Here is a 57,671-nt window from a genome sequence, read left to right as displayed (position 1 = left end):
GCGCACCGCCCGGATCACGACGCCGATCCTGATCCTCTCGGGTTTCGACGACCCCGAGAACAAGCTGAAGGGGTTCGGCTTCGGCGCCGATGATTACCTGACCAAGCCGTTCCATCGCGAAGAACTGGTCGCGCGAATCCACGCCATCATCCGCCGCAGCCAGGGGCACGCCCAATCGGTGATCCATACCGGGCAGATTTCGGTCAACCTCGATGCCAAGACGGTCGATGTGGGCGGCGCGCCGGTGCACCTGACCGGCAAGGAATACCAGATGCTGGAACTGCTGAGCCTGCGCAAGGGCACCACCCTGACGAAGGAGATGTTCCTCAACCACCTTTATGGCGGCATGGACGAGCCCGAACTCAAAATTATCGACGTCTTCATCTGCAAGCTGCGCAAGAAACTGTCCGAGGCCACGGGCGGCGACAACTATATCGAAACGGTCTGGGGGCGTGGCTACGTCCTGCGCGATCCGGCGGCGCAGACCGGGGCCGACATGGCCGCGACGGCCTGACTGCGCATCTTGGCACATCCGCAAGGGGGCTTGATCGGATGTGCCATGTGCATTTGGCCGGGCGTCCGGCTGAGCGTGACGCCTTTCGCGTCGCACCGGCTGCGGAAACGCTGCCGATCTGCGGGCGCATAACGGCCTGATCCCCCTGATCCGGCTGGACCCGACCGTGAACGAGACCTATCACCAATGCAGGACGAGCAGCCGCGCGAGGGTGACATGGCCGAGGAGATACGGGACGCCGAAAAGGCAGCCGCGACCCTGACCGAGGAGGAGGCGCGCGCCCGGCTTGCAGAGCTGGCCGAGGCCCTGCAATCGGCCAATACCGCCTATTATGCCGAGGATGCGCCGACCCTGTCCGATGCGCAATTCGACGCGCTGAAACGCGAAAACGCCGCGATCGAAGCGCGCTTTCCGCATCTGAAGCGGGCCGACAGCCCCACGGAACAGGTTGGCGCCGCCCCGTCCGAAGGCTTTGCCAAGGTCACCCATTCCGAACGCATGCTCTCGCTGGCCAATGCGTTTGACGATGCGGATGTTGTGGATTTCGTGGCCGGCATCCGCCGCTATCTCGGTCTTGCGGAGGACGCGCCCCTGTCCTTCACGGCAGAGCCAAAGATCGACGGTCTTTCCCTGTCGCTGCGCTATGAAAAGGGCGCGCTGGTGACGGCGGCCACGCGGGGCGATGGATCGGTGGGCGAGAATGTCACCGCCAACGCCCGGACCATCGCCGATATCCCCGAGCATCTCGACGGCGCGCCCGACGTGCTGGAGGTGCGCGGCGAGGTCTATATGAGCCACGCCGATTTCGAGGCGCTGAACCAGCGGCAGGAGGCGGCGGGCGGAAAGACCTTCGCCAACCCGCGCAACGCCGCGGCGGGATCGCTGAGGCAACTCGATGCCGGGATCACGCGCGCACGGCCCTTGCGCTTTTTCGCCTATTCCTGGGGCGAGCTGTCCGAGCCGCTGGCTGAAACGCAGATCGAGGCGCTCGCGCGGCTTCGGGCGCTCGGCTTCACCATCAATGACCGCACGCGGGCCTGTGAAACCGTGGACGAGATGCTGGCGCATTACCGCGCTATCGAACAGGACCGCGCGACGCTCGGCTATGATATCGACGGGGTCGTCTACAAACTGAACGACCTGTCCCTGCAACGCCGCCTGGGCATGCGCTCGACCACGCCGCGCTGGGCGATCGCGCATAAGTTCCCCGCCGAACTGGCCTGGACACGGCTGGAGGCCATCGACATCCAGGTCGGGCGCACCGGCGCCCTGTCCCCGGTGGCGCGGCTGACGCCGGTGACGGTGGGCGGCGTCGTGGTGTCCAACGCGACGCTCCATAACGAGGATTACATTGCCGGCCGGGACAATCGCGGCCAGCCGATCCGCGACGGCAAGGACATTCGCGTCGGCGATTGGGTTCAGGTCTATCGCGCGGGCGACGTGATTCCGAAAGTGGCGGACGTGGACTTGTCGAAACGGCCCGGGGAGGCGGTTCCCTTTGCCTTCCCGACTGTCTGCCCCGAATGCGGCTCGGACGCCGTCCGAGAGGAGGGCGACAGCGTGCGCCGCTGCACGGGCGGCTTGATCTGCCCCGCGCAGGCCGTTGAAAAGCTGAAACATTTCGTCAGCCGGGCGGCGTTCGACATCGAGGGGTTGGGGGCCAAGCAGGTCGAGGCCTTCTACGGTGACGAATGGATGAAAGAGCCCGTGGATATCTTTAAACTGAAAGACAATTACGGCTCTGGCCTGCAGCAGTTGAAGAACCGGGAGGGCTGGGGCGAAAAAAGCGCGAAGAACCTCTTCGATGCAATTGAAGAAAAAAGAAAAATCCCGCTCAAGCGCGTTATTTTCGCGCTTGGTGTCCGCCATGTCGGCGAAGTGGCCGCCGACGATTTGGCGCGCCATTTCGGTCGGTGGGACGCGTTTGAGACAGCGGTGGTGCAGGCGATCCCTGCCGCTGCGGCCCATCGCGCGGGTGAAGAGGCCGTCGCCGCCGAACAGGCCGCCGCCAAGGCCGAAGGCCGCCGCGCGCAGATCAGCGATGCGCGTCGCAAGGCGTGGGAAGGGGCCGAGGTCCCGCCCGAGGCAAAAGCCGCCTGGGATGACCTTGTGGGCATCGACGGGATCGGCGCGACCGTTGCCCTGTCCCTGACCGACACCTTCGCGCAGGAGGCCGAACGCGCCTCGATCGACCGGCTGGTCGCCCATCTCGACATCCAGCCGCCCGAAGCCCGCGCGACCGAGGGCAGCCCCGTGGCGGGCAAGACCGTGGTGTTCACCGGCAGCCTTGAGAAGATGACGCGCGCCGAGGCCAAGGCGCGCGCGGAATCGCTGGGGGCCAAGGTGTCGGGCAGCGTCTCGGCCAAGACCGATCTCGTGGTGGCCGGCCCCGGGGCGGGCTCCAAGGCCAAGAAGGCCGAGGACTTGGGCATCGAGATGATCGACGAAGACGGCTGGCTGGCCCTGATCGGCGATGGCTGACGCACCGGCAAAGCCCCGGGGACGCCCCGAGATCCTGTTCCCGCTTTTCGCGGGACTGGAAACGCTGGACGGGATCGGCCCGAAAACGGCGAAGAATTTCAAGGGGCTGGCGGTTGAGACGCCGAAGGACCTGATCCTGACGCTGCCCGTGGGCGGCGTGGACCGGGCGCGGCGGGCCTCGATCCGCGAGGTGGCGCTGCCGGGGGCCGCGACGGTCGAGGTCACGGTCGGCCGCCACCGCCCGCCCGCCGGACGCGGGCCGTACCGGGTCGAGGTCGAGGATGCGGAAACCTCGTTCCAGCTGGTCTTTTTCCACGCCAAGGGCGACTACCTGCAGCGCATCCTGCCGAGCGGCCAGCGCCGCGTCGTCTCGGGCAAGCTGGAGCTGTTCGACGGGGTGGCGCAGATGGCGCATCCCGACCACATCCTGCCGGTCGAGGAGGCGGGCGAGATCCCCCCGTTCGAGCCTGTCTACCCGCTGACAGCCGGGGTGACGCAGAAGGGCATGCAGAAGGCCGTGGCCTCGGCGCTCAAGCGCGTGCCGGACCTGCCCGAATGGTGCGATTCCGAGTTGAAGCGGCAGAAGGGCTGGCCCGGCTGGCACGACGCGGTATTGGAGGCGCACAACCCCGAGGGCCCCGAGGATCTGAGCCGCTCGGCCAAGGCGCGGGAGCGCTTGGCCTTCGACGAGTTGTTCGCCCACCAGATGACGCTGGCGCTGGCCCGCCAGACGCGGCGCAAGAAAAAGGGCTTCGTCACGCAAGGCGACGGGCGGTTGCGGGCAAAGGTTTTGGAGGCGCTGCCTTTTTCGCCGACCGGCGCGCAGTTGCGGGCGATCTCCGAGATCGAGGCCGACATGGGCGCGCCGACCCGGATGAGCCGGCTTTTGCAGGGCGACGTGGGGGCCGGCAAGACGCTGGTCGCGCTGATGGCGCTGCTGATCGCGGTCGAATCCGGCGGGCAGGGCGTGATGATGGCGCCGACCTCGATCCTTGCGGGGCAGCACTTCGCGAACCTCAAGCCGCTTGCCGAAGAGGCGGGCGTCGTGATCGAGATGCTGACGGGCAATGACAAGGGGGCCGAGCGCAAGGCCAAGCTGGCGGCGCTGGTGTGCGGCGACATCCAGGTGCTGGTGGGCACGCATGCGGTGTTCCAGGACGACGTGGAATTCCGCGACCTGCGCCTTGCCATCGTGGACGAGCAGCATCGGTTCGGCGTGACGCAGCGGATCCGGCTCAGCCGCAAGGGGCAGGCGGCGGACATGCTGGTGATGACGGCAACGCCGATCCCCCGCACGCTCAGTCTTGCGCAATATGGCGACATGGATGTCAGCGTGCTGGACGAGAAACCGCCCGGGCGCACGCCGGTCAAGACCGCGCTGATCTCGACCGCGCGGATGGAAGAGGTGGTGCAGCACCTGCGCGAGGCCATCGCCGAGGGGCGGCAGGCCTATTGGGTCTGCCCGCTGGTCGAGGAATCCGAGGTCTATGACGCGGTGGCGGCCGAAGAGCGGTTCAAGCACCTGCGCGCATCCCTGGGCGAGGGGGCGGTCGGGCTGGTGCATGGCCGGATGCCGGTGGCCGAGAAGGACGCAGCGATGGCCGCTTTCAAATCGGGGCGAACGCGGGTGCTGGTGGCGACCACGGTGATCGAGGTCGGGGTCGATGTGCCCAATGCCTCGATCATGGTGATCGAGCAGGCCGACATGTTCGGTCTGGCCCAGTTGCACCAGTTGCGGGGCCGCGTGGGGCGGGGCGCGGCGGAGTCGACCTGCCTGCTGATGTATCGCTCGCCCCTGGGCGAAACGGCGAAGCGGCGGCTGATGGTCCTGCGCGAAACCGAAGACGGGTTCCGCATCGCCGAGGAAGATCTCGCGATTCGCGGTGCGGGCGATCTGATCGGCACGGCGCAGTCCGGTGTTCCCCGGTTCCGCATCGCGGACCTGGAGAGCCAGACCGCGCTGATGGCCTTGGCGCAATCCGGGGCACGGGCCCTGCTGGCCCGCGATCCGGGGCTGGAGAGCCCACAGGGGCAGGCCGCACGCACCCTTCTGTGGTTGATGGAACAGGACAAGGCGGTTGCCTTGATCGGGGCCGGCTGAGCGGTGAAATGCCGCTTTGTTCTCAAATGTTCTTAAAAAGTTCTCGACAAATGGGAACGGATATGAGAACAAATCATCAACACCCGAGAACGGAGGACGCCAAAATGACCCGCATCGCCACCATCCTGCGCCAATCGCGCGAGACGCTTCTGGCCGATACTGCCGGTGTCTTGGCGCTTGCCGTTTTCATGATGGGCCTGCTGCATCTGCCCGGCCTGATCTGAGGAGATCCTGTTTCTGCCTGCGGTCCGGGCAGGGCCACCGGCGCATCGCCTGTCCCCTTGATGCGCCCATGACCTGCCTCGTCACTGGTTTCCGTGCTCCGGAACCGACGCCTTGCCCGATGGATACGCATCCTTCCGCCGCCATCCCAACGGATGCGCGGCGGTTTTTTTGTCAGGTGGTCAGGAGGTCAGGCGCAGGCGGCGCGCTCGGCCTCGGCCATAGCCTCGGCGGTGGCCTCGAGCGCCAGCATGATCGAGGCATGCCGGTTTTTGTAGTCGCGCGCGGGCGCCAGAACCTCGTAGCCGTCGAACGGGGTGCCGGGCGGGTCGCCCCCCTCTTTCAGCATCGCGCGGAGGGCATCGCGTGCGGCCTCGACCTCGGGCCGTGTCCGTCCAATCGCATTGCGCCCAAAAAGCGCCGCCGAGGCCTGGCCAAGCGCGCAGGCCTTCACGTCCTGGCCGAACCGCGCAATGCGGCCATCCGCGTCGAGATCGAGGTCCACCGTCACGGTCGACCCGCAGAGCGGGGCCCGTTTCTTGACCGTGGCCTGCGCCCCCTCCAGCCGCCCGCGATGGGGGATATCCGCGGCAAGGCCGAGGATCTTCTGCGAGTAGAGGTCGATCAGGTCGCTGTTCGCGGACATGGGCGCTTTGCCTTTCGCTGCCTTTCCCAATAGGTAGCGGCCAAGCCGCCTTTTGCAAAGAGTCCTGCCATGACCGAGACCCGTTTCGACCCATCAACCCTGCGTTACGACGCCAATGGCCTGATCCCCTGCATCGCGCAGGAAGAGCGCACGGGCGAGGTCTTGATGATGGCCTGGATGAATGCCGAGGCCGTCGCGAAAACGCTGGAAACAGGCCGTGTGACCTATTGGAGTCGCTCGCGACAGGCCTTTTGGATCAAGGGCGAAACCAGCGGGCACGTGCAGGAGCTGGTCGATCTGCGCATCGATTGCGACCGCGACTGCCTTCTGGCCGTGGTGCGGCAAGAGGGGCCGGCCTGTCACACCAACCGGCGGGTGTGTTTCTATACCGCCGTGCGCGACGGGGTCGAAGTGGAGCTGATGGAGCCGTTGGCGGACTAGGGGGCTCTGCCCCCGTCGCCTGCGGCGACTCCCCTGGAGGTTTTTTAGCCAAGATGAAGGGGCAGGTCGGTGCGCTAGAGGCCGACCATGCGCCGGATGTCGTCCGGGCTGGCGCCGTCCTCGCGATAGTGTCGGATCGCACGTGCATCGTCGCGCTTGGCCAGCCGTTTGCCGGCCTCGTCCCGGATCAGCCGGTGGTGGTGGTAGGTCGGCGTGGGCAGGCCGAGCAGGGCCTGAAGCGCGCGTTGCAATTGCGTTGCGTCGAACAGGTCTTCGCCGCGAATGACATGAGAGATGGCCTGCGCCGCATCGTCGAGCACGACAGACAGGTGGTAGCTCGCCGCCATGTGGGGCCGGGCCAGGACCGGGTCGCCGACCTGCGCGAGCAGCGTGTCGAGGGTGACGCGGTGGGCGCCGGGATGGGCCGGGCCGGTTTCGGTGAAGGTCACGTCGAGATCAGGCAGCGCCTTGGCCAGATCGAGGCGGATGGCCATCCCCTCGGTCCAGTCCGACATGGGCCGCCCGCGACAGGTGCCGGGATAGATGCGCCCGTCGGGGCCGAACTCGGGCGTTCCTTCCTGCGGGGCGGAGGCGGCCTCGGCGATGTCGCGCCGCGAGCAGGAGCAGGGATAGCAGAGGCCGCGCCCGGCGAGATGTTCGACAGCGGCGCGGTAATCCGAGAGGTGCTCGGACTGGCGCCAGGGCGGTTCGTCCCATGTCAGGCCGAGCCAGGAGAGGTCTTCGTAGATGAGCTCTTCCCAGTCCGGGCGGGCGCGGGACTGGTCGATATCGTCGATGCGCAGCAGGAATTGCCCGCCCGCGGCCCGAGCCATGTCATGGGCGGTGATGGCCGAGAAGGCATGACCCAGGTGCAAGGGGCCGGTGGGCGAGGGCGCGAAGCGGGTGCGAAGGGTCACTGGCGTTCCAGCAGGTAGACCATCGCCCTGGAGCCGAGGCCCTTGATGTGGTCCCCGATCTCCTCGGAAAGGATGCGCGCCTTGCCGTCCGCGACCGCCGCGTTCAAACGATCCGTGTAGGCAGGCTCTTCGAGCGTGTGGTCGTTGAAGGAAAAGCAGAACAACCCGCCCTTGGGCAGCAGGTCGAGACATTGATCGAACACGCTGGGCGGCGCGGCCCCGGTTCCAATCACGCCGGCGGCGGCCACGGCCTTGTAGTGGCCTTTCGGCGCGCGGGTCTCGGACAGGTCGAGCAGCCGTCCATAGACGCCGCTTTTCCGGGCCTTCTCCATCATCCCGGCAGAGACGTCGGCGCCGTCGATCTGCGTGAACCCTTGCGCCGCCAGCGCCCGTCCCAAGAGACCTGTGCCGCAGCCCATGTCGAGAATCGCGGCGTCCTTGGGCAGGGGACTCGCCGCAAGGGTCGCGGCGCAGCGGGCCGGCGTGACGTAGCCCTGCGATGCCAGGTCGTCGTCATACTGCGCGGCCCAGTCGTCATAGAGCGCGCGGCGGTCGGCGTCGGTCTTCAGCGCGTAGACCTTGTCGAGATAGTCATCCGTCATGGGCCAAAGGCTATCGGCCTGCTGAGGCGGCGTCCAGCGCCGAGGCCGATAGCCAGCCGGTCCAATCCGCCTTGGCCCGGTCGGTATAGGCCTTGTAGCGATCCCGCCGTCCGCGACGCCCGCCCTTTAGGCCTTCGGCCGGGGGGAACAGACCGAAATTGACGTTCATCGGCTGGAATGTCTTGGCCTCGGCCCCGCCGGTGATGTGCGTGACAAGCGCACCCATGGCCGTTGTCGCAGGAACCGGCGGCAGGGCGGTTCCCGTGATCTCGGCGGCGGCCATGCGGCCGGCAAGCAGACCCATCGCGGCGGATTCGACATACCCCTCGACGCCGGTGATCTGCCCTGCAAGGCGGATATGCGGCTTCGAGCGCAGGCGCATCTGGTCGTCCAGCAGCCTGGGCGAGTTGATGAAGGTATTGCGATGGATGCCGCCGAGCCGCGCGAATTTCGCATCCTGAAGGCCCGGGATCATCCGGAATACCTCGGTCTGCGCGCCGTATTTCATCTTCGTCTGGAAGCCGACGATGTTGTAGAGCGTGCCGAGCTTGTTGTCGCGACGCAGCTGAACCACGGCCCAGGCCTTGGTCTGGGGATCATGCGGATTGGTCAGGCCGACGGGTTTCATCGGCCCGTGGCGCAGCGTTTCGCGCCCGCGTTCGGCCATCACCTCGATGGGCAGGCACCCGTCGAAATAGCCAGCCGTTTCGCCCGGCTTGAACTCCGTCTTCTCGGCGGCGAGCAGCGCGTCGATGAAGGCCTCGTATTCGTCGCGGGTCATCGGGCAGTTGAGATAGGCGGTGCGTTCTTCCTCGGTCTCGCCCTTGTCGTAGCGCGACTGGCGCCAGGCGATGTCCATGTCGATCGTGTCGGCATAGACGATGGGGGCGATGGCGTCGAAGAAGGCGAGGCTGTCCTGACCCGCCTCGGTGGCGATGGCCTGTGCAAGGCCGCCAGAGGTCAGCGGGCCGGTCGCGATGATCCAGTGGCCACTGTCGGGCAGGGCGGTGATTTCACCGGTCTCGACGCGAATGCGCGGATGGGCCAGCAGCCGTTCCGTGACGCCTTCGGCAAAGGCCTCGCGGTCCACGGCCAGGGCGCCGCCCGCGGGCAGGCGGTGGGTATCGGCCATTTCCATGATCAGCCCGCCGGCTTGCCGCATCTCCCAATGGAGCAGGCCCACGGCATTCTGTTCGTCATCATCCGAGCGGAAGGAATTCGAACAGACCATCTCGGCAAGCTTGCCGGTCTGGTGGGCGAAGGTTTCGACCTTGGGCCGCATTTCGTGGATCACCACGTCGAGGCCGAGATGGGCGGCTTGCCAGGCGGCTTCGGACCCGGCCATGCCGCCACCGATGATATGGAGTTCGCGTGTCATGTCGCGGGACATAGAGAAGCGCGCCCCAAGCCTCAAGGCCGGGACGCGCGTGTTTGATCGAACAAATCGGTGTCAGGCGCGTGCGTAGCTCTCGGATTCGGGCGCGCGCTCCTCGGCGTCGTCCTCTTCGTCCAGCATCCACGGCTCGTGCGTTTCAAGCACCGTGTAGCGCCCGCCGCCATACAGGATGAGCGGCACCGAGAAGACGGTGATCAGCGTGATTTTCACGGCGAGGTCGGGGTTCCCCTCGGGCGTGGTCAGGATCGCCGGTCCGATCAGCAGGACGGCCGCGATCGCCGAGGTGATGGATGTCCTGATCCCGAGCATCAGCCAGATGCTCAGCACGAAATAGAGCGCCGATAGCGCGGTGGATTGGATGGCCAGCCGTTGATCCATACCGCCGATCACGGACGGGACGGCGCAATTGGCCAGCTGGGGCAAAAGCCCGATGGCGGCCTCGATGATCAGGGTCGCCGCAAGGCAAACCCTCATATTCAGGCGGAGCCATTCAGTCAGGTCTCTCATTTGTCTGCCTCATTGAATTTTCTACTGCTCATTTATGGGCCAACCGTTTCGTCACGTTTCACCGGGGCTGTAGGGGTTGCCGGTCAGGCGGGATAATCCCCATCAGTGATACTGAAGATGTTCTCGATTTCCGGCTCGACCGGGCCGCGTGCGATGCGCTGAGACAACCGCTGTTCGAGCGAGGGTAATGGCGCATGGGACGGCGTGGCACCGGCCAGGTGCGCTTCGACACGGTCGAGAATGGCGTGTGTGCCCTTGGTCCGGCCGGGGCGAGGGGCCGCCTTGAATGTCGGAAGCGCGACGGCGGCCTCGGGGGCAGGGCGGCGCGTGGCCACCATGCCCTCGGCCTCGACACGGGCCAGGATGGAGGCGACGCGACGGGGGGCGACCCGGCGCTGGATGGGGGCGCGACGCCGATGGGCCGCGGGGCCATGATCGCTATAGGTCAGCAGCAAGGCGGCGATAAGCGCCAGGTCGCGCCAGAAGCTGCCAAGTTCGGTTTCGACGCCCAGTTCCACCATCGCGAGGTAGCTGGCGTAGAAGGTCATCATACCAAGGATCAGGGCGGCGACGCGTGTATAGACCGCGATCATGATCATGAAGGCCAGCAGGAAGACCAAACCCGCCGAAAGGGCCGTCGCCGCGATTCCGGGCATGGCCCAGTTGAACAGCAAAGCAAGGTCTGTGCCGGGAATGATCCTCAGCGCGACCGCGATGAAGTAGGACGCGATCAATATCCGCAACGTAGCCTCGGCGGCTGTGTTGAGCGTGACGCGTTCAGCGGTTCCGTTTCTCATCCTGATCCTCGAAGGAAGCTGCCACTCGTGGGCGGGCTGGCCTTGTTACTTTTGCACGCGATACGCTGGCATGCTGTGCCCGCAAAGCGGCGGCACTTCGGGCGAAGCGTGGAAAAGTCCGTTCCAAATTGAGGCAAAAACAAGATGAAACGGCCCGGGCCTGAAATGGCGCCGGGCCGCAAAACGCGTCTTGAATTCGTGTTTCAGACGAGGCCGTGCCAGCCGCGCCGCACGAGGGCGTAGTGTCCGCCGCCACACAGCAGCAAGGGCACGGTCATGAGCACCGCCGATGACGCATAAACCGCCCAGGCGGAGCTTGTTTGGAGGTACTGGTTCGACCACGCCGTGGCCAGCATCAGCGCCAGGCCAAGAAGGGCCGTGATCCGCGTGCGGATCCCGAGGATGAGCCACGACGCGACGACGGCCAGCAGGATCATTCCCAGATCGTTGAAAAGTTCCGCAGCAATCGAAGGTTGCAGGTGGAAAAATTGATACCCGTCAATGGGTTCGATGCCTATGACCTCCAGGGCGGCAAGGCCGATGTAGCTCAGCCCGAGGGATAGCCTCGCCAATAGACAGACTGTGCCTTCAATGGTCTTCATGCTCTGGTCTCCTGCCTCGATGCGATTTTTTTGTCGCTTATATCCAGAAGCTAGTCTTCGCTTTCCGAGGCCGCCAGTGATACCCACGCAAACCCGCATTTGCGTTTTCGCAAGATGTCAGGCGATGTCGCTCTTCGGAGTGGGTAAACAGGTGTGGTTGGCCTGTTTCGTGCTGGTGGCAAACGCATGCCGTATCCAGTCCAGCACTGTGGCAACTGCTCGGTCGCCTCGGCGGCTGGCGTGGTAGGCGGCATAGATGGGCGCGCAATAACTGTCGTCGGGGCGCGAGATCGGGCGCAGATCGGGATACCGCTTTGCCACGATTTCGGGGAGCGGCCCCATCGTTTCGGTAGCCTGGATCACCTCGGCCAACTGGTCGAAATGCTCGACCCGGATGCGCGGCGGACGCTTGAACCAGTCACTCGCCATCGCCTGAGGGCCGATCTGTTCGAACTCGTCCGGCATTCCGATCCAATCCCCGTCCAGATCGGCATTCGCGTGGGCGTAAACCCGGAACGGCAGGGTGACGACGCGGGCCGCGATCAGGCGTCCGCTTTCAGGCCGGTGCTGGACCAGCACGATATCGCAATCGCCCAAGCCGTTCTTCAAGATCCGGTTGCGGAACTCGAGCTCCAGGTCGGGGGCTTCTTCCTGCAACTCGGGCAGGGCGGGAAACAGCACATGCGTGTTCAACAACGGCGCCGCCCCGATCGTCAGCTTGATGTTCTGCCCATCGCCATCGAGATTGTTGCGCGCAGCTTCGATGCGGTGGTCGAATTCCTCGGCGACCGACAAGAGATGTTCGATCCGGGGGGACGGAAGCCATCCGTCCGCGGTGCGGATGAAGGCGGGCCCGCCCAGTGTTTCGCCGATCTTGTCGATCCGGCGCGAGACCGTCGCGACGTTCGTGCCAAGCGCGGCCGCGGCGCGCGTCAGCGTCTTGTGCCGCTTGATGGCGACCAGGTACCGCAAGTCGTCCCAATTCACCTTGGGGCCTCTCACTCGATGAGAAAAGAAAGCAAAACGGACGCAGTCGCGGCCGGCCCTCGTTACGCGGTAGTCGAAAAGGCCTTAACCTTTTGTAGGTCAAGGATGCTTACATTTCAGATTTTCTTGCCATTGTCTATGATTTGAAAACAGGCCGCGCGGGAACGTTACATCGCTACAACAACCAAAGGCAGCAGGTGTTTTGGTCAGCGCGACGCGGGTCTGGCCAGATGCGCGGAGGTGATGGAGACCCCGGCCAACCCGAGGGCCACCGGCCGCGTCGCCCAGCCGCGGATCAGGAGAAGGCCGCCGAGGACCAGAACCCAGAAGACCAGCCCGCCCAGAACAACCGGCACCCCGTCCGGGGCCAGTGTTTCAGTAAAGCCGCGCACGTCTCAGACCTGAGAGAGGCTGGCCATGAAGAACAGGGACGCCATCACAAGGCGGCCCAGAAGCGAAACGGGGCGTCGAGGCGCGCGGCAAGATGCGACAGCACCCCGCCCGCGCGCCCGCTTGTCATTCTTCGCCCGTGCTTGCGCCGTCACCCGACGCCACTTCGGCGTCGTCGCCCTCCTCGTCGCCCTGATCCGCGATCCAGGCCACCGAGACGACCTCTTCGCCCTTGCCGGTGTTGAACACTTTCACACCGCCTGCGCTGCGCGACCGGAACGAGATCCCGTCGACGGGGACGCGGATCGACTGTCCGGTGGAGGTGGCCAGCATGATCTGGTCTTCCAGGTCGACCGGGAAACACGCCACGACGGGCCCGCCGCGCATGGCCTTGTCGATCGCCGCGACACCCATGCCGCCGCGCCCGCGCACCGGGTAGTCATGCGAAGACGAGAGTTTGCCCAAACCCTGCGCCGTGATGGTCAGGATCAGGTCCTCGGCCGCCGACATCTCGGCGTAGCGTTCGGGGGAAAGCTGGCCTTCGGCCACGGCCTCCTCGTCATCGGCATCGCCGTCATCCTCGGGCGCACCGGCCATCAGGCGGCGCTGCTTGAGATAGGCGGCGCGTTCTTCGGCGGTGGCGTCGAAATGGCGGATGATCGACATCGACACGACCTCGTCCTCGGCGCCGAGCTTGACACCGCGCACCCCGGTCGACGAGCGGGAGTTGAAGACGCGCACGTCGGTCGCCGGGAAGCGGATCGCGCGGCCCATCCTGGTGACCAGCATCACGTCATCGTCGTTCGAGGCGATGCGCGCGTTGATCATGCGCCAACCCTCGCTGTCGCCTTCGAACTTCATGGCGATCTTGCCGTTGCGCATGACATTGGCGAAATCGCTGAGCGCGTTGCGCCGCACGGTGCCGCGGTCGGTGCAGAACACGATCTGCAACTCGTCCCAGTACTCTTCGTCGCGGTCCACCGGCATGACGGCCGCGATGCCTGTGCCGATCTCGATGGGCAGGATGTTGACCAGCGCCTTGCCCCGGCTGGCACGGCTGCCAAGCGGCAGGCGCCAGGTCTTGAGCTTGTAGACCATCCCGTTGGTGGTGAAGACGAGAAGGGGCGTATGCGTGTTGGCCACGAAGAGAGAGGTGACAACGTCATCCTCTTTCAAACCACCGCCCGACAGGCCCTTGCCGCCGCGCTTCTGCGCGCGGAACTCGGCCAGGGGCGTGCGCTTGATGTAGCCGCCCTGCGTGATGGTGACGACCATGTCCTCGCGTTCGATCAGGTCCTCGTCGTCCATGTCGCCGGACCACTCGGTGATCTCGGTGCGGCGCGGGACGGCGAATTTCTCGCGCACCTCGGCCATCTCCTCGGAAATGATCGACAGGATGCGTTCACGCGAGGCGAGGATGGCGAGGTAATCCTTGATCTTGGCGGCGAGCTCTTCCAACTCGTCGGTGACTTCCTTGACGCCGATCTGGGTCAGGCGTTGCAGGCGCAGTTCGAGGATCGCACGCGCCTGCGTTTCGGACAGGTTATAGGTCCCGTCCTCGTTCATCGTGTGGGTCGGGTCGTCGATCAGGCGGATGTAATCGGCGATCTCGGCGGCCGGCCAGCGGCGCGTCATCAGTTTCTCGCGCGCTTCCGCCGCATCGGCCGATGCGCGGATCGTGGCCACGACCTCGTCCACGTTCGACACCGCGACGGCAAGGCCGCAGAGGACATGGGCGCGTTCGCGGGCCTTGCGCAATTCAAACGCCGTGCGGCGCGCGACCACCTCCTCGCGGAAATCGAGGAAGGCGGTCAGGAACCCGCGCAGCGTCAACTGCTCGGGCCGGCCGCCGTTCAGCGCCAGCATGTTGCAGCCAAAGCTGGTCTGCATCTGCGTGAAGCGGAAAAGCTGGTTCAGCACCACCTCGGGCGTCGCGTCGCGTTTCAGTTCGATCACCACGCGCACGCCGACGCGGTCGGACTCGTCCTGTACGCCGGAAATGCCTTCGAGCTTCTTCTCGCGCACAAGATCCGCGATGCGTTCGATCATCGAGGCCTTGTTCACCTGGTAGGGGATCTCGTCGATGACGATGGCGTAGCGATCCTTGCGGATTTCCTCGATATGGGTCTTTGCGCGGATGATGACGCTGCCGCGCCCCTCAAGATACGCCTTGCGCGCGCCGGACCGACCGAGGATCAGGCCACCTGTCGGGAAATCGGGGGCAGGAATATACTCGATCAGCTGTTCCGAGCTGAGATCGGGGTTCTCGATCAGCGCCTGGCAGGCATCGATCACCTCGCCCAGGTTGTGCGGCGGGATGTTGGTGGCCATGCCGACGGCGATCCCGCCCGCGCCATTGACCAGCATGTTGGGGAAGCGCGCGGGCAGGACGGTCGGTTCCTGCTGCTTGCCATCGTAGTTGTCCTGGAAATCGACGGTGTCCTTGTCGATATCGGCCAAAAGGTAGGCGGCGGGCGCGTCCATCCGCACCTCGGTATAGCGCATGGCCGCCGCGTTATCGCCGTCCATCGAGCCGAAATTGCCCTGGCCATCCAGAAGCGGCAGCGACATCGAGAAATCCTGCGCCATCCGCACCAGCGCGTCGTAAATGGCCGAGTCCCCGTGCGGGTGGTACTGGCCCATCACGTCGCCCACGGGACGGGCGGATTTGCGATAGGGTTTCTCGTGGGTGTTCCCGGTTTCATGCATCGCGAACAGGATGCGGCGATGGACCGGTTTCAACCCGTCGCGCAGGTCGGGAATGGCGCGGCTGATGATCACCGACATGGCGTAGTCGATGAAGCTGGCCTTCATCTCGGCCGCGATGTCGATCGACGGCCCGCTGGGCGCGGGCGGATCTGCGCCGATTTCTTCTTCGTTTTCAGGCGGTTCTGGGGTGTCGGTCACGGGCTGAGCCTTGGTCCTGTCACATGTCTATATCTTGTTGTCGCACAGTATAGAGGGCCGGGATATGGGGTGCAATGGCAGCGCCGGTGACCTGCTGGCAGCCATGGTATTGGAGTGCCAACATGCTGTTTTCGTTGATTTTTGCGCGGGATCGGGCAGTCTGATTCCGTGGAAGAGGCAACGCAAGAGGTGCCATATGCGCGAAACCGAGACCGGGCTGTTGTTGAAAGGATACGGGCTGACCACCGCCGAGATGGTCTATCGGATGCCCGATTATCGCAACGTTCTCAATACCTTCGTCTGGCAGGACTATGATCTGGCGCCGGACTATCCGAAACTCTTCGACTTCATCGAGTTCTGGCAGGAATCGCTGGACGGGCCGCTTCACTCGGTGCGGTTTGTCCATCGCAAGATGATCAGCCCGGGAGAGTGGCGCAACGTGACGGGAGAGTTCACCTATCACTAGCCGTTCGGGGCGCGGCGCATCACCTACGCTGCGCCGCCATGATCCAGATCACGGCCAGACCAAGGCAGGCAAGCGCGTTGTAGCTGGCCATGGACAGGCCGAACATCTCCCACGCGACCTCGTCACACAGAACGATGCCGGTGCCGACCTCGGGGTTCAGCAGGTCTTCGACCGACATGGAGCCAAGGTCGCCACCACCCCCGGTGCAGCTTTGCGGCCCTTCCCACCAGTCGCGCTCGACCCCGGTGTGGTAAATGCCCAGGCCGGTGTTCACCAGCATGGTGATCGCCCCCGCCACGGCCACGATCGCGCGGGGAAAGGCGAGTCCAATGGCGCTCAGCCCGATGGCGATGGCATGGGGCCACCGCTGCCACAGGCACATGGCGCAGGGCGCGAGCCCGCCAATGTGTTGAAATCCGAAGGCCAGGGCGAGGATGACGACCGAGCCGGCCCCGGCAAGCGCGATATACTGGCGGCGGCTGAGCGTGAAGAGCGTCTGAAGCATCTCGGGGTCCTTCGAATGGTCGCTGCACCGATGTCTACGCGAACGCCGTTCCGGTGCAAGGGCGGCGAGGGGCCCTATACACCCAGCCAGCCGCGGATCAGGCTTGCCAGGGTTGCCCCGGCGAACAGCAGGGTGCCGATCCAGGCGGTCCCGATGATCGATCCCAGCGTCACGAGGATGCCGTCGCGTTGCAGCAGCCCCATCGAGATCATGACGACGGCAAAACCGGGAACGGTGTTGGTGGCCGGGAGAGGGACGAGGATCGACGCGCTGAACAGCACCAGCGCAAGGCCCACCAACTGGTCCATCGGGCGGCGTGTCAGCGCCGACAGGCGCGGCCGGCTGACGGCCTCGATCCGGCGCAGCCACGGGCCGGCGCGGCTGGCGAGGTTTTGCAGCGATGCCGTCGTCACCGTCCGGGCGGCCAGCTTTTGCGGCAACCATGGCACGGTTCGCCCCATCAGGATCTGGACCGAGACGAACATGAGCGGCAAGGCGACGACCTGCGGCACGCCGTAGAGAAAGGGAATGCAGCAGGGCAGGGCAAGCACCAGCAGGAACAGGCCGAACGCCCGTTCATGCAGGTGCGACAGGATCCACGCCAGCGTGACCTCGTCGCCCTCGGCGGTGTTGGCCAATACGGTCAACCGTTGCGAGATGGCCATGGCCTCGTCGGACTGCGCCGTCATGGGTCTGTCTCCTGTCCATCGGGAATCCCGGGGAAGTCTCGCGCTCCGGTGCCTCAACCCGGCCGTTGCGTCAAGCATCGGACGATGGCAGGGGGCTGCCACTCGGCTTGCGTGCCCGGGCTGCATCGCTAGAGTGCCGCGACTGCATTGAGGCTGGGTCGGCGCCAGGGCCGGTCACGATTGGAGGGCAGGGAGCATGACGGCAGTGGCACCGCGCGCCGAGCAGGCCGTCGGGCGTGTCATCGAGCGTATCGCGATGGCGATGGCGCTGGCGGGCGGGGTGCTTTTGAGCCTCGTCGCGCTGATGGTCTGTGTCTCGATCCTCGGGCGGCAACTGGACGGGATCTGGTTCTTCGGCCCGATCCGCGGCGATTACGAACTGGTCGAGATCGGCAGCGTCGTCGCAGTCTGCGCTTTCCTGCCGTGGTGCCAGGTCAAACGTGGGCATGTAGCGGTGGACGTGGTCGCGAACCGCTTGCCCGAGCGTGTGCGCCTTTCGCTGGGCCTGTTGGGGGACGCCCTGATCGCGCTGGTGTCCTTCGTGATGGCCTGGCGGCTCTGGGCGGGGTTCGGCGAAAAGTTCCCCTATGGATCAGACGCCCTGCGCTCGGCGCTGGGCATGGGGTATCGCCCCTTCTTCTCGGAGACGACCTACGAGTTGCAGCTGCCGATCTGGATCCCCTACGCGCTGGCGCTTCTCGGGGCCGTGCTGTTCTGCATCACTGCAACTTACACCGTCTGGCGTGCTCTGAACTGGGTGCTGGCGGGGCGGGAGGTTGCGCCTTGACCGGCCTTGAACTGACGTTTGCGGCCTTTGCCCTCATGCTGGTCGCGATCTTCCTGCGTGTGCCCATCGGGGCGGCGATGGCGATCACCGGCTTCGTCGGGTCTTGGGTGGTCTACGGTCGGCCGGACCCGGCGCTGAGCCAGCTCAAATCCCTGACCTATGACACGTTCAAGGACTATAACCTCTCCATCGTGCCGCTGTTCCTGCTGATGGGGCAGTTCGCGACCAAGTCGGGCCTGTCGGCGGCGCTGTTCCAGGCAGCCTCCGACTGGCTGGGGCATCGGCGGGGCGGCGTGGCGATGGCGGCTGTGGGCGCTTGCGCAGGGTTCGGCGCGATTTGCGGCTCCAGCCTCGCGACGGCCTCGACCATGGGGCAGGTGGCGCTGCCCGAGATGCGCAAGCGCGGCTATTCCGACAGCCTCTCGACCGGCGTGCTGGCGGCGGGCGGGACGCTGGGCATCCTGATCCCGCCGTCGATCATCCTGGTCATCTACGCGATCCTGGCCGAGCAGAACATCGTGAAGATGTTCGTGGCGGCCGTGGTGCCCGGTGTGCTGGCCGCGCTGGGCTACATGGCCACGGTGGCTATCGTGGCACGGCTGCGACCGGACGCCGTGGGGCAGGCCGCACGCGTGCCGATGCGTCAGCGGATGCGCGCCTTGTGGCGGGTCTGGCCGGTGGTGGCGATCTTCGGCCTGATCATGGGCGGCATCGCGGCCGACTGGAACTGGACCCGGGACGGGGTGCAGGCGCTTTTCACCCCGACCGAGGGCGCGGCTGTGGGCGCGATTGCGGTGGGCCTTTACGGGTGGCTCGCCGGGGGGCTGACCTGGCGGACCTTTCGTGACAGCGTGTTGGAGACAGCGCAGGCGACCGCGATGATCTTCTTCATCGTTTGGGCGGCCAAGTTGTTCTCGGCCTTCCTCTCGCTCACGCGCGCGCCCGACCAACTGATCGCTTGGGTCGAGGCGGCGGGCTTCGCGCCCCTGACGATCCTTGCGGTGATGCTGCTGGCCTACCTGCTGTTTGGCTGCGTGATGGATTCGCTGTCGATGATCCTGATTACCATTCCGGTCTTTTTGCCGATCATCGTGGCGCAGGACTTCGTCATCCTGGGCACGGCGCTCAGCCCCGAGGAAACGGCGATCTGGTTCGGCATCCTTGCGCTGATCGTGGTCGAAGTGGGGCTGATCACGCCACCTGTCGGGATGAACCTCTTCATCATCAACTCCATGGCGCCCGACATCCCGATGGTGCGGACCTATCGCGGCGTGGCGCCTTTCGTGGCCTCGGATCTTCTGCGCGTGGGGCTTCTGGTGCTGTTTCCCGGACTGACGCTGTGGCTGGTCGGGGTGACCTTCGGCTAGGCCTCCGGGGGTGATTGACGCGGCGCGCAAGCACGGCTAAGTCCGCAGCCGTGCCCGAGTGGCGGAATTGGTAGACGCAGGGGATTCAAAATCCCCCGCCGCAAGGCTTGTCGGTTCGAGTCCGACCTCGGGTACCATCCGCGAAATATCCAGACCGACCTGCGATGGCTGACGCCATCTTCGGGGCGCTATCGGCGTTGGGTTCGAGTATCGCTCGTCGCCTCACCTCTGCATCGCGGCCCATCTTTCGATGTGACGCGCACCTTCCGAAAGGGGATGCAATCGGGCCCGGGATGAGACGCAAGATTCGCCCTCGGTGTCTTTCGATCGCGCGCCCGCGCTCTGAAACTGGGCAAAAGCGCCCAAATTCGCACGAGACAGCGCAACAATGTGTTTCCGTGTTCGGGCGGTTTGCTGTGTCCGTTTGGGAAACAATAAGATCGCCAAAAGCGTGTGCGACTGACATGGCGGCCCCGAAGCAATAGGATTTGTTGCTGCATGGCCCAAAGCGCTGTGAACAATCCGCCTTATTTCGGCCCCGATTTGGGCAGGAAAGTGGCGGTCCTCGCCTCAAAGTTGACGCATGACGGTGAATTTTTCCTTTCCTAAGCCTAGAAAATGCCGTTATTCGTTTCTCAGCCCAACTGGGGGGCGATGTCTGCACTAGGCCACGGGGGCGGCCGCATCACGAAGCGTGTCGAAAGATGCGGGGAAGGGTGTTGTCGCGTACTGACGGCAAGAATGGCCGCGAGCGAGAACACATAGTTCGAAGCGCCTTTTCGAGGCGTTTCGCGTCATGCACGGGAATTTGCTGCGCAGACCCCGCGCGCAGACCCTTCCCTCCAATTTGGAAGACGCATGCATGTGATGCGGCCGCCTGCCGGGTCGGCTCATCGCTCTCGTATTGTTGTTAAGATTTTCGCCCGCGCGTGCGGGCAAGGCCGCAAGACCGGCTTGCAGGAGGACAGTAGTGATGACCAATTTCAGCGACCCCGGCAGCGTGGACGGCCTCATCGGCCTTTGGGACTTCCGCAGCGGTGCAGAGAACAAGGACACCGGTCTCGATGACGGGGTCGCACAGAACGGTCATTTCCACGGCGGTGCCTATGCGTCGAGCGATCAGCTGAAGCTGGACGGTTATTGCGATTACTTCGACGTGAGCGGGGAGGATGCGCCCTTCGACCTCAGCGAGGGGACGATCGAGGTTCAGTTCCAGCAGGACCAGCAGGTCGGCACGAGCCCCGACGTTCTGGTGAACCGTGGCGAGTATTGCGACAAGCACAGCGAGGGCTGGTTCGCGATCCGCGTCACCGAGCATGGCGAGGTTCTGGTCGATCACTACACCAAGGATGGCACGGTCGCGACGCTGAAGACCGACCCCGGGCTCGTCGATCCGCATGACGTCATCAACGTGTCCTACAGTTGGGATGCCGATACGGGGGCGACTCTGACGGTCGAAAACCTCACCGATGGCACCTCCCAGACGGTCGAGTCGGACGTGACCGGCCTGACGATGGATATCGGCGATAATGACGACGAGAACTTCACCTTCGGCGCACGCGAAGTCGACGATGGCGAGTACGACCAGTATTTCGACGGCAAGATCGACTATGTCGCGATCTATGACAGCGTCCAGGGAGAGGGCGATTTCATCGTCGAGGGCACCAGCGGCGACGACCTCATCGACGTGGCCTATACCGGCGATCCGGAAAACGACAGCATCGACGCGGGCGACAACCAGACCGGCGGCGATGAAGACCTCGTGGATGCGGGCGCGGGCGGCGACACCATCCTGTCGGGTGCGACCGATGATACGGTCTACGCCGGCTCGGGCGACGACTCGGTTGACGGTGGCGCGGGCGACGACCTGATCTACGGCGACAGCAGTCTGGGCGAGGCGCCGAACACCCCCACGACCACGGTGCGCGAAAGCCTGGAGTGGAACGAGGAAACGAACCCGAACGGCTTCACCCAGAACACCGGCAACGTCGATGTGACCTTCTCGATCCTGAGCAATGATTATTCGGTGGATGTTGGGTTCGAGACAACGACACAGAACGTAGCGGGCATCGACACCGGCGGCGAGACCATCGACGCGACCTCGTCCTTCTATTCCGAAGCCGAGTATAGCGGCGACAGCGAGACCTATGCGCTGGACTTCTCGGAGCCGGTCGAAAACGTGGCCTTCCGTATCAATGACATCGATGGCGACGGCGTCGTGCGCGTTCTGGCCTATGACGCGAACAATCAGCCGATCGAGATCGTGCTGACGGCCTCGGCCGATACCGAGCTCGACCTCAGCGACACGGATGGCGTCCCGGGCGACGATACCGCCGAAGGCGACGGCGACTACGACAACGACAGCGCGGCCGATTACTCGATCCTGGTCGAGATCCCGGGACCGGTGTCGCAGATCGTGATCGAGCACAGCCAGGACGGAAGCGACGATTCCGGCATCAACATCACCGACGTCTATTTCGATGCCGTGATCGAAGGCCCGGCGGAAACCGGCGACGACACGCTGGACGGCGGTGAAGGCAACGACACCGTGTTCGCCGAGGAAGGCGACGATCTGATCACCGGCGGAGCCGGCGACTCGATCATCGGTGGCGAAGGGTCCGATACGATCACGATCGATCCGACCCAACTCGACGCCAGCGGCGACAATACGGCCGGAATCTTCGTCGATGGCTCGACCGAAGGTGCCGACAACGACACGCTCGACCTGACGGCCTTCGTGGAATACCGCAACCTCGCCCAGACGACCGACGGCGATGGGGATTCGACCTCGGGCACGGTCGAGGTCAAGAACGCCGAGAACGAATGGGTCGCGGTCACCTTCGTCGAGATCGAGAGCCTGCTCCTGCCTCCGAAGGCGCCGGATGGCGTCGTGGACGGCGAAGAGTTCGGCGAGGTCATGACCCCCGGCTATGACGATGCCAACGACCCCACCGATGGCGGCGGCGATCAGATCGACGGCGACGACGGCCTTGACGACGTGATCGAGGGCAATGGCGGCGACGACAGCATCAACGCGGGTCTCGGCAACGACACGGTCGATGGCGGCGCGGATAACGACACCATCCTCGGCGGCCTCGGTGACGACAGCGTCTCGGGCGGGGCCGGCGATGACGTGCTGCGCGGCAACGAGGGCAATGACACGGTCGATGGCGGCGAGGGCGACGACTCGATGGGCGGCGCCGAGGGGGACGACGTCCTGACGGGCGGTGCCGGCAACGACACGCTGACCGGCGGGTCGGGCAACGACACGCTGGATGGGGGCCTGGACGCCGACACCATCAACGGGTCCTCGGGCAATGACGTCATCACCGACATGGATGGCGACAACTTGATCACCTCGGGGATCGATGGCACGCCGGATCTGGGTTTCCCCTTCTTGGGCAGTGTCGACCCGAACCCGGCGGACGATCTCGACTCGGTCACGACCGGCGACGGCAACGACACGATCAATACCGGTGACGACAACGACACGATCAATGCCGGCAATGGCGATAACGTCATCGATGGCGGCTACGATCAGGATGTCATCACCTCGGGTGACGGCAATGACTTCATCGTCGGTGGCGAAGGCGATGACACCATCACCTCGGGCGGTGGCGACGACACCATCACCGGCGGCGAGGGCGAGCCGCTCGTCAATCTGATCGACGACAACGTCAATCCGATCAATAACGACCCGATCCTCGACAATGGGGACGACCTGATCGATGCGGGGGACGGCAACGACCTCGTGTTCGGCGAAGATGACAACGATACCATCTTCGGCGGCGCCGGAGACGATACGCTCGATGGCGGCATCGACGATGACGTGATCGACGGCGGGTCCGGTGACGATGCAATCGTCGGCGGGCAGGGTGCCGACACGATGTCCGGCGGCACGGGCGACGACACCTTCACGGTCGGACAGTTCACCGATCCGATCTTCGGCGATACCTATCTCGAAGGTCTGGGCGACAGCGTGGTCGGCGGCGAGGATGCCGATGACGGCGACAATGACGTTCTCGACCTGAGCAACGCCGGTCCTCTGAAGATCATCTACGACGACGCGATCGATCCGACCGGCGAGCCGGGCGAAAGCGGCAAGGTGATTTTCTACACCGATGCGTCGCAGACCGAGGTCGCCGGCGAATTGATCTTCAAGGAGATCGAGACGGTCATCCCCTGCTTCACGCCGGGGGCGATGATCGCCACGCCGCATGGCGAGGTTCCGGTCGAGACCCTGCGCCAAGGCGACAAGGTATTGACCCGCGACAACGGCATCCAGGAGATCCGCTGGATCGGCAGCCGCACCCTGACGCGGCCCGAGCTTCTGACGGCGCCGAACCTGCGGCCGATCCTGATCAAGGCCGGCAGCCTCGGTGACGGTCTGCCCGAGCGCGATATGCTGGTCAGCCCGCAGCACCGCGTGCTGGCGGCGGGTCAGGCCACCCAGCTCTACTTCGCCGAAAGCGAGGTTCTGGTGGCGGCCAAGCACCTTGTCGGCACGGAAGGCATCCAGCAGATCGACACGTTGCGCACGACCTACGTGCACTTCATGTTCGATCGCCACGAGGTCGTCCTGTCGCATGGCGCCTGGACCGAAAGCTTCCAGCCCGGCGACATGACGCTCGGGTCCATGGGCGAGGCGCAGCGCGACGAGATCCTCGCGCTGTTCCCCGAACTGGAGACCCATGTGGGCCAGAACGACTACGCCGCCGCGCGGCGCACGCTCAAGGCGCACGAGGCGAAATTGCTGCAGCTCTGAGGCGGGGTGACCCCCTCAGGCGAAACGGGCCGCCCCATCCGGGCGGCCCGTTCTTTTTGGGTTCAACGCGTTGCTGCGCGCCAGTCGGCCCAATCCTCGGGCGTGTCGAGGTCGATCAGCGCGCGGTCATCCTCCAACGGCACGAGATGAACGCGGCTTTTGTGGGCCTGAAGAACGGAGCGTGCGCCGGTGTCGCCGTTCAGGGCTTCCAATTCAGGGCGCAGATCGGCCGGGAACAGCACCGGGTGTCCGGGCCTGCCATCTGCCGCCGCCGCGCGCAGGATGGCGTCCGGGGCCTGCCGTGACAGGCCGGCAAGCAGGTAGATATCCTTCGCCGTGATCCCCGGCATGTCCGCCAGCACCAGGATGACCGGCCCGGTGCGGCCGTGGACCCCTGCCGCGATGGAGGCCGCCATGCCGTCGCCTTCGGGGGCTTCGACGATCTCGGCCTCGACCCCCTCCAGCGCCGCCCGCCGCGCATCCTGTCCCGGTGCAATCACGACACGGGTGGGCCCGACGCGCGCGCAGCGCCGCGCCATGGCGCGGATCAGCGGCTCGGTGCCCAGCATGGCGGGCACCTGTTCCAGCATCTTGTCGGCGCCGCGCATCCGCGTGGCGCGCCCTGCCGCCAGCAGCACGATATCCATCTGGTCATCCATGATCGCGACACAGACCGCGAGTTGGCGGGCAGGTCAAGGACATCGCACAGGCCCTCACCCGCGCATCCTTGACCCGTCGGGATCGAAGAGCGGGGTCGTGACCAGCCGCGCCGGTCGCATGTCGCCGAGAATTTCGATCTCGACCGCCAGCCCTTCGGCCACACGGTCACGGGGGATGAAGCCGAGCGCCACGGATGTCTGCGCGTGGTGCGAATACCCGCCCGAGGTGCAGAAGCCCACGACCTCGCCCTCCAGCCAGATCGGTTCATATGCCACCACATCCGCATCCAGCGCATCGACGACGAAGGCGCAAAGCTGCCGCTCGGCCCCGCGCGCCCGCTCGGCCTCGGCCGCGGCGCGTCCGATGAAATCGGTGTTCTTCTTCCACGCGATGAAACGATCCAACCCGGTTTCGCCCGGGGTGTAATCGGGCGAAAACTCCCGCATCCAGGCGCCGAAAAACTTGTCGAGCCGCAGGCTCATCATCGCGCGCATGCCGAAGGGGCGCAGGCCGACGTCCTGGCCCGCGTCCCACAGCGTCTGCCAAAGCCCGCGCTGCTCCATCGCGTCGACATAGATCTCGTAGCCGAGATCCCCCGTGTAGCTGACGCGTTGGACCAGCGCCTCGGACAGGCCGATGATGACCCGTTTGGCATCGAGGAACCGGAACGCCTCCGCACTGACATCCGCCTCGGTGACCTTGGCCAAAAGGTCGCGGGCGCGGGGCCCCGCGATCTGGAACCCGGTGATGCGGTCCGAAACGTTTTCAACGGAGACATCGCCGTCGAGATGCTGGTCGAACCAGCGCATATGGAAATCCTGCGCGCCATAGCTCGCGGTCAGTCGGAATTCCTGCTCCGACAGGCAGGTGACGGTGAAATCCCCCATGATCCGGCCCGAGGGCGCCAGCATGGGCGTCAGGCTGATCCGCCCCGGTGCGGGGATGCGGCCCGCCATGATCCGGTCGAGCCATGCGCGGGCAGCCGCACCCCGCACGACGTATTTCCCGAAATTCTGCACCTCGTTGATGCCGACAGCCTGGCGCACCGCGGCGACCTCGCGCGCGGTGGCCGCCCAGGCGTTCGAGCGGCGGAAACTTGGCGTCTCGTAGCGCGGTTCGTCGCCTTGGGCGAAGTAGTTGGGCACCTCCAGCCCGTATTGCTGGCCCCAGACCGCGCCCATGCCATCGAAGACGTCATACATCGGGGTCGTCCGCCAGGGCCGCGCGGCGGGCAGTTCCTCGTTCGGGTAGCTGACGGAAAAGCGTGTCTGGTAGTTCTCGATCACCTTGGGCAGCGTGTAGCCCGGCGTGGTGAAGCGGCCAAACCGCGCCACGTCCATGGCGAAGACATCGCGTTCCGGCTCGCCCTCGACCATCCATTGCGCCAGCGTCAGGCCCACGCCGCCGCCCTGTGAAAAGCCCGCCATCACGCCGCAAGCCGACCAGTAGTTGCGCAGCCCCGGCACCGGGCCGACCAGCGGGTTGCCATCGGGGGCGAAGGTGAAGGGGCCGTGGATCACCGATTTGACGCCCGCCGTTTCCAGCACCGGGAAGCGGCGATAGGCAAAGGCGATGCTGTCCTCGATCTTGTCGAAATCGTCGGGCAGGAGTTCGTGCCCGAACGCCCACGGGGTGCCGGTCACGGCCCAGGGGCGGCAGGATTGTTCGTAGAACCCGATGCACAAGCCGCGCCCTTCCTGCCGGAGGTAGCTTTCGCCGGCCGGGTCCATGACATGGGGGTGCTCGGCATCGCGCTCGTAGATCTCGGGGATATCGTCGGTGACGATATACTGATGCTCCATCGGGTGCAGCGGCAGTTGCAGACCGACCATCGCGCCGACCTCGCGCGCCCACAGCCCCGCGGCATTGACCACGTGTTCGGCGTGGATCGTGCCCTTGTCCGTCACCACGTCCCATGTGCCGTCCGGGCGGGGGGTGGTCTCCAGCACCTTGGTGTGAAGCACGATCTCGGCCCCGCCCATACGCGCGGCCTTGGCATAGGCGTGGGTTGTGCCGGACGGGTCGAGATGGCCGTCCAGCGGGTCGTAGAGCGCCCCGAGGATCCCGTCGAGATTGGTGATCGGTGCGGCCTTGGCAATCTCCGCCGGTCCCAGGATCTCGGTCTCCAGCCCCATATAACGGTGCTTGGCGCGCTCGGCCTTGAGCATATCCAGCCGTTCGGGCGTATCGGCCAGCGTGACGCCGCCGACGTGGTGCAGCCCGCAGGACATGCCCGTCAGGTCCTCCAACTCGCGGTACAGGCGGATCGTATAGCCCTGAAGGGCCGCCATGTTCGTGTCGCCGTTCAGCGTGTGAAACCCGCCCGCGGCATGCCATGTCGAGCCGGAGGTCAGCTCCGAGCGTTCCAGCAGCATCACGTCCGACCAGCCCAGCTTCGTCAGATGGTACAGCACGGAACAGCCGACGACTCCGCCGCCGATGACACAGACTTGGGTGGTGGTTTTCATGGGGCCTCCGACAGGTCGCTTCGGGGCCATGTGACGGCGCGGCGGCAGGGCCTTCATGTCAGAAAGCGACATTTGAGGGGGCAGGGGGCCGCCCGGGGCCCCTTCCTCCCACACGCCTTACAGTTTGCGGATTTTCAGCTGCGTCAGCCGGTTATTTTCGCGCGCCGCGACCTCGAAGCGGAAACCGTGAAAGGCAAACGTCTGGCCCGTCTCGGGGATGGTCTGCGCCTCGTGAATCACAAGGCCCGCGACGGTGTTCGCCTCCTCATCGGGCAAGGCCCAGTCGGCCGCGCGGTTGAGGTCGCGGATCGTCATCGCCCCGTCCACGAGGTAGTTGCCATGCGCGTCGGGGGTCAGCATCGGGACATCTTCGACATCCATCTCGTCGGTGATCTCGCCGACGATCTCTTCGAGAATATCCTCCAGCGTGATCAGACCGCGCAGCGCACCGTATTCGTCCACGACAAGGGCGAAATGCGTGTGGCGGCGCAGGAACTGCCGCATCTGGTCGTCCAGCGTAGAGGTTTCCGGCACGAAATAGGGTTTCATGGCCACGTCACTGATGCGGAACCCTTCGATCCCCGAGGCATTCTCGCCGCGGGTCAGGCGGTCGATGGCGCGCAGCAGGTCCTTTGCGTGGACGACGCCGATGATGTTCTCGTGCTCGTCCTTGTAGACGGGCAGGCGGGTATGCGGCGATTGCAGCGCCTGGCTGAGGATTTCCTCGGGCGGGGCATCCGCGTCGATCATCTCGATCTTGGAGCGGTGGAGCATGATTTCCTCCACCGTCCGCTCGTGCAGATCGAGCGCACCCAACAGGCGGTCGCGCTGTTCCTTTTCGACCGAGCCCTCGGAGTGACCGATGGACAGCGCCCCCATGATCTCTTCCTGAACCGACAGCATGTTGGCGCCCGCCGAGATGCGCACGCCGAAGATGCGCAGCACACCCCGGACGATCACGCGCACCACGGCGACGATCGGCGCCATGACAGCGATCACAAGCCCAATGGGCCGCGCCACGCGGGCGGCCGAGGTCTCGGGGTCGTTGATCGCGTAGGTCTTGGGCAACACCTCGGCGAAGACCAGGACCAGCGCGGTCATCACCAGCGTGGCGACGGCAACGCCGCTTTCTCCCAGAAGCGTGGTGAAAAGCGCCGTGGCCAGCGACGTGGCAAGGATGTTGACGAGGTTGTTGCCCAGAAGGATGCCGCCGATCAGGCGTTCATTGTCCTCCTTGAGGCTCAGCGCGCGCTCGGCCCCTTTCGCGCCGCCGTCGCCCTTGTCGGCCAGCGATTTCAGCTTTCCGCGCGAGGCTGCGGTCAGCGCGGTTTCGCTGCCTGAAAAGAAGCCCGAACAGAACAGGAGGAACAGGATCACCGCGGCGGTGATCCATGTGGTCGGGTCGGTAAGAGACGAGGGCGCGGCGGCGGGAAGGGTCGGGTCCATGAGGCGGTTATGGGGGCGGGGGGCTGTCGCTTCAAGATGCAAGCGTGCGGTGCAGGCGCGCTGTGATGTTTCGGTGGCGCTTGCTTAGCCGCTGCCGCCCGCAAGCGGGTGATGATCCAGCACCAGGCGCCGCAGCCGTTCGTCGAGAATATGGGTGTAGATCTCGGTCGTGGCGATATCGGCATGGCCGAGAAGCGTCTGGATCGCGCGCAGGTCCGCGCCGTTCTGCAGCAGATGTGTCGCGAAAGCGTGGCGCAGGACATGCGGGGTGACACGAGAGGGGTCGATCCCGGCGGCGGTGCTCAACTCCTTCACAAGGGTGAAGAACCGCATCCGGGTCAGATGCCCGGCCTTCCCACGCGACGGGAACAGGAAGGGCGAGGGCGGCGCGCCATGTTCGGTCCGGGCAAGATCCTCGGCCGCGTCGCGCTGGGCAAGCCATGCGGTGATCGCCGCGCGCGCGGGTGGCGAGAGGGGGACCATGCGCTCCTTCCCGCCCTTGCCCTTGACCAGCACCATCTGCGGATCGCCCCGAACGGCGGCGACGGGCAGGGTGACCAATTCGCTGACACGCATCCCCGTGGCATAGAGCAGTTCCATCAGGCAGGTGTTGCGCAGCCGGTCGCTTTCGCTGCGCCCGTGGCTGCGCGCCGCGGACAGCAGCGCGTCCACCTCCTCGATGCTGAGCGTGTCAGGCAGTTTCTTTTGCCGCGCTGGGCCGGTGATCTGGAGCGTGGGATTATCCGCGCGCCAGCCTTCCTCGTGGGCAAAGCGATAGAGTTGCCGAAGCGAAGACAGCCGCCGGGCGCGGGTGGCGCGGGCCAGTCCCTGCGCCTCGAGATCGGCGATATAGGCCTCGATCTTCGCGCGGTCGGCGGCACCGAACCCGCTGCCCCGGCGCGCGAGCCACGCCATCGCATCCTTCAGGTCGCGGCCATAGGCCAGTTGCGTGTTGCGCGCGGCGCCCAGTTCCGCCGCCTGCGCGTCGAGGAATAGCGCAATCCAATCGCTGTCCGTGGCGGGGGCGGCCGCCATCGCTCAGCGGTCCGTCAGCAAGAGTTGCAGCGCCGCCCGGCGCGCGACCCCTTCAAGCCCGACCTCGCGGAAAAGGGTCAGCGCCTCGGTCAGGTCGTCGCCATCCTGTGCAGGACCGCCCAGCACGATGGACGCCCGCAACAGGGCCTCGCCCAGCCGGTCGTTTTGCAGGAACCACCGGTAGCCATGCGGCGGACGCGGATCGGCGAAGGCGGCGGCGATGGCCTGGGTCTGCATGTCGGCATCCTCGGGCGGTTCGGTCGGCAGGCCGCGGGCGATGTCGAACGCGAACCGCTCCTCGGGCGTTTGCGCGACGGTGCCCTGCGCCACAAGCTCGTAGCGCGGCGAAAGCAGGCCCACCCGGCGGGCCAGCAAGCCAGCCTCGCCGATCAGGGGCAGGGCAAGCAGACGCTCGGCGAAAATATCGGCGAAGGCGACTTCAAGGCTGGCCTCCTGCATCGCGACCCAAGCGGGTGGCAGGCGGCGACCCACCTCGGTCGCGTCGCGGGCAAGGATCGCGGCATCGAGCGCCTGGATGGCGGCAACCCTGTCCCACGCCCCGCCGGAGGCCGCGGGCACCCGCTGCGTGTAGATGGCGAACCATTGCTGCGGTTCGATCGCGCCCGAACGGGTCAGCCGCTCCGCCGCCGCGATCTGCCCGCGCCAGCCCGCAAGGGGGCTGAGATCGGCATGGGTGAAGGCGAGGGGCAGGCCGGTCAGGTCCGGTCGGTCGCCGACCGCCATGCGCATCTGGAAGGCCAGCGGCGTCAGGTTCATGTCCGCGGGCAGCACGTCCTCGCCCTCGAACAGTTCCGGGTCGAGGAACCGGGCGATCACGTCATACTCGGCATCCGAAATACGCCCGAGCGCCGCCCCGGTGTCGAGCGACAGCGCCGCCGCCGACCAATCGCCGGTCCGCGCAAGGCAGAAGATATGGGCCTGGAACGTTGGCGCGATATCGGGATTCGCCGTCATCGCGGCGCAGGCCCGGTCCGCCCGGTCGGTCAGCAGGCTGACATCGAAAAAACGGCGAAAGACCTGTGGATCGGTCGGGCCCGCACGCTCCATCAGCGACAGCGCGGGGTCGAGGGCGCCCCGGTCCAGCAGCATGTCGAGCCGCGCGAGGAACAGGTCAGCCCCGTCGCCCGTCTCGTCCGCCGGTGCATCCAACTCGGCCAGTGCCAGCATCTCGGTGAAGGCAAGGCTGGCGGGCAAACCCTGGTTGGGTTGGGCGCGGAACAGGCGGGCCAGCGTCTCCGTGTCAGAGGCCCCCCAGAGGTCCGCGGGCAGGCCGGTGATGGAGGGCGGCAGCAGGCCCACCGCATCGAGGCGCACGGCATCGAGCGGCTCGATCGTGAAGCCGGGTCGGCTCGCACTGGCCGCGATATTGGCGTGGGGCCGGGTCACCGTGTCCGAAAGCCAATCGGGCGGCGCGACCTCCGGCACCTCGGTCGCGGGCAGGGGCGGCTCTTGTGCAAGCGCGGGGCTGCACAGCGCCACGGCCAGCGCAATCATCCGGGGAAGCCTGCGGAGGGTGGGGTCAATCCACATCCAGATCGACCGGTTGCGTCACACTGCGCTGTTCGGGCTGCAAGTAGCCCGAATAGGCATAGCCCACGAGGGCGATCACCCCCAACAGGATCAGGATCAGGATCAATCGGATAAGACGGCCCATGCGGTCCTTCTGCCTTCTGCCCTTGGTCGTGGTCATCGGCGTTTGCCGCCGCTTTCTTTTCACTATAAGCCATGGCGGGCGGAATTACGCCAGTGAAGGGAAAAGATTTTTCGGGGATGGGCGAAACCGTGCCGGATAGGGGGTTGGCGCTGCGCCGCACCGTCGTGCTGATCGGCATGATGGGCGCAGGCAAAACGGCGATCGGGCGCGCCCTGGCCACGCGGCTGGGGGCGGAGCTTAAGGATTCGGATGCCGAGATCGTGGATGCCGCGCAACTGACCATCGCCGAGATATTCGAGCGCTACGGAGAGGCCTTCTTTCGCGAGAAGGAAACGCAGGTGATCGAGCGCCTGCTGGATGGGCCGTCCTGCATCCTGTCCACGGGTGGCGGGGCCTGGCTGGCCGAGCGTAACCGCCAGATCCTGACCGGAAAGGCCGCCGTCCTTTGGCTCGACGCCGACCTGGAGTTGCTGTGGAACAGGGTGCGCCACAAGACGACACGGCCGCTGTTGCGCACCGAGGATCCAAAGGCGACGCTGACCGAGATTTTCAACGCGCGGCAACCGGTCTATGCGCTGGCGCCCTTGCGCCTGAAGGTGCAGCCGGGTTGGTCCATCGACCAGACGGCCGATGCCGTGATGGATGTCTTGATCGAGAACGGTGCCGTGGCACGGACGGAGGATGCAGGATGAGCGGTGTGGATATCGTGCAGGTCCCCTTGGGCGCGCGCAGCTACGAGGTGCGGATCGGTCCGGGTCTTGTCGACCGTGCGGGGGCAGAGATCGCCCCGCTGCTCAAGCGCCCGAAGGTCTGGGTGGTCAGCGAAGACACCGTGGCGGGCCTGCATCTGGACGCGCTGCGTGCCGGATTGGCCGCAGCGGGCGTCGAGGCCGAGGCGCTTATTCTGCCGCCGGGCGAGGCGACGAAAAGCTGGCCGCACCTGATCCGGGTGGTGGAATGGCTGCTGTCCGAGCGGGTCGAGCGGCGCGATATCGTGGTGGCCTTCGGCGGTGGCGTGATCGGCGATCTCGTGGGGTTTGCCGCCGCGATCCTGCGCCGCGGCGTGCGCTTCGTGCAGATCCCCACCAGCCTGCTCGCGCAGGTCGACAGCTCGGTCGGCGGCAAGACCGGCATCAATACCGAGCATGGCAAGAACCTCGTCGGGGCGTTCCATCAGCCAAGCCTCGTTCTGGCCGATATCGGTGTGCTGGGGACGTTGACCGAACGCGATTTCCTCGCCGGGTACGGCGAGGTGCAGAAATACGGCCTGCTGGGAGATGCGGAGTTCTTCGGCTGGTTGGAGCGGAACGGCCCCGCGCTGGCCGCGGGCGACATGGCCCTGCGGGCCGAGGCCGTGCGTCGCTCGGTCCAGATGAAAGCCGATATCGTCGAGCGGGACGAAACCGAGCAGGGCGACCGCGCGCTCCTCAATCTCGGGCATACCTTCTGTCACGCGCTGGAGGCCGCCACCGGCTATTCCGACCGGCTCTTGCATGGCGAGGGGGTTGCCATCGGCTGTGCACTCGCCTTTGAGTTGTCGGCGAGGATGAACCTGTGCAGTCAGGAAGACCCCAGCCGCGTCCGGGCGCATCTGGCCGACATGAACACCAAGCGCGATCTGTCTGATATTCCGGGGGAATTACCGGATGCGGATGGCCTGTTGGACCTGATGGCCCAGGACAAGAAGGTTGTGGATGGAAAACTGCGCTTCATCCTTGCGCGCGGCATCGGCGAGGCCTTCGTCACGGCAGATGTGCCGCGCGATGTGGTGCGGGGCGTTCTGGTGGATGCGTTGCGCAGCCGGTGATCGCCCGCCTCAGGCAAGCACCAGCATGTAATAGGCCCCGTAGCCGATCGCCGCGACCACGCCCAGAACGAGGGCCAGCCGCAGCAGGTTCAGCGCCAGCGTCAGGACACCCGCCATCAAGGTCCCGAGAACGGTGCCCGCAACGAAAAGCGCGATGAGCGCGCCGTAGGGCAGCGCAAAGCCGATGGCCGCAAAAGACGCCTCTGCATAGGGCAGGGTCTGTTGCACGATCAGGGGAACGCCGACTGCCAACCCGTAGATCAGCGCGGCGACCCCGCAGATGATGGCAAGCCAGAGCGTCAGGCGGTGTTTCAGCGCCTCACCCGTGGCGAATGTCACGGCTTCGACCGCCTCGACGAAGATCGCGCCGGTGACGATGCGCAGCCAGATCGGCGCATCGATGTCGGGAAGGGAGATATTCCGCATCCCGCCGGGTGCCGGGGATCCGGGGCGCACAGTGGACAGCGGCGCGGAGGTTGGCGATGTATATGTCGCCGCCCCCGCGGCGGACATGCCGTTATACGCAACGCCCGTGTTGGCGCCGGTGAGGTAGTCGTGAAAATCGCGGTCCGTGGAATCGATGGTCGGCATGGCAGCGGCCCTCCCGTGTCGGAACGATCGGATCCGGAATGATCCGGTACCTGATCGTTGCAGTATACACGATCTGCGTCGATGGAGGGATTCCTCCGTCACTCCTTGCCGCGATAGGGCTCCACGTATTGCAGGGCCATGTCCCACGGGAAGAAGATCCAGGTGTCCTGGCTGACGCCCGTGATGAACGTGTCCACCATCGGCTCGCCCTTGGGCTTGGCGTAGACGGTCGCGAAATGCGCCTTGGGGTAAAGCTGTCGGACCAGTTCCAGCGTCTTGCCCGTGTCGACAAGGTCGTCCACGATCAGCACACCTTCGCCATCGCCCATCATCTCGGCATCGGGGCCTTTTAGCACCTCGGCCTCGCGGCGCTGGTCGGCCTTGCCGCCGCCCGAGTGGTAGGATTTCACGCTGATCGTGTCGACGGTGCGGATGTCCAGCTCGCGCGCGACGATCATCGCGGGCGCCATGCCACCGCGCGTGATGGCCACCACGGCGCGCCATGCGCCGCCCTCGTCGGGCCCGTGCTTGTCGAGGCGCCATGCCAACGCGCGGCTGTCGCGGTGCAACTGGTCCCAGGACACGTGAAACCCTTTTTCATGCGGCAGCGGCGTGACCATGGCTTACCCCTCCTTGCGTTCGAGGCTCATGTCCGGCGCCTCGGGGTTCTTCATGCCGATGACGTTATAGCCGGCGTCGACATGGTGGGTTTCGCCCGTCACGGCACTCGACAGGTCCGACAGCAGGTAGAGGGCCGATTTGCCCACCTCGTCCTGCGTGACGGTGCGGCGCAGCGGGGAGTTGTTCTCGTTCCATTTCAGGATGTAGCGGAAATCGCCGATGCCCGAGGCGGCCAGTGTCTTGATCGTGCCGGCGCTGATCGCGTTGACGCGGATGCCGTCGCGGCCCAGATCCTCGGCCAGGTACATCACCGACGCTTCCAGCGCGGCCTTGGCGACACCCATGACGTTGTAATGCGGCATGACCTTTTCCGCGCCGTAATAGGTCAGCGTCAGCAGGCTGCCGCCATTCGGCATCATCTTTTCCGCGCGCTGGCAGACGGCGGTGAAGGAATAGACCGAGATGTTCATGGTCATGGCGAAATTCGCGGGGCTCGTTTCCACGTAACGGCCACGCAGTTCGGACTTGTCCGAGAAGCCGATGGCATGAACTACGAAGTCGAGGCTGCCCCAGGTCTCTTTCAACGTGTCGAAGAGCGCGTCGAGGCTGTCCTCGTCGGCCACGTCGCAGGGGATCATCAGATCGCTGCCCAGTTCGTTGGCCAGCGGCTTGACCCGCTTGAGAAGCTGCTCGCCCTGATAGGAAAAGGCCAGCTCCGCCCCTTCGGCTGCCAGCGCCTTGGCCACGCCCCATGCAATGGACTTGTCGTTAGCCAGGCCCATAATCAGCCCGCGTTTGCCCGCCATAAGACCCATCGCCACCCTCACTTGTCGCTGTCGTTGCGTGTTGGCGTCGGTGTAGGCCAAAGGTCGCAGAGCCGCAAGATTGCACGGACCTGCGTGCTATGCCTTGCAGGCGGCGGCCACGCGGCTAGGTTTGCGCGCAGCATTGGATAGGCGAGGGACGACCCCATGAGCGACCGCAGCGGCATTTTTGCCGGCGACGACCCGTTTCGGCTGGCGCAGGATTGGCTTGCCGAGGCCGAGAAGACCGAGGTGAACGATCCCAATGCCATCGCCTTGGCCACGGTCGATCCCGACGGCCTGCCGAACGTGCGCATGGTTCTCTTGAAAGAGATCGAGGCGCCTGGCGGCGGGGACGGGGCCTTCGTCTTCTACACGAATTACGACAGCGCCAAGGGGCAGGAACTCTCGGCATCGGGCAAGGCCGCCTTCGTGATGCACTGGAAAAGCCTGCGCCGCCAGATCCGGGTGCGCGGCGCGGTCGAGCGCGAGGACGGGGCGCAGGCCGATGCCTACTACGCCTCGCGCTCGCTCAAGAGCCGTTTGGGGGCCTGGGCATCGAAACAATCGCAACCGCTTTCGGGCCGCGCGGCGTTGATGGCCGAAGTGGCGAAGGTCACGGCGCAGCAAGGGACCAATCCGTCGCGTCCGCCGTTCTGGGGCGGCTTTCGCATCCAGCCTGTCGAGATCGAATTCTGGGCCGATGGCCCGTTTCGCCTGCATGACCGTTTTCGGTGGCGGCGCGAGGCGACGGGCGCCTCCTGGGAGGTCATGCGCCTGAATCCATGAAACGGTTTTTGCTCGTCTGTTTCATGTCATCCTCAACAAATCCGCGAACGCGAAATTCTCATACCTTTGAATAATAATCATATTATTGGGTTGCCCCGACGGAATAGAAGCACATTATCAGGGTGGGGACAGGAAATCGCGACCGGTGGTCGCAAACGGGATGTGTCGTATGGTCGATACGGACTCGCAGGGCGAAATCGTCCGGGGCCGCGTCAAGTGGTTCGATGTGGGCAAGGGTTTTGGATTCATTGTCGCCGAAAGCGGCGGTCCGGATATCCTGTTGCACGCAAACGTACTCAGGAACTACGGGCAGGGGTCCGTCGCCGAGGGCGCGGGGATAACCGTTCGCACCCATTCCACGCCGCGTGGCCTGCAAGCCACCGAAATACTCGAGATCGTCCCGCCGGAGATCGGCGACGATGAGGCGGCGCCCTCCGTGGACCTGCCGGACGTGCCCGCCGACGCGCCTTTCGTGGCGGCCCGCGTCAAGTGGTTCGACAAGGCGAAAGGGTTTGGCTTCGCCAATATCTTCGGGCACCCTGAAGACGTTTTCGTGCATATCGAGGTGCTGCGCCGCTATGGATTTGCCGATCTTCAATCGGGGGAAGCCATCGCGATGAAGGTGGTAGACGGCCCGCGCGGGCAATTGGCCGCCGAGATTCGGAGTTGGGATTACGTCGCATGAGTGACTTGGCCCGTTTGGGCATGGCCGTAGTGCTGGCCGCTTTTGTTTCCACGCCCTCAGCTCACGCCGCATGCAGCGATGATCGCGTCGAGATCCGCGGCGATTTCGGAACCGTCCGTTTTCGCGTCGCGGTGGCCGACGACCCGCGTGAACGCTCCCAGGGCCTCATGCATGTTCCCGAGATGCCGCGCATGTCGGGGATGCTGTTCGTCTATGAGCGACCGCAAAGCGTGTCGTTCTGGATGGCAAACACGTTGATTCCGCTGGACATGATCTTTGCCGACGAGACGGGTGTGGTCACGCGCATCCACGAGAATGCCGTGCCGCTGGACCGTACGCCGATCCCCGGCGGCGATGGCGTCCAGTTCGTGCTGGAGATCAATGGCGGCATGGCGCGGCAACTGGGCATCGATGAAGGGGACGAGTTGCGCCACCCCTCCGTCTCCGGGGATCTTGCGGTCTGGCCGTGCGACGCCGAGTGAACGACCGGGCTTGCGCAGCAGCCCCGTGGAACGCTAAGAGCGACACACGGTCGGGGCGTGGCGCAGTCTGGTAGCGCACCTGTTTTGGGTACAGGGGGTCGTGAGTTCGAATCTCGCCGCCCCGACCATTCTCCCACCCCTACATCTTGTGGTTTGTTTGCGGACGGCGCTGTATCTGGTTGATCTGCGTCCTTGTCCGTGACCTGCACGCAACATGTGGTGTGGTCGTGGACCAATCGCAGCATCGGACTCCCTTTTCTTGTGTTGCCCGGGTTCGGACGCCATCGAGCAAAGGCAATGCCTGAGCAAGAACGCCTATCCCTGCCTTTCGACGGCACAATTCAAGTTTTCCGGCGTGACGTAGCGGCAGTCTGTGAATCGGGCGCAACCGGGCGGACTCGCAAAGCCGGGTTTTGGCAAGTGAAAAAATCCGGTGGATAGTCTGAAAAATCCGTTGACGGTCTAGGTCCAACTACGTCAGTTTGTGTTCGTCGGATCGGGTGCCACAAGATATAGGTGCTGGCCGGCGGGGCAGAGGAATACCTCGGACACTGACATCGACAAGCGCACAAGCCTGCGCTTCGGCGCGGATCGGGAGATTTTTGCGCCACGTCAGCGTCGCCCGAGCGATAGGAACATGACGGCCAGAGCGCTCCAAGACGCTGGCAGGCCGCACAGGGGAACACAGGGCGAGAGAGGCAGCCATGAAGATTGAACGCAGATTCACCCGGGCCGGCGCGGATACGTACGCCGAGCTGGAATTCACCACCACGAGTTCCGAGATCCGCAATCCGAATGGCACGGTCGTCTTCCGCCTCGACGAGGTCGAAGTGCCCGCGGGCTGGAGCCAGGTGGCCTCGGACGTGATCGCGCAGAAATACTTCCGCAAGGCTGGCGTGCCCGCCCGTCTGAAGCCGGTGAAGGAAAAGGGCGTTCCGAGTTTCCTGTGGCGCCATGTGGCCGACGAAAAGGCGCTGGAGGAATTGCCGGAGGACCAGCGCTATGGCGGCGAGACAAGCGCCAAGCAGGTCTTCCGGCGGCTTGCCGGTGCGTGGGCCTACTGGGGCTGGAAAGGTGGCTATTTCACCACCGAGGATGACGCGGCGGCCTATTTCGACGAGATGCAGCTGATGCTGGCGCGCCAGATGGCGGCGCCCAACAGCCCGCAATGGTTCAACACCGGCCTGCACTGGGCCTACGGCATCGATGGTCCGGCGCAGGGCCACTACTATGTCGATTACAAGACCGGCAAGCTGACGAAGTCGACCTCGTCCTACGAGCATCCGCAGCCGCATGCCTGCTTTATCCAAGGGGTGCAGGACGATCTGGTCAACGAGGGCGGCATCATGGACCTGTGGGTCCGCGAAGCGCGCCTGTTCAAGTACGGTTCTGGCACAGGCACGAATTTCAGCCACCTGCGCGGTGAGGGCGAGAAGCTTTCGGGCGGCGGCAAGTCCTCGGGCCTTATGGGCTTCCTGAAAATCGGCGACCGCGCGGCGGGCGCGATCAAGTCGGGCGGCACCACGCGCCGCGCGGCCAAGATGGTCATCGTCGACGCCGACCACCCCGATATCGAGGAATTCATCGACTGGAAGGTGGTCGAGGAACAGAAGGTCGCCAGCCTCGTTGCAGGCTCCAAGGCGCATGAGAAAACGCTCAACGGCATCTTCACCGCGATCCGCGAATGGGATGGCAGCCTCGAAGACGCCGTCGATCCGGCCAAGAACGACACGCTGAAAAAGGCGATCCGCACGGCCAAGCAGGCCAGCGTGCCGGAAACCTACATCAAGCGCGTGCTGGACTACGCCAAGCAGGGCTACACCTCGATCGAGTTTCCGACCTACGACACCGATTGGGACAGCGAGGCCTACAGCTCGGTTTCGGGCCAGAACTCCAACAACTCGATCCGCGTCACCGATGCCTTCCTGAAGGCCGTCGAGAATGACGAGGACTGGCATCTGGTCAACCGCGTCGATGGCTCGGTCGCCAAGTCGATCAAGGCCCGCGACCTGTGGGAAAAGGTGGGCCACGCAGCCTGGGCCTGTGCCGATCCTGGCATCCAGTTCCACGACACCGTGAACGCCTGGCACACCTGCCCGGCGGATGGCGAGATCCGCGGCTCGAACCCGTGCTCGGAATACATGTTCCTTGACGACACGGCCTGTAACCTGGCGTCGATGAACCTGCTGACCTTCTTCTCGGGCGGCCAGTTCGACGCGGAAAGCTACATCCATGCAAGCCGCCTTTGGACGCTGACGCTGGAAATCAGCGTGATGATGGCGCAGTTCCCCTCCAAGGAGATCGCGCAGCTCAGCTACGACTACCGCACGCTTGGCCTTGGCTATGCCAATATCGGCGGCCTGCTGATGAATATGGGCTACAGCTACGACAGCCCCGAGGGCCGGGCGCTGTGCGGTGCGCTGACCGCCATCATGACCGGCGTGGCCTACGCCACCTCGGCCGAGATCGCCTCGGAACTTGGGGCCTTCCCGGGCTATGCCAACAACCGCGAGCACATGCTGCGGGTGATCCGCAACCACCGCGCGGCGGCCTATGCCAAGACCGAGGGGTATGAGGATCTGAACGTGAACCCGGTGGCGCTGGACCATGGCAATTGCCCCGACCAGCGCCTGATCGACCTGGCCAAGCAGGCCTGGGACGAGGCGCTGACCCTGGGCGAACAGCACGGCTACCGCAATGCGCAGGCCACCGTGATCGCGCCCACCGGCACGATCGGCCTCGTCATGGATTGCGATACCACCGGGATCGAGCCCGACTTCGCGCTGGTGAAGTTCAAGAAGCTGGCCGGTGGCGGTTATTTCAAGATCATCAACCGCTCGGTTCCGGCCGCGCTGGAAAAGCTGGGCTACAGCTCCAGCCAGATCGAAGAAATCATCAGCTACGCCGTGGGTCACGGCACCCTGGGCAATGCGCCCGGCATCAACCACACGGCGCTGATCGGCCACGGCTTCGGCCAGGCCGAGATCGAGAAGATCGAGACGGCCTTGCCCTCGGCCTTCGACATCCGCTTCGTCTTCAACCAGTGGACGCTGGGTGAAGAGTTCTGCACCCAGACCCTCGGCATCCCGGCCGAGAAGCTGAACGATCCCACCTTCGACATGCTGCGTCATCTCGGCTTCTCCAAGGCGGAGGTCGAAGCCGCCAACGACCATGTCTGCGGGACGATGACGCTGGAAGGCGCGCCCTTCCTGAAGGAAGAGCATTACGCGGTCTTCGACTGCGCCAACCCCTGCGGCAAGAAGGGCAAGCGCTACCTCAGCGTCGAATCCCACATCCGCATGATGGCGGCTGCGCAATCCTTCATCTCGGGGGCGATCTCCAAGACGATCAACATGGCCAACCACGCCACGATCGAGGATTGCCAGAAAGCCTACGAACTCAGCTGGTCGCTGGGGGTGAAGGCCAACGCGCTCTACCGTGACGGCTCGAAACTGTCGCAGCCGCTGGCCGCCGCGCTGGTCGAGGATGACGACGAGGCCGCCGAGATCCTTGAAAGCGGCAGCGCGCAGGAAAAGGCGCAGGTGCTGGCCGAGAAGGTGATCGAGAAGGTCATCGTCAAGGAAATCGTCCGCTCCAACCGCGAGAAGATGCCCGAGCGCCGCAAGGGCTACACGCAGAAGGCCATCGTGGGCGGCCACAAGGTCTACCTGCGGACGGGCGAATACGAGGACGGCTCGCTCGGCGAGATCTTCATCGACATGCACAAGGAAGGCGCCGGCTTCCGCGCGATGATGAACAACTTCGCCATCGCCGTGTCGGTGGGCCTGCAATACGGCGTGCCGCTGGAAGAGTTCGTGGATGCCTTCACCTTCACCAAGTTCGAACCCTCGGGGATGGTGCAGGGCAACGACTCGATCAAGAACGCGACGTCGATCCTCGACTACATCTTCCGCGAACTGGCGGTCAGCTACCTCGACCGCACCGACCTGGCCCATGTGGCGCCCGAAGGGACCACCTTCGACGATCTGGGCCGCGGCGTGGAAGAGGGCGTGTCCAACCTCCAGGAACTGAGCGAAAGCGCGGCCACCAAGTCGCTGGAAGTGCTCAAGCAGATCAGCTCGACCGGCTACCTGCGCAAGCGCCTGCCGTCGGAATTCACCGTCCTGCAAGGCGGGGCCGACCCGGTCGCCACGCTCGAAACCCTGGTGCCCGAAACCAAGGGCAGCGGCGGCACGATTGCGGTGGCCGCATCGACCACCGCGGTCACGACGGGGACCGTGGGCATGGACGCCCGCACCAAGGCCAAGATGCAGGGCTACGAGGGCGAGGCCTGCGGCGAATGCGGAAACTACACGCTGGTGCGCAATGGCACCTGCATGAAGTGCAACACCTGCGGCGCGACGAGCGGGTGTAGCTGAGAGAAGATTGAAGGGCGGGGACCGATGTTGGCGCATCGGCCCCCTGCCTATCCCGCATGAGCCTAGCACGCTGCGGGACAAGCATATTCGGCCCAGTTGGGTCGATAGAATACGGAGACCATGGTCGAAGAAGCGGATCAATAGCGTGCTGATTAACTCACAGGCTTGCACCCAAGAAATGCTCCGAGCCTGTGGAGAAGAAAGGACCTTTGCAATGGCAAAGAATCCAAATCACTGGACCTCACCTCGTCCTGACGGTCGTTGGGAATCGCAACGGGAAGGCAGTCAGCGTCCTTCGCGTGTTTTCGATACCCAGCGGGAAGCTTGGGAACACACGCGTGAAGCAGCCCGCCAAGATGGCGGTGAGGCATTCCTTCAAGGTCGCAATGGGCGTATCCGGGAACGGAACACCTATGGAGATGATCCTTATCCTCCAGAGGGTTAGGGTTAACCGATCGGGCGCGAGGGGCCGCACGCCCGCGCGTCCAAGACACGGGGTGGGACCCGTGAAACCTTCGGTTTCACTCCATCCCACTCCGAGAGTTTCCTTCGGAAACTCTCGTTATCCGGGGCGGGTGCGCTCGCCCCTGACGCGGATCAGGCCGCAGGCAGAACACTTCGGGCAGTAAATATCAGAGCCTGATCAGCGAAACTGGGGGAGCCATGTGCTCCCCCGTTTTTCTTTTGCGAGCGGCTCAAGAAAAAGGGGCCCTATGGCCCCTTTGATCGTCAAATTGCGCTGCAAGATCAGGTGTCTCGCTGCCGATCCTCATCCTCGGCGCGGATGCGCACCTGGGTCCGGTTGCGCCAGATCAGGCCACCGGCCAGCGCCGCGAGGGTGCCGAGCATGGCGAGGTGGTCGAGCGCGAGCCAATGGGTCGCGGCGCCGGCATGGCCGGGATGGGCCAGGGCGGGGGACGCCAGCGCAAGGCAAGCGAGGGTCGGGATGAAGCGGGTCATGGGGCCTCCACGATTGAATATTTGCCCCATCACAGCAAAGCCCGCGCAGAAGGAAAAGCCTGCGCGCGCCTTTCTGAAGAAAACCCGTCGAAAAGCGCTGTTCCAAGCGCTTTTTGCCTAGCGATTAGGCAGATGGGACGAAACGGTAGCCTTCGCCATCCCGTTCAGCCGTGCCGATGCCGCCATTCGGCAGGTGGAACCCGATCAGGGTCATGTTGTCCGCCGCGATCTGATCCAAAAGCGCCGTGCGCGTCTCGGCCCCCATGGCAAGGTCCTGGTCCGAGCCGGATTCCCAAGCCGGGCGGGCAAAGGCGACATGGTGGTTGCCGATCGCATCGCCCACGACCATCAGCGCGTCGTTCCCATCGGCGATGACGAAGCTCATATGCCCCGGCGTGTGGCCCGGCGTCATCCGTGCCGTGACGCCCGGCAGCACCTCGGCCCCGTCCGCGAAGAGGGTCATGTTGCCCTCCATCATCTCCAACCTGCGCTTGGCGCCTACTGCGAAACTCGCGCGTTCCTCGCCGATGCTGTTCACCGTGGCGTCGTCCATCCAGTAGGTGAACTCGGTCTCTCCCATCAGGTGTTCCGCGTTGTAAAACAGCGGTTCGTCGAAATCGTCCAGCATCCCCCAGATGTGATCGGGGTGGCCATGGGTGACGACGACATGCGTCACGTCCAGGGGGTCGATACCCGCGGCGGCCAACGCATCGCCCAACCGGCCCGCGCTGTCCTGAAAGGCAAAGCCCGCGCCGCAATCGAACAGCACGACATTGTCGCCGTGGCGCAGCAGCGTGATGTTGCAGGGCGGCGTCAGCGCCTGGTCGGGCATCATGTCGAACGGGGCCAGAACCCCGGCCAGCTCGTCCTGGGGCATCGGGCCGAAGATGAACTCGGCCGGCAGCATCAGGTTGCCGTCGCTCAGCGTCGTGATCTCCATCGTCCCGACCTGTTGCACGGTCTGGGTCCAGCCCCGGCGGGGCAGGGCGAGCGTGGTGGCCGCAGCGGCCCCGCTGGCGAGAAAAGCGCGTTTCGTGAATTGCATGATGGTCCTCCCTTTGGCGTCAAGTTAACGCGGGATGACACATTCAGAAAGAGCGATGTTTGAAGCCACGGGCGACAAGTGGCCGACGCGCCCGATGCGCGCCGGTCACCGGTAACCTTGCCGGGTCACTCGTCGGTGATGGTGATCACCGGCTCCATGCTGGCCAGCAGATCCTCGGCCAGATGGCACTTGATCTGGTGCCCGTCGGCCATGGTCCGCATCGGCGGCACCTCGGCCTCGCAGAGATTGCCGGGCACTTGCGCTTTCCAGCGGCAGCGCGTCTGGAAGGGGCAGCCCGAGGGCGGGTTCATCGCCGAGGGGATGTCGCCCTCGAGCACGATATGCTGCTTCTTGACCGAGGTGTCGGCGATGGGCACTGCCGACAAAAGCGCCTCGGTATAGGGATGGTAGGGCGGCGAGAAGACCTGCGCCGTATCCCCGATCTCGACCACGTGGCCCAGGTACATGACCATGACCCGGTCGCTGAGATAACGCACGATCGAGAGGTCATGGCTGATGAACAGCAGCGTGGTCTTTTCGCGGCGCTGGATCTCCATCAACAGGTCGGTCACGGCGGCCTGCACCGACACGTCGAGCGCCGAGACAGGCTCGTCCGCCACAACGATCCGGGCGCCCCCGGCAAAGGCGCGGGCGATGCCGACGCGCTGTTTCTGGCCACCCGACAATTGGCGCGGCATCCGGTCGGCAAAGGCGCGCGGCAGTTTCACGAGGTCGAGCAGATCCAGCATCTTCTCGCGCCGTTCGGCGTCGTTCTTGCCGATCCCGAAGACCTCCAGCGCGCGCATGATCTGGCGGCCCACCGTCATGGAGGGGTTCAGTGTGTCGAACGGGTTCTGGAACACCATCTGCACCGAGGAGATCGTCCGCGTGTCTCGGTTCTGGATCTCGATGCCCTCGATGTTCTTGTTGTCGAGCAGAACCTGCCCGTCTGTCGCCGTTTCAAGCCCCATCAGCACCTTGGCCAACGTGGACTTGCCGCAGCCGGATTCGCCGACGATGGCCAGCGTCTCGGATTCGCGCGCCTCGAAGCTGATGGTCTCGTTGGCCTTGACCACCTTCTTGTCGCCACCGCTGAACAGGGCGCTGGCGGCCACCTCGTAGTATTTCTTGAGGTTCTCGACCTTGAGGACGGTATCGCCGACCTCGGCCTTCTCGGTGGTTTCGCCCATGTCCGGTGGCGCGCTCCAGTCGATGTCCTGGAACCGCAGGCAGCGCGTGCTGTGCCGGTCGTTCCCCGGCACCCGGGCCATCGGGATATCCCCGGCGTTGCAGCGCCCCTCTTCGAAGTAGTTGCAGCGCGGGCCGAAATTGCAGCCGGGCGGACGTTCGTGGGGCAGGGGGAAGTTCCCGGGGATCGCCACCAAGGGGCGTGCGTTCTTGTCGGCGCCGGGCAGGGGGATCGAGCGGAACAGCGCCTGCGTGTAGGGGTGCTGCATCTCGTCGAAGACATCCTCGATCGAGCCGGTCTCGACCGCCTCGCCGGAATACATCACGCAAAGACGGTCGCAGGTTTCCAGAACCAGTCCCAGGTTGTGCGAGATGAACAGCATCGAGGTGCCGTATTTCTCGCCCAGACCCTTCACAAGATCCACGATCCCGGCCTCGACCGTCACGTCCAGCGCGGTGGTCGGTTCGTCAAGGATCAACAGCGACGGCTTCGACATCAGCGCCATGGCGATGACGATGCGCTGCTGCTGGCCGCCCGACAGCTGGTGCGGGTAGCTGCGCAGCATCCGCTCGGGGTCGGGCAGGCGCACGTCCTGCACCACCTCAAGGGCCATCTGGTAGGCCTCGGCCTCGGATTTGCCCTCGTGGATCATGGGCACTTCCATCAGCTGCTTGCCGATGCGCATCGCCGGGTTCAGGGACGCCATCGGTTCCTGGTAGATCATGGCGATCTCGGACCCGCGAATGGCGCGCAACTCCTCCTGGCTCATCTCGTTCAGGTCGCGGCCCTTGAACTTGATCGAGCCGCCGACGATGCGGCCGTTCACGCCAAGGTCCTGCATCACGCCAAGCGCGACCGTGGACTTGCCGCAGCCGGACTCGCCCACAAGGCCCATGGCCTCGCCGGGCATGACCTTGCAGGAAAAATCCATCACGGCGGGGATTTCGCGCAGCCGCGTGAAGAACGAGATCGAGAGGTTCTCGATTTCCAGGATCGGCCCGTCATAGCGGTCGGGCAGAACGGCGGCGGCGTCGGGGGATTGATCCAGCATGGGTGTCAGTCCTTCAGGCTTTCTTCGCGCAGGCCGTCGGCCAGCAGGTTCAGACCGAGCACGAGGCTCATCAGCGCAAACGCGGGCGGAAGGGCGGGGTGCGGATAGATCGTCAGAAGGCGGCGGCCCTCGTTGATCGTCGAGCCCCAGTCAGGGCTTTCCGGGCTGACGCCGAGGCCGAAGAACCCGAGGGTTCCCAGTAGGATCGTCGTGTAGCCGATCCGCAGGCAGAAATCGACGATCAGCGGCCCGCGGGCATTGGGCAGGATCTCCCACAGCATGATGTACCACGGCCCCTCGCCGCGGGTCTGGCCGGCGGCCACGTAATCGCGCGTCTTGATGTCCAGCACGATGCCGCGAACGATACGGAACACCGTGGGGCTGTTCACGAAAACCACCGAGACGAAGACGATCAGGATGTTGCCCGGCATCGAGATCAGGCCGAGCGGGTCGGCGTTGAAGGCCAGCCCCGAATAGAGCCAGAACCCGATCACCAGCGAGATGCCGATATAGGCCAACCTTTTCGTCGGCTGCATGTGATAGCGCGAGTTGAACAGCACCACGAAGAAGATGATCGGGAACAGGAACAGCACCGCGGCCATGTAGGTCGGGATACCGGCATCCACGATCTCGGGGGTCACCAGCAGGTAGAACAGCAGGATCACCGGGAAGGCCAGCACGAGGTTGGCGATGAAGGTCAGGACCGTGTCCAGCTTGCCGCCGAAATACCCCGCAGGCAGGCCAAGCGTGATCCCCACCATGAAGGCGAACAGCGTCGCCGCCGGGGCGATCTTGAGCACTTCGCGCGCGCCCATGACCATGCGGCTGAACACGTCGCGGCCAAGGTTGTCGCCGCCCAGCAGGTAATACAGATATGCCCCGTCATCCGGGTTGGGCAGCGGTGTTCCCGGCACCTCGTTGCGCATCTGGCTGATCACGTCGATCGGGCCGAAGGTGATGATCGTCCCCGCGAAGATCGCGGTGAACATCCAGAACATCACGAGGCCGAAGCCGATCATGCCGATCAGGCTGTCGAAGAGCTTGCCGTAAAGGCCCAGCTTGCGCTTGAAGGTGATCGACAGGGCAAAGAGCACGATCAACGCAATCCAGACCGGCAGGAATTGCCGCCCCATCGCGCCGAGGATGCCTTGATCCATCGGGTCCGACTGCACCAACCCGCCGATGATGTAGGCGAGGCAACAGGCGAGAAATAGCAGCACCGCGTATTTCATCGCCATCAGTGCATAGTCGACGGGGGTGCGGTTGATGGTCAGCGTGTGGTCCGCGTTGATCTGGACTTCCCCGGCCTGTTGCCCGGCGAGGGTCAGGACGAAGTTGGCGATCAGGCCAACCAGGAACACGGCCAGCGCGGCCAGCATCAGCGGGTTCAGGATGGGGCCAAGCGCGCCAGTCCATGTCAGAGGGTCCATGGGCACTCTCCCTTACGAAATGCGGATGCGCGGGTTGAGGAAGACATAGCCGATATCCGAGATCAGCTGCGTCACCAGAACCACGAAGACGGCGACGATCGAACAGGCCAGAAGCAGCTCGATATCGTTGTTCGAGGCCGCCTGCACCAGCGTCCAGCCAAAGCCATTATAGTTGAACAGGGTCTCGACGATCACGACCCCGGTCAGCAGCCACGGGAATTGCAGCATGATGACCGTGAAGGGCGCGATCAGCGCGTTCCTGAGCGCGTGCTTCAGCACGATGTTGCGGAAGCTGACGCCCTTCAGGCGCGCGGTGCGGATGTACTGGGCCGTCATCACCTCGGCCATCGAGGCGCGCGTCATCCGCGCGATATAGCCCATGCCGTAAAGCGCGATGGTCATCACCGGCAGGGTGAAGTTCCAGAACGTCACGTCGTCCATCGCCGAGCGGGCCGAGCCGAGGAAAAGCGTGCGCCCCTCGATCCAGCCCATCTCGGACAGCCACGGCGAGATGCCGGCGGTCGAGGAAGCGAGGAGCACGATGAAGATCACGCCCGACACGTATTCCGGCGTCGCGGTCGAGGCGATCGAGACGGTCGAGAGCGATCGGTCGAGGCGCGAGCCTTCCTTCATTCCGGCCAGAACGCCGATGATCAGCGCGGCCGGCACCATGACCGCGAAGGCCCAGAACATCAGCACTCCCGTCAGGGCGAGGCGTCCGCCGATGATGTTGGACACCTCGTCATCGGACACGGTCGAGTAGCCGAGATCGCCTTGCAGAAGGCCGCAGAAGGTCGGGGCCTCCTCGGCGGGGGTCGCGGCGTCGATGCAGCGGCCCGTGAGCTCTCCGTCCGGGCCTTCGCGCGTCCAGCCCGGCACCACGCCCAGCCATTCGCCGTAGCGCACGATCAGCGGGCCGCCATAGCCGTTGCGGTCCAGCCAGCTGGCGACCTCGGCATCGGTCATCCGCGCGTTGCCTTGCGTTTTCGCAAGCTTTTCGAGGTTCGGGTAGAGGTTCGTGAGGAAGAACACCACGAAGGTGAGGCAGAGCGCCGTCAGGATCATCACGCCGAAACGGCGGAGAATGAAAAGTCCCATGTGTATCCCTGTCTGTCCGGGTGTCGCGGCCTCCGGGCCGCGGTCCCGATGGTCGGACCTCTTCTTGGCGAGGGTCCTGTTGATCTGGATCGGGTCCCGCCGGGACTGGCGGGAAAGGGGCGGCCCGGCAGGACCGCCCCGATGGTCAGGTCGAGATCAGGCTTCGATGCCCATGTAGTGGACGTTGATCTCGAATTTCGGATGCATGTCGGCGTTGATGACCTCTGGCTTGTGGTGCCGGAAGAGCGACCGCCAATAGGGCTGCAACGTGACGGCGTCCTCTTGCAGGATGCTTTCCAGCTGCGCCATCACCTCGCTGCGGGCCTCGGCGTCGAGGATGCCGTTGGCCTGGTCCAGAAGCGCGTCGAATTCCGGGTTCGCATAGCCGAACTCGTTCCACGCCACGCCAGAACGATAGGCGAGGTTGTAGATGATCACGCCCAGTTCGCGGTGGTTCCAGTTCGTCGAGCTGAACGGATAGGTCGTCCAGTCGTTCCAGAAGGTCGAGCCGGGGATGACGGTCCGTTCCACGTTGAAGCCCGCGTCGCGCAGCTGTGCCGCCACGGCGTCGGTCGTGTTGCGGCGATAATCGTCGTCGATCGACACGATCTCGAACACGTGGTCGGCGTGGCCGGATTCCTCGAGCATCGCGTAGGCTGCATCCGGGTCCACGGTCAGCGGCGGCAGTTCCGCGTATTCCGGGTGGATCGGGCAGACATGGTGATGCTCGCCGAGGGTGCCCTGGCCATTGATGCCGAGGTCGAGACAGACCTGCGGGTCGACCGCCATCTGGATCGCCTTGCGCACCATCTGGTTGTCATAGGGCTCCGAGTTCTGGTTCGGACGGATGACCACGGTGGCCGCCGTCGTCACTTCCGACTGCGTCCAGCCGATGGCCGAGAAGAGATCGATGAATTCGCCAACCGTTTCATAGGTCATGTCGAATTCGTCGGCTTCGGCACCGGCAAACCAGGCCGCCGGGTCCTGGCCCAGGTCGATGAAGATCACCTCGTCGAGATAAGCATTCCCCCAGTATTCGTGATCCGGGTTCTTCTCGAGCCGGGCCTGAACGCCGACCTCGTAATCGGTGATGCGATAGGCGCCGGTGCCCACGCCATGATCCAGCGGGTTCGTCCCGATCAGGTCGCGATGCTGCACGGCAGACGGGTAGTCGGCGATGCCGGGCACGAGGGTGATGTCAGGCGCGGGGTAGGTGATGCGCACGGTCAGCGGATCGACAACCTCGATCGCGCCTTCGCGGGCGACGCCCGTGTCGGGATCGACCAGACCGCCCATCCGGGCCGCCATGGAGTTGCCCTCGACGGTCGAGTCGCACCAGCCGATGAAATTCGCCGCCACGTCCTCGGCGGTGAAGTCGTCGCCGTTGTTCCACTTCACGCCTTCGCGCAGGCGCAGCGTGTAAACGGTTGCATCCTCGTTGGCTTCCCAGCTGTCGAGAAGGACGCCGCCGAACGAGCCGTCGGCATTGTACTCGATCAGGTATTCGAGAAGGCCGCGGCTGACATTGCCCATCTGCGACCAGTCATAGGTGCGCGGGTCCTTCAGGGCGCGCACTTCCATCTGGATGCGCAGCGTACCACCCATCGGCGGCGTCGCGCGATGCGCCTCTGCGGCAACCGGCGTTGCGCCGATCAGCGAATAGGCCGCGGCGGCGCTGACGCCGAGCGCGGTCGAGCGCACGAGGAATTCGCGGCGGCTGAGTTTGCCGTCCTTGTATTCCTGGGCGTACATCTCGGCGACCGGATGGGTCGCGAGGCCGCGGTGCTGTGTGTCCGTCATGTATGTCGTCTCCCTGTGACGTATTGCGTGTTCTTTTTTATCGGTGGCTCGGGTGTTGTGGCTGTGGTCCGCGGCGCTGTTCGTGCTGCATCCCGACTGTCAGGCAGAACCTCCGATCCTCTGCTCCATTGGTGCGTGGACTGACCGTTGCGTCAACGGTAAGTCGCGACCTGAAATTGTCCAATTGCGACATCAATATCGAAGAAAAACGACATTGACCACCGAAGCAACTCAATTCTCTGGTCGGAAACGGTCGATGCGCGGCTTACGCGCGGCGGGCCGGGGTGCGAAACTCGGACGGCGTTTGCCCGGTGGCCTGCGAAAACGCCCGCGTGAAATAGGCCGCCGAGGAAAAGCCCAGATGCTCGGCGATTTCGCGGGCGGGCATGTCGGTGTCGATCAGCAGGCGCCGGGCCTCGGACATGATCCGTTCGACCAGAAGCGCATGGGCCGGGCGCCCCGATGCTTCGCGACAGACGCGCGACAGATGCGTGGGGGTCACCTGCAATTGCGCCGCGTAATCCGCAACGCCCTTGCCGGTGCGAAACTGCGCCTCCATCCGTTCGGCGAAGAGTTCCACCAGGCGGTGGCTTTTCTCGCGCAGGACGCTGCCTTCCTGCCGGGTCAATTCACGCGCGATCCAGACCGACACCAGCAGCGAATAGGCCGTCAGGGCACGGTCCATGGCCGGGGCCTGCGCCGCAAGCTCGCGTTCGATCTTTTCGAGATGGCTGGTGAGGTTGCCCTGCGCCTCGATGTTCGAGACGCGCAAGTGCAGCGGATCGTTCGGCACGCCAAGGCTTTCATCGGGTGGCAGGCACAGCTCCAGCCCCTGCGTCTGTGAGGGGAGTTCCAACGCCAGCTGGCAGCGCGCGGGCACGAACACCGCCGTATTCGGACCATAGCCGCGCGTGATCCCGTTCACGGTGATCCGGCCTTGCCCGCGCGTGATCCAGTAAAGCCGGTGACGCGGGCTGGAATGCAGCAGCTCCAGCTTCCACGCGCCCTGCATCCGCAGCTTTCCCAGCGACAGGACGGAATGGACGAGAGGGCGGCGGGAATGTTCGAACATGCGCTAACGCTACGCTTCTGCGCGGCGATGGCAAGCCGGGAAGCAAGCCCTTGTCATGGCAGGCGGATCTTTTCCCAATCGCCCATCCGGGCCCGGAACCACGTGCGCTGGCGCTTGGCATATTGGCGGCTGGCGATGATGGCGGCCTCGCGCGCCTCGTCCAGTGTCATCCGCCCCTGCAAATGCGCGATCAACTCGGGCGCGCCGATGGCTTTGCGCGCGCCGCCCGCCCTGTCCCAGCGATCGAGATTGGCGCGGGCCTCCTCAAGGGCACCCTGCGCCAGCATCTGGTCGAAGCGGTGCGCAATCCGGTCGGCCAGCCAGTCGCGGTCGGCGTCGAGCAGCAAGGCCCGGGCCTGCGCGCGCGGAAGAAGCGGCGGGTCGGTTTCGTCCTGCCACGCGCTCAAGGGCTTGCCGGTCGCGCGCCACACCTCCCAGCCGCGCTGCACCCGCGCGCGGTTGGCCCGGTCGATGCGCCCCGCCAGCACCGGGTCCACGCGATCCAGCTCCGACAGGAGGGACTGCGCATCCATCGCATCGGCCTCGGCGCGGACCGCCTGCGGAACCGGGGGAATCTCGGCCAGCCCCTCGGTCAAGGCCCGGAAATAGAGGCCGGTCCCCCCCACGATGACGGGCCGCTGCGGGCCGTCGAGGATCGGTTTGAGATCGCGCAGCCACGCCCCCACGGAATACTCCGCCTCGAACGGCACGTGACCGTAAAGCGCGTGGGGCAGGGCGGCTTCCTCCTCGACCGACGGGCGCGCGGTCAACACCCGCCAGCCGTCATAGACCTGCAACGCATCGGCATTCACGATCACCCCGCCGCCCTCGGAGACGATCCGGTGGGCCAGGGCCGATTTGCCCGAGGCCGTCGGCCCGGCGATCAGGACCGGCTGGTCGGAGGGGGTGCTGTCAAGCGTGGTCAAGGTGGTGTGGCCGTTTTTTCATCTGGCCCGCACGGCGCGCCGCAGGGCGTTGAACCGCGCCCGGTTTTAGACCATGTTGCGCCGAACTCAATCACCGCCGGCCTGACCATCGCCGAAAGGCCGCCAAAGGATGCTGCCACCATGTCCGACACAACGCCCGCCTCGCCTGTCCAAGTTTCAGTTGATCCTCTCTACGACCGCGTGATGCTGAAGATCTCGGGTGAGGCGCTGATGGGGGATCAGGGGTTCGGCCTGCACCCGCCAACGGTCGAGCGCATCGCGCGCGAGGTGAAGTCGGTGCACGACCTCGGCGTCGAAATCTGCATGGTGATCGGCGGCGGCAACATTTTCCGCGGCCTGCAAGGCAGCGCGCAGGGGATGGAGCGCACGACGGCCGACTACATGGGGATGCTGGCGACGGTGATGAATGCGCTGGCCATGCAGTCGGCGCTGGAATCGATGGGGGTCTTCACCCGGGTCATCAGCGCCATCCCGATGGACCAGGTTTGCGAGCCCTATATCCGCCGCCGCGCCGTGCGCCACCTCGAGAAAAAGCGCGTGGTGATCTTTGCCGCCGGAACCGGCAACCCGTATTTCACGACAGACACCGCCGCCACGCTGCGCGCCAACGAGATGAAATGCGAAGCGATCTTCAAGGGCACCAAGGTGGACGGGGTCTATGACAAGGACCCCAAGAAGCACGAAGACGCCAAGCGCTACGAGGAAATCAGCTATGACGAGGTGCTGGCCCAGCATCTCGGCGTGATGGACGCCTCGGCCATCGCGCTGGCGCGCGAAAACTCGACGCCGATCATCGTCTTCAGCCTCGATGAGCCGGGCGGGTTCCGGGGCATCCTCGCCGGGGAAGGCACGTACACCCGCGTCGGGGATTGAGCCACCACGCTGCCTCACGCGTCGGTTTTGCTCTCTCGCTTTGAAGGCCTGTGACCGCCGCGCGCCATCGCGCGGCGTTTTCCGTTTCCGTTCATCGAGCTACAATCGAGTTCTGGAAGTTTTCCACGGGGCGCGCTATCACCCCGGGCAAAGAGCCTGAAGAGGAGTGGGCAGACACCATGGCCGAGGATGAACTCGAGATCGATACCGATGACCTGCAGCGCCGCATGGACGGTGCACTGGCCGCGTTGCGCACGGAATTCGCGTCCCTCAGGACGGGCCGCGCATCCTCGCAGATGCTCGACCCCGTGATGGTCGAAGCGTATGGCCAGCCGACCCCGATCAACCAGGTCGGAACCGTGAACGTCCCGGAACCGCGCATGGTCACGATCAACGTCTGGGACAAGTCGATGGTCGGCAAGGTCGAGAAAGCCATCCGCGAAAGCGGCCTTGGCATCAACCCGCAGCTGAACGGCACCATCATCATGCTCCCAATCCCGGAGCTGAACGAGGAACGCCGCCGCGAACTGACCAAAGTGGCCGCGCAATATGCCGAACACGCCCGCGTCGCCATTCGCAACGTGCGGCGCGACGGCATGGACCAGGTGAAGAAGGCCAAGGCCGCCGGCATGTCGGAAGATGACCAGAAGCTCTGGGAAGCCGAGGTGCAGGAAATGACCGATGCGCATATCGCCAAGGTCGATGAGGCGCTGGAAAACAAGCAGCAAGAGATCATGCAGGTCTGAGCGCTTGCTTTCGGCAGTCAGCCCGGCTGCCCACCACGCGCCCGAGCCCTCTCAGGACAGGATCCCCAGCCATGACCGACACATCGCCCACGCATGTGGCCATCATCATGGACGGCAATGGCCGTTGGGCGCAGATGCGCAATCGCCCGCGTTTGATCGGCCATCACGCCGGCGCGCGGCGGGTCAAGGAAATCGTGCGGTCCTGTCCCGAGTTGGGGGTGGATTACCTGACCGTCTTTGCCTTCTCGACCGAGAACTGGAAACGGACCCAGACCGAGGTCGCGGGGCTCATGCGGCTGTTCAAGCGCTACATCCGCCGCGAGGCACAGTCGCTGTTCGATGAAAATGTCTGCGTGCGGTTCATCGGGGATCGCGTCCGGCTGGAGCCGACGCTGGTCGATCTGATGGACGGGCTCGAACTGATGACGGCCGAGAATACCGGCACCAACCTGACAATCGCGCTGAATTACGGCGGCCGGGACGAAGTCACCCGCGCGGCGCGGCGCCTGGCCAATGACGTCAAGATGGGCAAGCTCGACCCGCGCAAGATCTGCGACGAGACCTTCCCGCGCTATCTCGATACCCATGTCCTGCCCGACCCGGACCTTGTGATCCGCACCAGCGGCGAGGCGCGCATCTCGAATTTCCTCCTGTGGCAGTCGGCCTATTCGGAATACGAGTTCATCGACACGCTCTGGCCCGACTTCACCCCCGAGGTTTTCGCCGAAGTGCTGGAACGCTTCGGAACGCGCGAGCGTCGTTTCGGCGCGGTGCTGGTCTGAAGTGCCCATGTCGCTGTCGCGCGACAGTTTCTCCGACCTTCTGACCCGGCTCGTCACAGGTGTGCTGATTGCGGCCGTCGGGTTGGCCGCGGTCTGGGCGGGGCATCCCTGGTTCAGCCTGCTGGTCGTCGCGATCGTGGCGGTCCTGATCTGGGAACTGGCGCGGATGCTGGATGCCGGCCCCAAGCGGTCGCTGATGCTTGGTGGCTTGGCGGCGGGCCTGCTTCTGGCGGCCAAGCTTCTGCCGGTGGGGCTGGGTCTGCCGCTTCTGATGCTGGCCGGGATCGCGGGGATCGGCGTGCTCGACCGCAACCGCACGCTGTTCCTGGTGCTGACGGTTCTGATCATGCTGGCCAGTTTCGGCCTGATGATCCACCGCGACGAGTTCGGCGTGACATGGATGCTGTGGCTGGTTCTCGTGGTCGCCGTGACGGATATTTTCGGCTATTTCGCCGGGCGCATTTTCGGCGGCCCCAAGTTCTGGCCCCGCGTCAGCCCTAAGAAAACCTGGTCGGGAACGACGGCGGGCTGGATCGGCGCGGCTGTTGTCGGCTGGGCCTTCATGGCGGTCACGAACTCGGGCATCGAGTTGATCGGCGTCTCGGTGGCGCTGTCGATGGCCAGCCAGATGGGGGATATCGCGGAATCGGCGGTCAAGCGCCGCGCCGGGGTCAAGGACAGTTCGGCCCTTTTGCCCGGACATGGCGGTCTTTGGGACCGGTTCGACGGAATGTTGGGGGCGGCGCTGGTGCTGTTGATCGTGGAAAGCCTGACCCGGTTCCCGCCCGTTCCCGGAGGGATGTAACCAGAATGCGTAGGGTCAGTATTTTCGGGGCCACCGGCTCGATTGGGCAGAACACGGTCGATCTGATCGCGCGCGACCCGGACGCCTATGACGTCGTCGCGTTGACCGGCGGCGCGAATATCGCGCAACTGGCCGAGGATGCGAAACGGCTGGGCGCCGACCTTGCGGTCACCTGTTACGAGGATCGCCTCGAAGACCTGCGCGCCGCGCTGGACGGATCGGGCGTCGAGGCCGCAGCCGGGCAGGGGGCCTTGACCGAGGCCGCGGACCGGCCCGCCGATTGGATCATGTCGGCCATCGTCGGCGCGGCGGGCCTGGCACCGGGGTTTCGCGCCTTGCGTCACGGAACGACGCTGGCCCTGGCGAACAAGGAAAGCCTTGTCACCGCGGGCCCGCTTCTTCTGGCCGAGGGCCGCGCGCATGGCGCCACGATCCTGCCGGTCGACAGTGAACACTCCGCCGTCTTCCAGGCACTGGTGGGCGAGGAGATGGACGCCGTCGAGCGGATCATCATCACCGCTTCGGGCGGGGGCCTGCGCGATTGGCCGCTGGAGGCGCTGGCCCAGGCCACCGTGGCCGATGCCGGCGCGCACCCGAACTGGGACATGGGGCAGCGCATCACCATCGACAGCGCGTCGATGTTCAACAAGGCGATGGAACTGATTGAAACCAAGGAGTTCTTCGGCGTCGGCCCCGAAAAGATCGAGGCCGTGGTGCATCCTCAATCCATCGTCCACGCCCTTGTCGGCTTCACCGACGGCGCGCTCATGGCGCATCTGGGCGCGCCCGACATGCGCCACGCCATCGGCTACGCCTTGAACTGGCCCGAGCGGCGCGACCTGCCCGTCAACCGCATCGACCTTGCGCAGATCGCGACGCTGGAATTCCGCGCGCCGGATTTGCGGCGCTACCCCGCGCTCGGCATCGCGCAGGCCGTCATGGAAACCGGCGGGCGCGCGGGCTGCATCTTCAACGCGGCCAAGGAAATCGCGCTCGATGGCTTCATCGCGGGCCGGATCGGGTTCATGGACATGTCCGGCATCGTCGAGGCCACCCTTGACGCGATGTCGACGGAATTCAGCCTCACAATTCCCCCATCTACCCTTGAGGAGGTGCTGGAAGTGGACCACATGGCACGAGACCGTGCGTGGTCCTGCATCAATCAGAAGGAGACAGCCTGAGTCATGGAGTTCATTCCCGATTTCGGCGGGTTCGCCTTCACCCTGATCGCGTTCATCGCGGCGCTTTCGATCATCGTGGCGATCCATGAGTACGGCCACTACATCGTCGGGCGCTGGTCGGGCATCCATGCGGAGGTGTTCTCGCTTGGCTTCGGGCCGGTCCTGTTCAGCCGTGTCGACAGGCGCGGCACCAAGTGGCAGGTCGCGGCGCTGCCCTTTGGCGGATACGTGAAATTCCTCGGCGATTCCGATGCAGCCAGCGGCAAGAACGCGGCGGCCATCGACGCGCTGGATGTCGACGAACGGCGCAGGTCCATGCATGGCGCGCCGCTGTGGGCACGGGCCGCGACCGTCGCGGCCGGGCCGGTCTTCAATTTCATCCTGTCCATCGCGATTTTCGCCAGTGTCCTGATGATTGCCGGGCGGCCGGTCGAGGCGCCCATCGTGGGGACACCCGCCGCACTGCCTGCCGAGATGGTGACCCTGGACGAGGGCGATCGTATCCTCTCGATCGAAGGCGAGCCGGTGGAAACGCTGGCCGATGTCTACACGGTCGCCCGCGCCCTGGAGCCGACCCCGACCGTCGATTACATCGTCGAGAGGGGCGGAGACGAAGTGGCCGTGACGGCCTCGTTCCCGCTGCTGCCCATCGTGCAGTCTGTCACGCCGCAATCTGCCGCCATAGCCGCGGGGATCGAGGAAGGTGACGTGATCCAGGCGATTGACGGAGTGGCCGTCCACGCCTTTTCCCAGCTCCGCGAAGCGGTGGACGCGTCGGCTGGCGATCCGCTGGACCTGACCGTGTGGCGCGCGGGGGACACGCTCGACATAACCCTGTCACCGCGCCGTACCGATTTGCCGCTGGTCGATGGCGGGTTCGAAACCCGCTGGCTGATCGGCATTGCCGGTGGCCTGATCTTCGATCCGGTGACCGAACGTGTCGGACCGGGGAGCGCGCTCATGGCCGGCGCCGAGCAGACGATCTTCGTCATCCGCTCGTCGCTATCGGGCCTGTGGCACATGATCACCGGCGCGATTTCGTCGTGCAATCTGCAAGGGCCCATCGGCATCGCCGAGACCAGCGGCGCGGCGGCCAGCCAGGGCCTCGACGATTTCATCTGGTTCATTGCCGTGTTGTCGACCGCCGTGGGTTTGCTGAACC

50 protein-coding genes and 2 tRNA genes (2 of these 52 running past the window's edge) are annotated in these 57,671 nt (G+C 65.0%); 23 read left to right on the top strand and 29 right to left on the bottom strand.

The window, feature by feature from the left end; genetic code table 11:
• The 3 genes from ctrA to recG all read left to right on the top strand — a co-directional run.
• Positions 1–514, top strand: partial view of a response regulator transcription factor CtrA gene (ctrA, locus tag ABD923_RS18215; protein WP_222187128.1) — the 3' portion only. Its footprint begins 197 nt before the window's first position; only the last 514 of its 711 coding nucleotides appear in the window; the start codon falls outside the window, past its left edge; it ends in the stop codon at positions 512–514.
• Positions 515–730: 216 nt separating this feature from the next.
• Positions 731–2,995 (top strand): NAD-dependent DNA ligase LigA, encoded by a 2,265-nt coding sequence (gene ligA, locus ABD923_RS18210; protein ID WP_259554242.1) that lies wholly within the window; start codon positions 731–733, stop codon positions 2,993–2,995.
• On the top strand, positions 2,988–5,096 hold the full coding sequence (recG, locus tag ABD923_RS18205) for an ATP-dependent DNA helicase RecG (protein WP_259554077.1): 2,109 nt from the start codon (positions 2,988–2,990) through the stop codon (positions 5,094–5,096). The genes ligA and recG overlap by 8 nt, the downstream gene beginning before the upstream one ends.
• Positions 5,097–5,508: 412 nt before the next feature.
• Here recG and ABD923_RS18200 read toward each other — a convergent pair whose 3' ends face one another.
• Positions 5,509–5,964: an iron-sulfur cluster assembly scaffold protein gene (locus ABD923_RS18200; RefSeq protein ID WP_259554078.1), complete on the bottom strand. Its 456-nt coding sequence runs from the start codon at positions 5,962–5,964 to the stop codon at positions 5,509–5,511.
• Positions 5,965–6,033: 69 nt separating this feature from the next.
• On the opposite strand from ABD923_RS18200, the gene hisI reads away from it, so the two are divergent.
• A complete protein-coding gene (gene hisI / locus ABD923_RS18195; RefSeq protein WP_259554079.1) occupies positions 6,034–6,405 on the top strand; it encodes a phosphoribosyl-AMP cyclohydrolase in 372 nt (123 codons plus the stop codon).
• A 74-nt stretch (positions 6,406–6,479) separates the two neighbouring features.
• Here the strand turns inward: hisI and gluQRS are convergent, their stop codons facing one another.
• The 9 genes from gluQRS to gyrA form a co-directional block, all read right to left on the bottom strand.
• On the bottom strand, positions 6,480–7,322 hold the full coding sequence (gluQRS, locus tag ABD923_RS18190; protein WP_259554080.1) for a tRNA glutamyl-Q(34) synthetase GluQRS: 843 nt from the start codon (positions 7,320–7,322) through the stop codon (positions 6,480–6,482).
• Positions 7,319–7,924, bottom strand: coding sequence for a class I SAM-dependent DNA methyltransferase (locus ABD923_RS18185; protein WP_259554081.1), 606 nt, complete (start codon positions 7,922–7,924; stop codon positions 7,319–7,321). The genes gluQRS and ABD923_RS18185 overlap by 4 nt, the downstream gene beginning before the upstream one ends.
• 10 nt (positions 7,925–7,934) lie before the next feature.
• On the bottom strand, positions 7,935–9,302 hold the full coding sequence (trmFO, locus tag ABD923_RS18180) for a methylenetetrahydrofolate--tRNA-(uracil(54)-C(5))-methyltransferase (FADH(2)-oxidizing) TrmFO (protein ID WP_259554082.1): 1,368 nt from the start codon (positions 9,300–9,302) through the stop codon (positions 7,935–7,937).
• Between the two features lie 72 nt (positions 9,303–9,374).
• The gene (locus tag ABD923_RS18175; RefSeq protein ID WP_222187135.1) at positions 9,375–9,827 is read right to left on the bottom strand and encodes a hypothetical protein; all 453 of its coding nucleotides are present in this window, start codon (positions 9,825–9,827) and stop codon (positions 9,375–9,377) included.
• Between the two features lie 83 nt (positions 9,828–9,910).
• The gene (locus ABD923_RS18170; protein WP_259554083.1) at positions 9,911–10,624 is read right to left on the bottom strand and encodes a hypothetical protein; all 714 of its coding nucleotides are present in this window, start codon (positions 10,622–10,624) and stop codon (positions 9,911–9,913) included.
• Between the two features lie 203 nt (positions 10,625–10,827).
• The gene (locus tag ABD923_RS18165) at positions 10,828–11,226 is read right to left on the bottom strand and encodes a hypothetical protein (RefSeq protein WP_259554084.1); all 399 of its coding nucleotides are present in this window, start codon (positions 11,224–11,226) and stop codon (positions 10,828–10,830) included.
• A gap of 117 nt (positions 11,227–11,343) precedes the next feature.
• Positions 11,344–12,213 (bottom strand): LysR family transcriptional regulator, encoded by an 870-nt coding sequence (locus ABD923_RS18160; protein WP_259554085.1) that lies wholly within the window; start codon positions 12,211–12,213, stop codon positions 11,344–11,346.
• Positions 12,214–12,419: 206 nt separating this feature from the next.
• Positions 12,420–12,605 carry a DoxX family membrane protein gene (locus ABD923_RS18155; protein WP_259554086.1) on the bottom strand — a complete coding sequence of 62 codons (186 nt, stop codon included), beginning with the start codon at positions 12,603–12,605 and terminating at the stop codon, positions 12,420–12,422.
• Between the two features lie 124 nt (positions 12,606–12,729).
• Positions 12,730–15,510, bottom strand: a complete 2,781-nt coding sequence (gene gyrA, locus ABD923_RS18150) for a DNA gyrase subunit A (protein ID WP_259554087.1) — start codon at positions 15,508–15,510, stop codon at positions 12,730–12,732.
• A gap of 196 nt (positions 15,511–15,706) precedes the next feature.
• Between gyrA and ABD923_RS18145 the strand changes: the two genes are divergently transcribed.
• Positions 15,707–15,976, top strand: a complete 270-nt coding sequence (locus ABD923_RS18145; RefSeq protein WP_222187139.1) for an usg protein — start codon at positions 15,707–15,709, stop codon at positions 15,974–15,976.
• Positions 15,977–15,995: 19 nt separating this feature from the next.
• Here the strand turns inward: ABD923_RS18145 and ABD923_RS18140 are convergent, their stop codons facing one another.
• Complete coding sequence (locus ABD923_RS18140; RefSeq protein ID WP_259554088.1) at positions 15,996–16,481, bottom strand: disulfide bond formation protein B; 486 nt, start codon at positions 16,479–16,481, stop codon at positions 15,996–15,998.
• 74 nt (positions 16,482–16,555) lie between these two features.
• A complete protein-coding gene (locus ABD923_RS18135; RefSeq protein ID WP_259554089.1) occupies positions 16,556–17,170 on the bottom strand; it encodes an exopolysaccharide biosynthesis protein in 615 nt (204 codons plus the stop codon).
• A gap of 196 nt (positions 17,171–17,366) precedes the next feature.
• Here ABD923_RS18135 and ABD923_RS18130 point away from each other — a divergent pair, with 196 nt between their 5' ends.
• The 4 genes from ABD923_RS18130 to ABD923_RS18115 all read left to right on the top strand — a co-directional run bounded on the left by ABD923_RS18130 (position 17,367) and on the right by ABD923_RS18115 (position 24,089).
• Positions 17,367–17,957 (top strand): TRAP transporter small permease, encoded by a 591-nt coding sequence (locus tag ABD923_RS18130; protein ID WP_259554090.1) that lies wholly within the window; start codon positions 17,367–17,369, stop codon positions 17,955–17,957.
• Positions 17,954–19,324, top strand: coding sequence for a TRAP transporter large permease (locus ABD923_RS18125; protein ID WP_259554091.1), 1,371 nt, complete (start codon positions 17,954–17,956; stop codon positions 19,322–19,324). The genes ABD923_RS18130 and ABD923_RS18125 overlap by 4 nt, the downstream gene beginning before the upstream one ends.
• 52 nt (positions 19,325–19,376) lie before the next feature.
• Positions 19,377–19,461 (top strand) — tRNA-Leu (locus tag ABD923_RS18120).
• Between the two features lie 836 nt (positions 19,462–20,297).
• Positions 20,298–24,089 (top strand): Hint domain-containing protein, encoded by a 3,792-nt coding sequence (locus ABD923_RS18115; RefSeq protein ID WP_259554092.1) that lies wholly within the window; start codon positions 20,298–20,300, stop codon positions 24,087–24,089.
• Positions 24,090–24,151: 62 nt separating this feature from the next.
• Here the strand turns inward: ABD923_RS18115 and ABD923_RS18110 are convergent, their stop codons facing one another.
• The 6 genes from ABD923_RS18110 to ABD923_RS18085 all read right to left on the bottom strand — a co-directional run bounded on the left by ABD923_RS18110 (position 24,152) and on the right by ABD923_RS18085 (position 31,373).
• The gene (locus tag ABD923_RS18110) at positions 24,152–24,748 is read right to left on the bottom strand and encodes a nucleotidyltransferase family protein (RefSeq protein ID WP_259554093.1); all 597 of its coding nucleotides are present in this window, start codon (positions 24,746–24,748) and stop codon (positions 24,152–24,154) included.
• A gap of 54 nt (positions 24,749–24,802) precedes the next feature.
• On the bottom strand, positions 24,803–27,217 hold the full coding sequence (locus ABD923_RS18105) for a GcvT family protein (RefSeq protein ID WP_259554095.1): 2,415 nt from the start codon (positions 27,215–27,217) through the stop codon (positions 24,803–24,805).
• A gap of 117 nt (positions 27,218–27,334) precedes the next feature.
• Positions 27,335–28,663, bottom strand: a complete 1,329-nt coding sequence (locus ABD923_RS18100; protein WP_259554096.1) for an HlyC/CorC family transporter — start codon at positions 28,661–28,663, stop codon at positions 27,335–27,337.
• Positions 28,664–28,747: 84 nt separating this feature from the next.
• Positions 28,748–29,698, bottom strand: coding sequence for a site-specific tyrosine recombinase XerD (locus ABD923_RS18095; protein ID WP_259554097.1), 951 nt, complete (start codon positions 29,696–29,698; stop codon positions 28,748–28,750).
• 3 nt (positions 29,699–29,701) lie between these two features.
• Positions 29,702–31,213: a hypothetical protein gene (locus tag ABD923_RS18090; protein WP_259554098.1), complete on the bottom strand. Its 1,512-nt coding sequence runs from the start codon at positions 31,211–31,213 to the stop codon at positions 29,702–29,704.
• Between the two features lie 25 nt (positions 31,214–31,238).
• A complete protein-coding gene (locus tag ABD923_RS18085; RefSeq protein ID WP_259554099.1) occupies positions 31,239–31,373 on the bottom strand; it encodes a hypothetical protein in 135 nt (44 codons plus the stop codon).
• A gap of 92 nt (positions 31,374–31,465) precedes the next feature.
• Here ABD923_RS18085 and ABD923_RS18080 point away from each other — a divergent pair, with 92 nt between their 5' ends.
• Together ABD923_RS18080 and aroB are read left to right on the top strand one after the other, a co-directional pair.
• Positions 31,466–32,065 carry a shikimate kinase gene (locus ABD923_RS18080; protein ID WP_345229564.1) on the top strand — a complete coding sequence of 200 codons (600 nt, stop codon included), beginning with the start codon at positions 31,466–31,468 and terminating at the stop codon, positions 32,063–32,065.
• Positions 32,062–33,180, top strand: a complete 1,119-nt coding sequence (gene aroB, locus ABD923_RS18075) for a 3-dehydroquinate synthase (RefSeq protein WP_259554103.1) — start codon at positions 32,062–32,064, stop codon at positions 33,178–33,180. The genes ABD923_RS18080 and aroB overlap by 4 nt, the downstream gene beginning before the upstream one ends.
• A gap of 9 nt (positions 33,181–33,189) precedes the next feature.
• On the opposite strand, the gene ABD923_RS18070 is transcribed toward aroB, so the two are convergent.
• The 3 genes from ABD923_RS18070 to fabI form a co-directional block, all read right to left on the bottom strand.
• Entirely contained in the window at positions 33,190–33,771 is a 582-nt protein-coding gene (locus ABD923_RS18070; RefSeq protein WP_345229563.1) for a hypothetical protein, read from the bottom strand.
• Positions 33,772–33,869: 98 nt separating this feature from the next.
• Complete coding sequence (gene gpt, locus ABD923_RS18065) at positions 33,870–34,391, bottom strand: xanthine phosphoribosyltransferase (RefSeq protein WP_259554106.1); 522 nt, start codon at positions 34,389–34,391, stop codon at positions 33,870–33,872.
• A 3-nt stretch (positions 34,392–34,394) separates the two neighbouring features.
• Positions 34,395–35,213: an enoyl-ACP reductase FabI gene (fabI, locus tag ABD923_RS18060; RefSeq protein ID WP_310796449.1), complete on the bottom strand. Its 819-nt coding sequence runs from the start codon at positions 35,211–35,213 to the stop codon at positions 34,395–34,397.
• A gap of 150 nt (positions 35,214–35,363) precedes the next feature.
• Here fabI and pdxH point away from each other — a divergent pair, with 150 nt between their 5' ends.
• The 6 genes from pdxH to ABD923_RS18030 all read left to right on the top strand — a co-directional run bounded on the left by pdxH (position 35,364) and on the right by ABD923_RS18030 (position 41,975).
• On the top strand, positions 35,364–35,984 hold the full coding sequence (pdxH, locus tag ABD923_RS18055; protein ID WP_259554108.1) for a pyridoxamine 5'-phosphate oxidase: 621 nt from the start codon (positions 35,364–35,366) through the stop codon (positions 35,982–35,984).
• Between the two features lie 169 nt (positions 35,985–36,153).
• Positions 36,154–36,669 carry a cold-shock protein gene (locus tag ABD923_RS18050; protein ID WP_259554243.1) on the top strand — a complete coding sequence of 172 codons (516 nt, stop codon included), beginning with the start codon at positions 36,154–36,156 and terminating at the stop codon, positions 36,667–36,669.
• Positions 36,666–37,151: a DUF192 domain-containing protein gene (locus ABD923_RS18045; protein ID WP_345229562.1), complete on the top strand. Its 486-nt coding sequence runs from the start codon at positions 36,666–36,668 to the stop codon at positions 37,149–37,151. The genes ABD923_RS18050 and ABD923_RS18045 overlap by 4 nt, the downstream gene beginning before the upstream one ends.
• Positions 37,152–37,202: 51 nt before the next feature.
• Positions 37,203–37,279: transfer RNA gene (locus tag ABD923_RS18040), tRNA-Pro, on the top strand.
• A 576-nt stretch (positions 37,280–37,855) separates the two neighbouring features.
• A complete protein-coding gene (locus tag ABD923_RS18035; protein ID WP_259554110.1) occupies positions 37,856–41,530 on the top strand; it encodes a vitamin B12-dependent ribonucleotide reductase in 3,675 nt (1,224 codons plus the stop codon).
• A gap of 178 nt (positions 41,531–41,708) precedes the next feature.
• Positions 41,709–41,975, top strand: a complete 267-nt coding sequence (locus ABD923_RS18030) for a DUF2188 domain-containing protein (RefSeq protein WP_345229567.1) — start codon at positions 41,709–41,711, stop codon at positions 41,973–41,975.
• A gap of 302 nt (positions 41,976–42,277) precedes the next feature.
• Here the strand turns inward: ABD923_RS18030 and ABD923_RS18025 are convergent, their stop codons facing one another.
• From ABD923_RS18025 to miaA, 8 genes are all read right to left on the bottom strand, one after another.
• On the bottom strand, positions 42,278–42,490 hold the full coding sequence (locus ABD923_RS18025) for a DUF6732 family protein (protein ID WP_259554112.1): 213 nt from the start codon (positions 42,488–42,490) through the stop codon (positions 42,278–42,280).
• A gap of 124 nt (positions 42,491–42,614) precedes the next feature.
• Positions 42,615–43,535, bottom strand: a complete 921-nt coding sequence (locus ABD923_RS18020) for an MBL fold metallo-hydrolase (protein ID WP_259554113.1) — start codon at positions 43,533–43,535, stop codon at positions 42,615–42,617.
• A 125-nt stretch (positions 43,536–43,660) separates the two neighbouring features.
• Positions 43,661–45,775: a dipeptide ABC transporter ATP-binding protein gene (locus ABD923_RS18015; RefSeq protein WP_259554114.1), complete on the bottom strand. Its 2,115-nt coding sequence runs from the start codon at positions 45,773–45,775 to the stop codon at positions 43,661–43,663.
• Positions 45,776–45,780: 5 nt separating this feature from the next.
• A complete protein-coding gene (locus ABD923_RS18010) occupies positions 45,781–47,205 on the bottom strand; it encodes an ABC transporter permease (protein ID WP_259554115.1) in 1,425 nt (474 codons plus the stop codon).
• A gap of 12 nt (positions 47,206–47,217) precedes the next feature.
• Positions 47,218–48,303 carry an ABC transporter permease gene (locus tag ABD923_RS18005; RefSeq protein WP_259554116.1) on the bottom strand — a complete coding sequence of 362 codons (1,086 nt, stop codon included), beginning with the start codon at positions 48,301–48,303 and terminating at the stop codon, positions 47,218–47,220.
• 156 nt (positions 48,304–48,459) lie between these two features.
• Positions 48,460–50,103 (bottom strand): ABC transporter substrate-binding protein, encoded by a 1,644-nt coding sequence (locus ABD923_RS18000; RefSeq protein WP_259554117.1) that lies wholly within the window; start codon positions 50,101–50,103, stop codon positions 48,460–48,462.
• A gap of 265 nt (positions 50,104–50,368) precedes the next feature.
• Entirely contained in the window at positions 50,369–51,175 is an 807-nt protein-coding gene (locus ABD923_RS17995) for an AraC family transcriptional regulator (protein WP_259554118.1), read from the bottom strand.
• Positions 51,176–51,228: 53 nt separating this feature from the next.
• Positions 51,229–52,101: a tRNA (adenosine(37)-N6)-dimethylallyltransferase MiaA gene (gene miaA, locus ABD923_RS17990; RefSeq protein WP_259554119.1), complete on the bottom strand. Its 873-nt coding sequence runs from the start codon at positions 52,099–52,101 to the stop codon at positions 51,229–51,231.
• A gap of 141 nt (positions 52,102–52,242) precedes the next feature.
• On the opposite strand from miaA, the gene pyrH reads away from it, so the two are divergent.
• The 6 genes from pyrH to rseP form a co-directional block, all read left to right on the top strand.
• A complete protein-coding gene (gene pyrH, locus ABD923_RS17985; RefSeq protein WP_222187167.1) occupies positions 52,243–52,995 on the top strand; it encodes a UMP kinase in 753 nt (250 codons plus the stop codon).
• A 179-nt stretch (positions 52,996–53,174) separates the two neighbouring features.
• A complete protein-coding gene (frr, locus tag ABD923_RS17980) occupies positions 53,175–53,741 on the top strand; it encodes a ribosome recycling factor (protein WP_222187168.1) in 567 nt (188 codons plus the stop codon).
• 71 nt (positions 53,742–53,812) lie between these two features.
• Complete coding sequence (gene uppS, locus ABD923_RS17975; protein ID WP_259554120.1) at positions 53,813–54,523, top strand: polyprenyl diphosphate synthase; 711 nt, start codon at positions 53,813–53,815, stop codon at positions 54,521–54,523.
• Positions 54,524–54,530: 7 nt separating this feature from the next.
• Positions 54,531–55,328 (top strand): phosphatidate cytidylyltransferase, encoded by a 798-nt coding sequence (locus ABD923_RS17970; protein WP_259554121.1) that lies wholly within the window; start codon positions 54,531–54,533, stop codon positions 55,326–55,328.
• A gap of 5 nt (positions 55,329–55,333) precedes the next feature.
• On the top strand, positions 55,334–56,509 hold the full coding sequence (gene dxr, locus ABD923_RS17965) for a 1-deoxy-D-xylulose-5-phosphate reductoisomerase (protein ID WP_259554122.1): 1,176 nt from the start codon (positions 55,334–55,336) through the stop codon (positions 56,507–56,509).
• A gap of 3 nt (positions 56,510–56,512) precedes the next feature.
• A protein-coding gene (gene rseP / locus ABD923_RS17960; RefSeq protein WP_259554123.1) for an RIP metalloprotease RseP crosses the window boundary here: on the top strand, positions 56,513–57,671 show its 5' portion. It continues 170 nt past the right edge of the window; 1,159 of the gene's 1,329 nt are visible here — the first part of the coding sequence; the start codon lies at positions 56,513–56,515; the stop codon falls past the right edge of the window.

Source organism: [Roseibacterium] beibuensis, from assembly GCF_039542305.1.
Classification (GTDB): domain Bacteria; phylum Pseudomonadota; class Alphaproteobacteria; order Rhodobacterales; family Rhodobacteraceae; genus Roseibacterium; species Roseibacterium beibuensis.
The sequence above is the reverse complement of the archived record's forward strand: the minus strand, read 5'-3'. Positions and strand labels throughout refer to the sequence as shown.

Bases quoted from the DNA above. Each gene is read 5' to 3' on its own strand.
- ligA (WP_259554242.1), top strand. From the start codon at position 731: ATGGCCGAGGAGATACGGGACGCCGAAAAGGCAGCCGCGACCCTGACC.
- recG (WP_259554077.1), top strand. From the start codon at position 2,988: ATGGCTGACGCACCGGCAAAGCCCCGGGGACGCCCCGAGATCCTGTTC.
- ABD923_RS18200 (WP_259554078.1), bottom strand. From the start codon at position 5,964: ATGTCCGCGAACAGCGACCTGATCGACCTCTACTCGCAGAAGATCCTC.
- hisI (WP_259554079.1), top strand. From the start codon at position 6,034: ATGACCGAGACCCGTTTCGACCCATCAACCCTGCGTTACGACGCCAAT.
- ABD923_RS18185 (WP_259554081.1), bottom strand. From the start codon at position 7,924: ATGACGGATGACTATCTCGACAAGGTCTACGCGCTGAAGACCGACGCC.
- trmFO (WP_259554082.1), bottom strand. From the start codon at position 9,302: ATGACACGCGAACTCCATATCATCGGTGGCGGCATGGCCGGGTCCGAA.
- ABD923_RS18175 (WP_222187135.1), bottom strand. From the start codon at position 9,827: ATGAGAGACCTGACTGAATGGCTCCGCCTGAATATGAGGGTTTGCCTT.
- ABD923_RS18170 (WP_259554083.1), bottom strand. From the start codon at position 10,624: ATGAGAAACGGAACCGCTGAACGCGTCACGCTCAACACAGCCGCCGAG.
- ABD923_RS18165 (WP_259554084.1), bottom strand. From the start codon at position 11,226: ATGAAGACCATTGAAGGCACAGTCTGTCTATTGGCGAGGCTATCCCTC.
- ABD923_RS18145 (WP_222187139.1), top strand. From the start codon at position 15,707: ATGCGCGAAACCGAGACCGGGCTGTTGTTGAAAGGATACGGGCTGACC.
- ABD923_RS18140 (WP_259554088.1), bottom strand. From the start codon at position 16,481: ATGCTTCAGACGCTCTTCACGCTCAGCCGCCGCCAGTATATCGCGCTT.
- ABD923_RS18135 (WP_259554089.1), bottom strand. From the start codon at position 17,170: ATGACGGCGCAGTCCGACGAGGCCATGGCCATCTCGCAACGGTTGACC.
- ABD923_RS18130 (WP_259554090.1), top strand. From the start codon at position 17,367: ATGACGGCAGTGGCACCGCGCGCCGAGCAGGCCGTCGGGCGTGTCATC.
- ABD923_RS18115 (WP_259554092.1), top strand. From the start codon at position 20,298: ATGACCAATTTCAGCGACCCCGGCAGCGTGGACGGCCTCATCGGCCTT.
- ABD923_RS18110 (WP_259554093.1), bottom strand. From the start codon at position 24,748: ATGGATGACCAGATGGATATCGTGCTGCTGGCGGCAGGGCGCGCCACG.
- ABD923_RS18105 (WP_259554095.1), bottom strand. From the start codon at position 27,217: ATGAAAACCACCACCCAAGTCTGTGTCATCGGCGGCGGAGTCGTCGGC.
- ABD923_RS18100 (WP_259554096.1), bottom strand. From the start codon at position 28,663: ATGGACCCGACCCTTCCCGCCGCCGCGCCCTCGTCTCTTACCGACCCG.
- ABD923_RS18095 (WP_259554097.1), bottom strand. From the start codon at position 29,698: ATGGCGGCCGCCCCCGCCACGGACAGCGATTGGATTGCGCTATTCCTC.
- ABD923_RS18090 (WP_259554098.1), bottom strand. From the start codon at position 31,213: ATGATTGCGCTGGCCGTGGCGCTGTGCAGCCCCGCGCTTGCACAAGAG.
- ABD923_RS18085 (WP_259554099.1), bottom strand. From the start codon at position 31,373: ATGGGCCGTCTTATCCGATTGATCCTGATCCTGATCCTGTTGGGGGTG.
- aroB (WP_259554103.1), top strand. From the start codon at position 32,062: ATGAGCGGTGTGGATATCGTGCAGGTCCCCTTGGGCGCGCGCAGCTAC.
- ABD923_RS18070 (WP_345229563.1), bottom strand. From the start codon at position 33,771: ATGCCGACCATCGATTCCACGGACCGCGATTTTCACGACTACCTCACC.
- gpt (WP_259554106.1), bottom strand. From the start codon at position 34,391: ATGGTCACGCCGCTGCCGCATGAAAAAGGGTTTCACGTGTCCTGGGAC.
- pdxH (WP_259554108.1), top strand. From the start codon at position 35,364: ATGAGCGACCGCAGCGGCATTTTTGCCGGCGACGACCCGTTTCGGCTG.
- ABD923_RS18050 (WP_259554243.1), top strand. From the start codon at position 36,154: ATGGTCGATACGGACTCGCAGGGCGAAATCGTCCGGGGCCGCGTCAAG.
- ABD923_RS18045 (WP_345229562.1), top strand. From the start codon at position 36,666: ATGAGTGACTTGGCCCGTTTGGGCATGGCCGTAGTGCTGGCCGCTTTT.
- ABD923_RS18035 (WP_259554110.1), top strand. From the start codon at position 37,856: ATGAAGATTGAACGCAGATTCACCCGGGCCGGCGCGGATACGTACGCC.
- ABD923_RS18030 (WP_345229567.1), top strand. From the start codon at position 41,709: ATGCTCCGAGCCTGTGGAGAAGAAAGGACCTTTGCAATGGCAAAGAAT.
- ABD923_RS18025 (WP_259554112.1), bottom strand. From the start codon at position 42,490: ATGACCCGCTTCATCCCGACCCTCGCTTGCCTTGCGCTGGCGTCCCCC.
- ABD923_RS18020 (WP_259554113.1), bottom strand. From the start codon at position 43,535: ATGCAATTCACGAAACGCGCTTTTCTCGCCAGCGGGGCCGCTGCGGCC.
- ABD923_RS18015 (WP_259554114.1), bottom strand. From the start codon at position 45,775: ATGCTGGATCAATCCCCCGACGCCGCCGCCGTTCTGCCCGACCGCTAT.
- ABD923_RS18010 (WP_259554115.1), bottom strand. From the start codon at position 47,205: ATGGACCCTCTGACATGGACTGGCGCGCTTGGCCCCATCCTGAACCCG.
- ABD923_RS18005 (WP_259554116.1), bottom strand. From the start codon at position 48,303: ATGGGACTTTTCATTCTCCGCCGTTTCGGCGTGATGATCCTGACGGCG.
- ABD923_RS18000 (WP_259554117.1), bottom strand. From the start codon at position 50,103: ATGACGGACACACAGCACCGCGGCCTCGCGACCCATCCGGTCGCCGAG.
- ABD923_RS17995 (WP_259554118.1), bottom strand. From the start codon at position 51,175: ATGTTCGAACATTCCCGCCGCCCTCTCGTCCATTCCGTCCTGTCGCTG.
- pyrH (WP_222187167.1), top strand. From the start codon at position 52,243: ATGTCCGACACAACGCCCGCCTCGCCTGTCCAAGTTTCAGTTGATCCT.
- frr (WP_222187168.1), top strand. From the start codon at position 53,175: ATGGCCGAGGATGAACTCGAGATCGATACCGATGACCTGCAGCGCCGC.
- uppS (WP_259554120.1), top strand. From the start codon at position 53,813: ATGACCGACACATCGCCCACGCATGTGGCCATCATCATGGACGGCAAT.
- ABD923_RS17970 (WP_259554121.1), top strand. From the start codon at position 54,531: ATGTCGCTGTCGCGCGACAGTTTCTCCGACCTTCTGACCCGGCTCGTC.
- dxr (WP_259554122.1), top strand. From the start codon at position 55,334: ATGCGTAGGGTCAGTATTTTCGGGGCCACCGGCTCGATTGGGCAGAAC.